Source organism: Priestia sp. 3CA3 (genome assembly GCF_056836725.1).
The window spans coordinates 346,030-403,700 of the sequence record NZ_JBXENJ010000006.1; the positions used below are offsets into that span (position 1 = coordinate 346,030).

Consider the following 57,671-nt stretch of genomic DNA (forward strand, 5'->3'; position numbering starts at 1 on the left):
AGGACATGCAGCTCCATTTCCTTCAATATGCAAGCGATGAATACCTGTTTCCGTCGGCTCAATTAACGTTAATTTTATTTCATTTGCCACAGGAAGGTTAAGAATACTCCGGTACCAGCGTAAATAATTCATCCAGTCTCCTCTTGGAATTTTGTCAAGAGCTTCCCAGCCCTCTGAGCCAAATTGTGCTTCCCACCACGCTTGAAACGTAAGCGAAGGCATACCTAAATCGATAGATGTTAAGTTTTTGGGCGTTCTCAGCGTAATCATTCGTGCATACGTTTCCCACGGACCTTCTAAACCCGAACGGTTTTCATCAATAACAAGAATATTTGACACGCGTTCTCGCAGCAAGCCAAAAGCCGTTCCTAAACCGCTTTGACCTCCTCCAATAATGATTACATCGTATACGTGTCCACTTTTAGGGATAATTGGCTGTACTTCTGTTGGTTTCCTGAAAGAAAGGTAAGAAAGATCGGTTTCTACTCTTTTATTTAAAGCTTCTAAGCTCATCGTTATCTCTCCTTTCAATAAAGTTTCTCCGTGATAAAAAAGTTTATTTTATACCTAACATAAAATGATAGGTTTTATAACATCATTTGATTTATATTTATATTATCACTTTTGGAATATGATTGTATCTCCATTCTCTCTAAAGTTTTTTTTGCAAATTGTATAAAATCACTAATATAATTTTTTATATCTTATGTATGAAAGCATATTTACATTGTTCAAAAGGAAAAAAACATTACAAAGCTTAGTGAAGAAAGCTTTTCTGACATAAAATTTAAGGAAAATATGTGCGAGTTTGTGACAGTTATTTGTTAATTACGCTCTACTACTTGACTATCGTATTCATCAAATCTATAGTCATAATTAGTAACTCAACAAAGGGAGTCAACGTATGAGAAATTTATTTAAAATAACAGCTATATTTACAACGATTGTTATGTTTATTTTAATGATTGCCGGCAGTCTGGTCACAACCACAGGATCTGGATTAGGTTGCGGAAACGAGTGGCCATTGTGTAACGGGCAGTTAATACCCGAATACGCAGTAGCAACAATGATTGAATATACGCATCGTTTGATTACCGCATTTGCAGGTCTTCTTGTTTTAGCATTTTCTATTTGGGCTTGGATTCGTTATCGCAGAAACCGTGAAGTGAAAATTTTAGCGATCATGAGTATTGCATTTATCGTTATCGAGTCGTTGCTCGGGGCTTCTGCCGTTATCTGGCCTCAGTCAGCTGAGGCGCTAGCCCTGCATTTCGGTCTTTCGCTTATTGCGTTTACCGGTGTATTTTTACTTTCAATATTTGTTATTCAAAAGGACCGTTCGGATCATTTTATTAAAGGGGCCGTTACAGGCAAATTTAGATGGCTCGCATGGTTTACGCTTATATTTACCTACTGCGATATTTATTTAGGTGCATATGTGCGTCACAAAGGTGCAAGCTTAGCGTGTACAAGCTTTCCGGCTTGTTATGGCAACACTCTTATTCCAAAGCTATCAGGAACAACAGGCATTCACTTTGCCCACCGATTTGCTGCTCTTGTGCTGTTTGTTCTTATCATTTGGATTATGGTATCTGCTATCAAACAGTATAAAGAAACTCGCCGTGATATTTACTACGCGTCCATCATTGCAGTTGCTTTAACCTTTGCTCAAATATTTAGCGGTATCTTTGTTGTCATGTCTCGTTTAAATGTCTTTGCTACACTGTCTCACTCGGCATTTATTACAGCGTTATTCGCTACGCTTAGCTACATTTGTGTACAAACTTTAAAAGGTGAAAGACGATAAAACAAAAAACACGTGCAGTTCATAACTGCACGTGTTTTTTGTTTTAAGCTAGTTCTATTCCGCCTGTAATTCCGTAAACTTGAGCTGTTACGTAGCTTGCATCCGTTGAAGCTAAAAATACGTATACATTTGCTAACTCTACCGGCTGACCAGCACGCTGCAAAGGTGTATCTTGTCCAAAGCCTGGAATAGCGTCGCTTGGCTGCCCTCCAGAAATTTGAAGCGGCGTCCAGATAGGTCCTGGAGCAACGGAGTTAACGCGAATACCTTTTGGAGCTAATTGCTTGGCTAGTCCGCGAGTGAATCCGTTAATGGCAAACTTTGTAGCTGCATAATCTAATAAATTAGGACTTGGGCTATAGCCTTGTACAGAACTTGTGGTAATAATAGAAGCACCTGCCGGTAAATAAGGCAGCGCTGCTTTTACGGTCCAATATAAAGAGAATACATTTACTTCAAAGGTTTTGCGCAGCTGATCCGTTTCTAAATCAGCAAGATCTTCTACTGCCTGCTGTTTACCTGCTACGAGCGCTAAAACGTCTAATCCATCTAATTCTTTATAAGCTTTTTCTACTAGCTCCTTGCAAAAAGATTCTTCGCCTACATCACCAGGTATGAGTACTGCTTTTCTGCCTTCTGCCTCAATAAGCTTTTTTACTTCTTCTGCATCAGTTTGCTCTTGTGGCAAGTAATTGAGCGCAACGTCCGCTCCTTCTCTTGCGTAAGCGATAGCTGCTGCTCGGCCAATACCTGAATCCCCACCTGTTACAAGAGCTTTTCTGCCTTTTAATTTACCTGCACCTATGTAACTGTTCTCCCCGCAGTCTGGGATGACGTTCATTTCTTTTTGTACACCAGGCGGTTCTTGATACTGCTTTGGATAGTCTTCATGGAAATATTGAGTTAATGGATTATTTAACTTTGACATATTCGTCACTCCTTTATAAATCAACCTTAACCAACTAAGGAAAAGTTTTCTATATGCTTGTTCTTCCCCTCTTCTTCTTTCATAAACATGTTTGATGTGCTCTACTATCCTCACCTTTCTTTCTGCCATTCCCCTTCAATCAACAGCTGGATACATGAAAACTACATTCACCATCACAATAAAAAAATCCGAACGAGTCACGTTCTCTCTTGAGAACCTTGACTCCTTGTTCGGATCTTCTTTTAACTAAAATACGTTTCCCCCCACTCTTTAAATAAATGAAATGGTGAGAGCTTTGTATTTTGCTGTGCACAACAAGCTTTATTTCTCGTCTGTACCTGTTACTCTGTTAGTTCTACTTGTAAAGGCTTTGATTCCTCTTCAGCTTCTTTAGGCGTGCGAACGATTAACACATCACATTTGGCATAGCGTAAAATATGCTGAGATACACTTCCGATTAAGATACGCTCTACCGCGTTTAACCCGGTTGCACCGCATACAATTAAATCAACGTGCTTATCGGGAGCAATTTTTTTAGATATTTTTGTTTTAGGAGAACCGTGTTCAATTAAGGTCTCGACTTTCGTTACTCCAGCCTTAATGGCTAGGTTACTATAGTTGGTTAAAAGTTCTTCAGCAAATTTCTCTGCATCTTGAAAGCGTGTATCCGTATAAAATGCATAAGGTGATGGACTTAACGCCTGTATATCGATAACGTGACAAATTATCAAATGAGCGTTATTTTTTTTCGCACTGTTAACTGCTTTTTTGAATGCCCACTCCGCTTCTACAGAACCGTCTACTGCTACGAGGATGTTACGATAAGCCATATTCATCATAATCTCTCCTTTAACATTCGTTTATAAAGAACTTTCTTTGCTACACTTTTATTGTACTTCTTGCGCAAGCGAAAGTATGTGATTTTTATCACAAGTTATAGAAATTAATAAAAAATGGAGCCGCGCACATCGTACACGGCTTCATTTTTATTGAACTTGAGAGTTAAAAGTCATTATCCAAACAGATCCTGCTACAATCGTAATAACAAAAACGATTCCAAGTATTAAAGCCATCACATTATAACGAGGCTTCTCTCCGTCTTTAATATGCATAAAGAAAAACAATTGAACGAAAAATTGAAGCACGGCCATTCCTAGAATGCTAGCTAGTAATATATTTTTAGCAAGTACGTGGTTTAATACCAGCAGCAGAGGAATAACGGTTAAAATAATTGAGAAAATAAATCCGGTTGTATAAGCTTTTAACGACCCGTGGTTCTCCATCTACATCACCCCCATTAAATACACAACCGTGTAAAGGAAGATCCAGACGGCATCAAGAAAATGCCAGTATAAGCTGATAATCGTCACTTTTCGTTTTGTTACAGAGGTAATTCCGTATCGTTTTAACTGGATTGTAATTGAAATCATCCAAATGATTCCAACCGAAACGTGCAGCCCGTGTGTACTAACTAGTGTATAGAAAGCCGTAAAAAATGCGCTTGTGGAAATGGTTGCTCCTTCGTGAACCATAGTTTGAAATTCATGAATTTCAAGGCCAACAAAGCATACACCTAAAAGCAGAGTTACGATCAGCCAGCCAATTAAAGACTTTATTTTTCCTTTGTGCATGCTTAACACGGCCAATCCGCTTGTAAAGCTGCTCGTTAATAAGATAAACGTTTCAGAAACAAATCCTGGGACTTCAAAAAATTCCTTTCCCGTAAGGCCTCCTGCAGTATGATTAACAAGAACAGCATACGTAGCAAATAATGCTCCAAATAAGATGCAGTCCGTTACGAGGAAAAGCCAAAAACCCATAACTTTGATTTCTTCATCATGTTCATGATGATGTTCTTCGTGGTGCGCTGTCGCATATGCCATGTTACCCGACCCTCCCTACTGAATTTTCTGTATGTCGAATTTCATCAACGGGAATATAATAATCCGAGTTGTATTGAAAAGAACGAGCTAGTAAACAAGCTCCGACTCCTGTCAAACCGAATATCGCCATCCATACCCAGTGGAACGTTAAGCCAAAACCAGCAATGAACCAAAAAACTGACATAATAAACGGGATACCTGAATTCTTTGGCATATGAATTGGAGAAAAAGCCGCTGCTTCCTTCGCTTTTTTCTTTTTTCTTTCTTCTTTTATCGTCCACCACGCATCTTGCCCGGTTACTGTTGGAATCACTGCAAAATTGTAGTGCGGCGGAGGTGAAGGAATGGACCATTCTAATGTGCGGCCATTCCAAGGATCTCCTGTTACATCTCGTTCTCCGTACTTAATGCCATGAAGAATCTGCCATGCTTGAAAGATAAACCCTATGCCCATAAAGAAGGCTCCCACTGTAGAGATAACGTTCAGCGGTCCCCATCCCATGTCAAAATCGTACGTATAAATACGGCGCGTCATTCCCATAAACCCTAGTGCATATTGAGGCATGAAGCATACATAAATACCAATATTCCACGTCCAAAATGCCCATTTGCCAAGACGGTCATTTAACTTAAAGCCAAACATTTTTGGCCACCAATAGTACAAACCTGCAAAAAAGCCGAATACAACGCCTCCGATTAACACTTGGTGAAAGTGTGCAACTAAAAAGTAGCTATTATGATACTGATAGTCTGCGGGAGCTGCTGAAAGCATAACACCCGTTGCTCCTCCCACAACAAAGCACGGGATAAAAGCAATTGTCCATAACATTGGCTGGGTCATTTGAATACGACCGCGGAACATTGTAAATAACCAGTTGAACACTTTAACACCCGTTGGAATTCCGATAGCCATCGTCGTAATAGCAAAAAACACATTTACATTAGCGCCTGCACCCATCGTAAAGAAATGATGCACCCATGTGAAATACGATAGAACGCTAATAATCATCATTGAAAAAACCATAGATTTATAGCCAAATATCTTCTTTTGAGAAAACGTTGCAACGATTTCAGAAAAAATGCCGAATGCCGGAAGCACAACGATATACACTTCAGGATGTCCCCACATCCAAATTAAGTTAATGTACATCATCGGATTTCCACCGCCGGTCATGGTAAACAAGTGTCCGTCAAAGAAGCGGTCGATAAACAATAAAGCAAGCGTTACGGTTAATACAGGAAACGCGAAAATGATAATAATACAGCTTGCTAGAACAGACCACGTGAATAGCGGCATATGCATAAGTTTCATGCCAGGCGCACGCATTTTTAAAATGGTCATAATAAAATTAATTCCAGAAGCCAAGCTGCCAATACCTGATATTTGAATGCCCCAAATATAAAAATCTTGACCTGGTCCAGGACTGAACTGCATGCCAGAAAGCGGCGGATAACTCAACCACCCTGCATCTGGCGATCCTCCGATTACAAACGACAAATTGAAAAGCATGGCGCCAAAGAAAAATAGCCAAAAGCTTACCGCGTTTAAAAAAGGATAGGCGACATCTCTTGCTCCAATTTGAAGAGGTACAACAATATTAAAGAAAGCAAACATAAGCGGCATTGCCATAAATAGAATCATAATGGTTCCGTGCGTAGTAAAAATTTCGTTGTAATGATTAGAATCTAGAAAATGCCACTGAGGAAATGCTAGCTGCATACGCATCAATAATGCATCTACTCCGCCTCGAAACAGCATTAACAATGAAGAAAGCATATACATGATTCCAATTTTTTTATGATCCACCGTTGTGAGCCACTCACGCCATAGCCACTTCCACTTTTTAAGATACGTAAGAACAAAAATAATACCGGCTAGTGTTAACAATACGGCGACATCGGCTCCGTAAATCATTGGCTCCCCTGTCACAAAAAAATGAGATGAAAAATCTTTTAATTTGTCTAACAACTTAGTTTCCTCCTTCCTGGTGCTCGTGCTGTGTATGTGCTTGTTCATCAGAAGCCACATTCATTGTCTTCATGTCTTCATTTTTCATATGGTGATGCTGACTATAATATTGACCACCGTTTTTAATGACAGTTTCTTGGAATAAACCTTTAGGAATGGTAGAATACGATTTCTCTAAAGAAAGACCTTGTTTTGCAAGACTGTTATAATCAGCTTTTGTTAAAGCTGGTGCTGTTTCTTTTACTTGCCTTACCCACTGATTAAATTCTTTTGTCGATGTAGATTTAACTTTAAAGTTCATATGAGCGAACCCTTCACCCGTAAAATTAGCACCTGAACCAAAATATTCTCCCTTGTGATTAGCTTGTAGCCAAAGCCCCATGGCCATTCCCGGCATTGTATATAATTGTCCTCCTAGCTGGGGTACCCAAAAGGAATTCATAGGTGCATCTGACGTTAGCACGAATTGAACGGGCACATTCTTTGGAATTTCGACATAGTTGACTGTCGCAATATCTTGATCCGGATATTGGAATAACCATTTCCAATCAAGAGACGTTACTTCAATCGTTAGCGGCTTTACATCTTTTTTCGGCGGATCTACTAATTCATAAGTCGTCTTGGCCGTAGCGAAACCTAAAATGCCAATAATAATAATGGGGATGCCCCACCAAATAAATTCAAGACGCTTGCTATCGTCCCAATCTGGTCGATACGGAGCCTTGTTTCCAGGCTTATCACGGTAGCGTAAAACGATATACACAAGCAGACCTAAAACAGGAATAACGACAATTGCGCATAAAATTATGGAAAAAATAATTAACTGGTATTCTTTTTGAGCTACCGCCCCCTGTGGATTTAAAATCAAATAACGACTATCACAGCCTGCTAAAAAAATTGTGATGAATACGGAGAGAATGATTAACTTGACAATATGCATTGATTTTTGCTTTCTCACCTCAGCTCAGGCTCCCTTCCTTTAAATCTCTGTACATAATAATGGTATATAAACGTTCATATTAGAGATGCATCTCAACAGATCAAAAGGCTAAAAACCTCCTAACATATTGAAGTTTGTCATGACATATTGCTTACTCCTAAAAAATTATCATGTTGTATGTTTAAAAGGTGTGATATTTCTCACACTTGAAGCAATTTTTATTTAGTTTAAATGGCTTTACCATAATTTCGTCACATATTTGGTTAAATGTGGTGTGAAATATCTTTCTCCTAGCGCGTAGATTCTGATAAAAGTAAAAAAGCTCTTCCAGTTCTTATTAACTGGAAGAGCTTTTTGGGAGTAATGAAGTATGGAGCTTTATTTCTTACTAGTTTGTTTGCTTTACTTGCTGAAACATCCAATCAATCATTTTTTGTTAAGAGAGTCACGACTTCCTTATATTCCTCTAGCTCTTTGGTCTGTGCGAGAGTATTGATTTTCTCTAGCGATAAAAGAGAGCTCTGAATGATAAACGTGCGAGGCTCATTATCATTTTGCAGTAATTCACGTTAACGAACTATCAGCTATTGCCTTCTCTTCCTTAATACATCTTCTATAAAATAATGATAGAAATAATTAATAAGAGCAGTGGCAATCGAGATCACAAAAAGTTGAAAACGCGTCATGTTGACCATTTTGTATACCTTTAATTTTTCTGCCAAACTGGTCAAGGGATAAGCAAATAGATAGTCAAATAGGATGTTAATTAACAAATATTTTTTGAAATTCCCATAGGTCAGCTTGAATACCCAAAAATTAGCTATAAAAAACGGTCCAAATATAAAAGAAACGTCGCTTGAAAGTTTAGGGAAAAGAGGTTTCCTCACTTTCCACCATGTAAAGCTTTTAGATAACTCACTGATAAAAGCAATAACTAATGAACTAAATGTCAAAACAGGTAGGTATCTTTTAAAGACAAATTTATCAACTTTTATTATAGACAGCCAAGGCAATAAAAGTACTGCCAAAAGCGTTAACTTTCCTTTCATTATGTACCCAACTCCTGCCGTTACGAAAATGTAAGCTAAACCATATTCTCTTTAGTTTGTGTAATAGGCTCTTTTTTATGTGTTTATTACACTGCGTTCGTTCTTTTATTCGTCTTTTATTACAAGATTTTTTGCTTTCAGGAAATTATTGATTCTCATATTCTGCATGTGCATGGAGAATATACGGAGGTGAATGTTTAATTAAAAGGAGGAATTAAAAATGACTACAGTACGTGAAGTTATGACTAAAGATGTGAAAGCTTGTGCACCGCACGACCCAGTAACAGCTGCAGCAAAATTAATGCGTGATATTAATTGTGGCTCTGTGCCAGTGTGTCAAGAAAATCGAGTAATGGGAATGATCACAGACCGTGATATCGTGTTAAACTGCGTGGCGGATGGAAAAGATTGCAACACTGTGCATTGCCATGATTGTATGACTAAAGATGTGATTACTTGTTCTCCAGATACGGATATTCATGAATGTGCACGTATGATGGCCGATCATCAAATTCGCCGCATTATTGTAGTGGAGAATAATAATATGGTTGGAATCTGTGCAATCGGCGACCTTGCGACAGTGAACGTATATGTTGATGAAGCTGGTGCAGCATTAAGCGAAATTTCTAATCAAGTTCATTAAAACTTTTTAGCATATAAATCCTTAATGTTTGTACAAAATAACCCTGTCTGCAAGGAGGTGCTAATATGCCAAATTTAAACGATAACAAATTTAAAAAGATTCAGTCTGAGAGTCAAAAGCAAGGAAAGTCTCAAGAAGAATATGCGGCTGAGCTTGACGCTAATCGTGCAAAAAGCCAAAAGAAAAAATAAGAATAAAAAAGGATTACAATCGGCAGAGGCTCGTTTGCAATCCTTTTTTTAGTGAAATCCTAATCTGTTTCTTTCTTTCTTTTCTCTTCTTCCTCTTCCACTAATGTGCGGCGCAAAATTTTTCCTACCGTGGACTTAGGCAGCTTATTTCTAAACTCAATCAAGCGAGGGACCTTGTACTTAGCTAACCTTAAATTGCACCATTCTTCTAATTCCTGTTCTGTAGCAGATGCATCAGTTTTTAAAACAATCGCAGCTTTAACGGTTTCCCCTCGATAAAAATCTGGTACTCCAAACACACATACTTCTTTTACAGCTGGATGCTGATAAATAATATCTTCTATCTCCACTGGATAAACGTTATATCCACTAGCAATAATCATATCTTTTTTTCTTCCTACAATATAGAAATAACCGTCTTCATCCATAGTAGCAATATCTCCTGTATATAGCCAGTCATGTCGTATTACCGCTTCTGTTTCATTCTCTTTCCTCCAGTAACCTTTCATTACTTGGGGGCCTTTAATAATTAACTCTCCCGCTTCACCAGGCATCAATTCTGTAATGCCTTTTTCAATATCTACAATTTTAGCATCTGTATTTGGGTAGGGAAGACCAATACTTCCTTGTTTTCTTTTTCCTACAACTGGATTTCTATGAGTGGTCGGTGACGTTTCCGTCATACCATACCCTTCGAAAATGGGTAGATTAAACTTTTGGTCAAATCTTTGAAGGATCTCTATAGGGAGAGACGCTGAACCACTACTGCAATATTTAAAGCATGATAAATCCTCAGCTGTTAAATCTGGATGGTTAAGTAGCGCTACATACATAGTTGGTACACCTGGAAAAATGGTTGGTCGGTGCTTTCGAATTAAATTTATGACTTCATTTATCTCAAACCTTTCTACAGCAATGTACGTTGAAGCAGAAAAGATAGAACAATTCATACGAGCCATGCCATATACATGAAATAACGGCGCTAAACCTAGCATTCGTTCAGGTGATTCTTGATGTGGAAGAACGTTTAATGTACAGGAAAGATCTTGATAGACATTGGAGAACAAGTTAGAATGAGTCAGCATGACTCCTTTAGACTTACCTGTTGTTCCTCCTGTATATTGCAAAACCGCTAAGTCTTCCTTGGGTTCAATTTTAAGCTTTGGAAGTTCTTTCTCTCCTTTTTTAATCAAAAAATAAAGGTTATCTTCTTCATTTTGCTTGTTGTTAGTTGAAATAAAATTGAGTGGAGTCTTCAAGTTTATTTGATCTATTTTTGTCCTTTGGTCTTCACGACTAATAAACCATACGGCTTCAGAATCCTGTAAAATATAATCTAGTTCAGCCGTTTGATACATGGGGTTTACCTGTACAATAATTCCTCCTAAGCGTTGAACTGCATAGTAGGAGATAATATATTCCGTACAATTTGGTAACATTACAGCGACTCGATCTCCTTTACAAAATCCTTTTTGATGTAAAGCTGATGCAAGACGCTCACAGGCTGTCTTTAATTCAACATAAGTTAGCTCCTTTTCTCTTTCTATCACCGCTACTCGTAACGGGTAACGATGAGCTGAATGCTCCAACAAGTCATATAGCGTTAATGAAGGAATTTCAATTTCCTGAGGCAGAGATTCAGGGTACTTCCTATTCCCAATCCAGTTCACTATTCTCACCCCTTAACTATTTTAATTCATTAACTTTGCTCCACCTGTTTCCCATTCTTTCCACAGTGGCTTTTGCCTCATTTACTACTCCTAAAATGATTTCTTGTACCGTTTTTATCTCTTGAATTCTGGCCACAGATTGACCGCATGAAAAGATTCCTGCATCGATATCTCCTTCGTTATATACCCGCACAGCCTTTTTCCCTGAAATTAGTGGCAACAGTTCTTCTAGTGAAGCCCCTCTACTTTCAGCATCCATCACTTGTAAAGCCATCGCATTTCGAGCGACTCTTGAAGTTGAACCAATTGTTTTTTGAATTAATGCCGTATCTCCTTCTGAAGCTTGTACCATCCACTTTTTCACGTTGTCGTGGACTAGTGCCTCTTGAGAAGCTAGGAATCGTGTGCCCATAACAATACCTTCTGCTCCGAGAGCTAGCATGGCAGCCAATCCCCGTCCATCCGCAATTCCACCACCGGCAAGAACGGGGATAGTTAGTGCATCAACTGTTTGAGGGACTAAAACTATATTTCCCACATCTTCCATTCCAGGGTGACCTCCCGCTTCAAATCCCACTACAGTTACAGCGTCACATCCTACTCGTTCAGCCGTTTTTGCATATTTCACTCCGGCAACTTTATGAATAACGACTACGTTATTGTCTTTTAATACTTTCATATATGGCTCAGGGCTTCTGCCAGAGGTCTCTACAATACGTATACCTTCTTCTAGTAATACATCTATATAGGCTTCGTTTGGCATCCGCTTCACACTTGGAAATAAGTTAATATTAATGCCAATTGGCTTATCCGTTAATTCTCTTACTTTTCGGATTTCGTGCCGCAGCTCTTTTGCTGTTTCAAAAGTGGCCGATGTAATAATACCGAGCCCGCCAGCTTCTGAAACAGCAGCAGCTAAAGGAGCTCGTCCAATTCTAAATAAACCTCCGCAAATAACCGGATATTGAATATTTAGCAACTCTGTAATACGGGTTTTCATCTTTTACCCTCCTTTTTATAGCCATTTATATTAGGTATATTCAACGTCTTTATGAGAAAATAATTAGTTGATTAAAATGGCGTCGCCTCATAAGACTATGCCATCCTTAGTCGCGAAGGTTTGTCTTGTGCAATAATCGATTGTTTTAGGTTATGAATATTTTATATTTGAATTTTCAGATAAATCATCGTGATCTAAAGCTTTCTTTTTTGCTCCAGATGGTTTGACAAAAAACGCAAATAGTATCCCAAAAACCAAAACGAGAATTGCCATTGAGATAATTGATAAGTTGTAACCTGCAATTTTGTTTGCTCCAGCTAGCCCAACGATATAACCAGTTAAAATGGGAGCGATAATTCCTGCGATATTACCTGAAGAAGTTAAAATACTTGTCATTAATGCACCGCGTTCAGGCCACTCATTAATCATAATAGTTGGTCCAATTGGCAAAATAGCGTAGGTTAAACCTTTGGCTAGACACATAGCGATAACCACCCATAGCGGATTTTGAAAGACTGTAATAGACGCTAATAGTAAAGCTCCTGCTATCATAGCTCCCGCTACTACAAATATCCTTGATATCTGCCAGCTTTCGTTTTTCTTAAACAAATAATCAGACAGCATCGAAACTCCTGTATAAATGAGCACAGAAACAATTCCAATAATCGCGACGCTATACCCCATTTCGCCAGGAGACATTTTTATTGCTTCTACTAGATAAATAGGTAACCAAACTGAAAACCAAACAACTAAAATATATGTTGAAAAATAGGCTAGCGTTGTAAATAAAGCTGAAGGAGACCCAAGGAGTTTTAAAAAATCTTTTACATTTATTTTTTCTAGCTGTGCTTTCTTTTTCTTTTGCACTTTTTGATACCTTTTCACTGGACTCTCTTTGGTAAAGAATTGAAACAAGAAAAACCACACAATACTCGCTAGTCCAAGACAAGCAAAAGCAGCCTTCCATCCTAATAGAGTAATTAGAGAAACAAGAAGCGGTGCGGCAATCATAGCTCCTACAGTTCCGCCAGCAACTACGATAGAATTAGCAAATCCTCTTTGCTTTGGTGGAAACCATTTATCTGCATGGTTATAGGCAACTGGACTAAATGGGCCTTCAAATGCCCCTAATAAAATTCGGTAAATAACTAGTAGTGGTAAAGCAGCAATAGCTAAGACACCAAATTGTAAAAAAGCCCATGTTAACATTAAAAAGCCAAGGACTTTTTTAGCTCCAATCCGATCGGCCCATGCTGCTCCGAAAATACCTGTTATGGGGTAAAGCCAGTAATAACTACTCCCTACAAGCCCCCACTCGGCATAAGATAAGTTCATTTCTTTCATGATAGGAACAGCTGCAAGCCCTATAATTGATTTATCTGCAAAGTTAATAACTGCGCCGAAAAATAGCATTAGAAGAACAAACCATCGCATATGAATCCCTCTTTTCTTCATTTTTATTTTTGAACTTTCAGCTAAAACGTTTATCAAATGGTTCAGTGGTACATTTTTTTCTTTTTTTGAAAAAGGATTTGCAGTATTCCTTCAGCTTGCCATAAATGCAAGTTTTATGCCATTCCAAAAGCCTTAATCTCCCCACTCTTATAAGAGAAATATTTATAAAAAATTCAGTAATGCATTAAGTATGTGACCCGTTCCTTTATCTATTGAAACAAGCCGGTGATTCAAAGAAAAATCATAATTCATATTTAAATCAAACGTTCTTTTATAAATCTTATAAAAAAACGATTGGTATTAACAACTCACCAATCATTTGCTCTTACACTACTATTATTAAAATTTTGGCCCTCCGGCTACGTATAAGATTTGACCGTTGACAAAGGAGGATTCTTTTAATGAAAAAAAGAGTGCCGTATTTGCAATATCTTCGGGTTTTCCAGTACGTTGCATGGGAATTTCCTTTTTCTTTTCTTCGATTAACTCTTCAAATTTAAGGCCTAGTCGTTCTGCGGTAGCTTTAGTCATATCAGTTTCAATGAATCCAGGGGCAATTGCATTGACAGTAATACCAAATTTGCCAAGCTCTATTGCCAAAGTTTTAGTAAACCCCTGTATGCCAGCTTTGGCAGTTGCATAATTAGCTTGTCCCTTGTTTCCTAACGCAGACACTGAAGAAATATTTATAATCCTCCCAAATTGCTGCTGGACCATATATTTTTGAGCAGTTTGGCTACAAAAATAGGTTCCTTTTAAATGAACATTCATAATAAGATCCCAATCATCTTCAGTCATTTTATGAAAAGAATTATCTCTCGTTAATCCTGCATTATTAACAAGGATGTCAATGCTCCCTAATGTACGGACTATTTCTTCCATACTGCTCTCTACTTGCTCTCGTTTCGTTACATCACAGACCAAACCTGTTACGTCCAGTCCTTCCATTTGAAATTCCTCTATCGTTTGATAGAGTTCCTGTTCATTAAGATCTACAATACAAACTTTTGCTCCTTCACGAGAAAACGTCTTGGCGATTGCCTTGCCAATTCCTTTACTTCCCCCAGTGATATACGCTACGTTCTCTTTTAATTGACACACTGTTATTCTCCTCTTTTCATTTATCTCGAATCAGCTTGAAAGTACCAATCCCTTTTGCAAGAATATTTCCTTGACCATCCTTAATTTCTCCTTCAGTAAAAGCAAGTTTATATCCTTCCTGCAGCACTTTAGCTTCCGCAAAGATTTCTCCTTGAGATATGCTCGAAAGGTAATGAACAGTTAAATTTGTTGTCACTACCTTTGCTTTTGTTACAGATCGAGTAACCATGCCAAGGATATAATCGAGCATTGTCGCATGAACACCGCCATGAAGGGTTCCATTTATATTAAGTAAATGTTCTTTAATATCTAACTTTATATTCACATTTCCTTCTTCAAATCTAACAATCTCAAACCCTATATGCATAAAGAACGGGTTCTCTTCAAATTTTTCGCGGATATCCTCTACTGTAATTGGCAACTCACGCTTCCTCCTTTCTTATTTTCCTTGATACTCAGGTTTCCGTTTTTCTAGAAACGCTGTTGTTCCTTCTCTTTTATCTTCTGATGAAAAGAGAATAGCTTGAGCAAGCTTTTCAATCATTAACCCCGTTTTCATGTCCACGTCGGACCCTAAATTTACAGCAATCTTAGCTAACTTCACAGCTAACGGGCCTTTTGACAGAATTTGATTGGCGACTTCTTCTACTTTTGCTTCAAGTTCTTCCGGCTTAGCAACTTCTGATACAAGGCCGATTCGAAGGGCCTCATCGGCATCAACCATTTTCCCCATTAAAATTAGCTCCAGTGCTTTTCCTTTCCCTACAATTCTGACTAGGCGCTGGGTTCCTCCAGCACTTGGAATAATTGATAAATTTAGTTCTGGTAAACCAAGCTTGGCACTTGTAGAAGCGACTCGTATATCACAGGACATGGCTAATTCACAGCCTCCTCCCAAAGCATAACCATTAATCATAGCAATAGTTGGCTTCTCAAAACCTTCTATAAGATTGTACACATGCTGCATACCGCTTTGGCTTAACGCATCAAGCACTGTTTTTTCACGCAGCTGACCAATATCAGCTCCCGCTGCAAACGATTTATCTCCTTGCCCCGTAAAAACTAAACAAGCTACCGTTTCATCTTTCTTTATTTCTTCTAAGGCTTCTGTTATTTCTTCTAACGTTTCTTTTGTCAATGCATTTCTCTGCTCAGGACGATTAATTACGATATAAGCAAGCTGTCCTTTTTTCAGCACGTCTATATTTGCAAATGTAATCATATTTACGATACCTCCACTATTGATGATTTTATCGTTCAAGTATTAAAGCAATGCCTTGCCCTCCACCGATGCAGGCTGCTACGAGTGCGCGTTTTGCATCCCGTCTTTTCATTTCATACACCAGTTTTGTAATTAACATAGCCCCAGTTGCTGCAATAGGGTGACCATGAGCAATTGCTCCTCCATTTACATTTACTTTTTTCATATTCATAGATAGCTCTCTATTACAAGCAAGTACCTGAGCAGCAAACGCCTCATTAAATTCAATTAAATCGAAATCTTCAAGAGACAAGCCTGCTTTTTGAAGCACTTTTTGAACAGCTGGCACTGGCCCAATCCCCATCATATTTGGATCTACTCCTGCAACGGCCCACTCTTTTACTTTCGCTAATACTTCTATGCCCTCTTCGTTTGCACGATTTTCGGACATAAGTACAACTGCTGACGCTCCATCATTAACACCAGAGGAGTTTCCTGCCGTTACACTTCCTTCTTTTTTAAAGGCGGGAGAAAGTTTTGATAAATCTTCTATGGTCGTACTCGGACGAACGTGTTCGTCATGATTAAATAAATAAGATTCTCCTTTTCTATTCGTAATATTAATAGGTACAATTTGTTCTTTAAAGTATCCGCTGTTTATCGCGTTGGTCATTTTTTGCTGACTTTCTAAAGCAAATAAATCTTGTTCTTCTCTCGTTACTTCGTACTTTTCAGCCAAGTTTTCCGCAGTAATCCCCATAGAAGGATCTCCAATATGATTCGGAGAAAGTTTTCGCTTTATAAATTGAGGTGGCATTCGATCGTAAGGTCTGCTTTGTGGTGCAAGTAAGTATGGTGAACGTGACATACTTTCTGTTCCACCCGCAAGAAAGATCTCTCCATTTCCTGCTCGAATTTGATCAGCGGCAAGACCTATACTGTTAATTCCTGAACCGCATTGACGATCAATGGTCATACCAGGAATTGCTAGAGGCAAATCGGCTTCGAGTAACGTTAACCTTGCCATATTTCCTCCTCCAGCCAGACAATTTCCAAAGATGACATCATCAATATCTGTTGATTGAATACAAGCACGTTCGATTGCTTCTTTCATGACAGCAGCGCCGTAAACGGTGGGATCTATATTAGCAAGAGTTCCTCCTTGTTTTGCAATGGCGGTTCGAACCGCTGATACGATAACAGGCTGTTTCATAAAATCCTCTCCTTATTAACATTTAAAGAATGGTTTCAATCATGATTGCCATACCTTGTCCTCCACCTACACAAAGAGTAGCAATTCCATATCTCTCCTGTCTCCGGATCATCTCATGAAGTAAAGTGGTTACTATACGAGCGCCTGTTGCTCCAACAGGATGACCAAGAGCAATTGCCCCTCCGTTGACGTTCACTTTATTTACGTCTAAATTAAGCTCTCGAATAACAGCTAAAGCTTGAGAAGCAAATGCTTCATTCAGCTCAAAAAGCCCAATGTCTTCTACTTTTTTTCCAGTCCTTTGTAATAATTTTTTTACAGCTGGAACAGGACCAATTCCCATAACTTCTGGAGAAACTCCAGCTGCCGCCCAATCGACAATTCTTACTAGAGGTTTAAGCTCTAAGCGCTCAGCTTCTCTTCTTTTCATTAAAACTAATGAAGAAGCTCCGTCATTTCGTCCACAAGTATTACCAGCTGTAACAGTTCCATTTTCTTTAAAAGCAGGCTTTAAATTCGATAGCTGTTCAATTGTCGTTTGAGGGCGAGGGTGTTCGTCTCGATCAACTGTAACAGTGGCTTTTCTTTGTTGGATCTTAACTGGAATGATTTCATCTTTAAATGCCCCATTTTTTATAGCTTTGGCAGCTTTTTGTTGACTTTCTACTGCAAAACCATCCTGATCTTCTTTTGAAATATGGTACCTTTCAGCTACATTTTCCGCTGTAACTCCCATACCTAGATGCTGACCATATATCTCCTGAGGCTGCTGACCATTTTCTGTATTTGAATCTACTAAAGTAGATCTGTCTCCTCCAAAACGTGTATTTCTTAAATAAAGAGGTGCACGACTCATACTTTCTGTTCCGCCTGCCACCACAACTGTTGCTTGATTTGAGTGTAGCTGCTGAACAGCTGAGGCGATTGCCTGCATACCTGATGCACATAATCGATTGATGGTAAAAGCTGGTGCAGTATCGGGTATCCCTGCTCTTAGAGCCGCTACTCTGGCAACATTCGATGCTTCTGTTGATTGTCTTACTTCTCCGAAAATAACTTCACTCACTTGTTCCGCCGCGATATTAGCCCTTTTTACAGACTCTTCGATAACAAGACTTGCTAGATGACCGGAGCTGACTTCTTTCAAAGCACCTCCATAACGCCCAATAGGTGTTCTGGTAGCGCTTACAATAACGATTTCTTCTTGCATTTTTTCTCCTCCTTTACTAACCGTTAACTATATTCTTTTTTTAATTGTCCAGCTATAATATTTTTCTGAATCTCAGATGTTCCTTCATATATTCTGGTGATTCTAGCATCTCGGAAAAAGCGTTCAATTGGATAGTCAGCAATATAGCCAATGCCTCCATGAACTTGTACAGCTTTATCTGCAACGCGATTGTATGCTTCTGAACCAAATAGTTTTAGCATAGCCGCTTCTTTGATTACTTTCATTCCTTCATCAACCATCCATGCTACGCGGTATGTAAATGATCGTAACGACTCAACGTCTACAGCCATTTCAGCAAGCATATGTGATACGGCTTGATGTTCAATAATTGGAACATCAAATTGAATTCGTTCTTGTGCATACGCTGCACTTAGATCAAGCAGCTTCTGGCAGGAACCAAGATTGCGTGCTGCTAATCCAGCACGTCCATTTGCTAAAATTTTTAGAGCGTTAACGTATCCTTGACCTTCTGCTCCCAATACATTTTCAACGGGTACTTCACAATCTTCTAAAATAATTTCAGCTGAATGTGAGCCTCTAAGCCCCATCTTCCTCTCTACAGCTCCAACATGAAAACCGGGAAAATCTTTTTCTATAATAAAAGATGTAATGCCTTTTGCCCCTTTATCTGGATCTGTTATGGCCATTACTGTAAACACATCAGCTTCTGTAGCATTTGTAATGTAGTGCTTTGTCCCATTTAAAATATATTTGTCTCCTTTTTTCACAGCAGCTGTTTTTAAATTCGTAGCGTTTGAACCAGCACTAGGCTCTGTTAACGCAAACGCCCCAATTTTTTCACCTCGAGCCATAGCGGGCAAATATCTTTGTTTTTGTTCGTCGTTGCCCATTTCTACAATACCAACTGTACCAATTCCTGTATGTGCTCCAATTAACGTTGTATATCCATTGTGCGTAGCTCCGATCTCCTCGTATAGTGCACACTTTCCAACCATTCCAATTCCAAGCCCTTCGTACTGCTCTGGAATACTTAGTCCAAATAAGCCTAAATCTTTCGACATGTCGATAATTCGCTGCGGAATTTTATCCTCTTGTTCTATCTGCATCGCTACTGCTTCTACTTCTGTTTGTACAAAGTCCCGCACATTTTTTTTCAAAAACTGAATGTCTTCACTTAGACGAAAGTCCATTCTCAACCCTTCTTTCTATTTTCTAATTCGCTACTTTTCATGATCATATTCATAAAATCCTCTTCCAGTTTTCTTACCTAACCTTCCAGCTTTTACATACTTAGTAAGAATAGGACAAGGACGATATGTCTCACCTAGTGTTTTATAGAGATATTCCATATTACGCAGCCTCGTATCTAACCCGACTAAGTCTGCTAGCTCTAAAGGACCCATTGGATGATTTAAACCTAGCTTCATAGCTTTATCAATATCATTAATACTTCCAACACCTTCCATTACCATTTTCATTGCTTCATTTCCTATTAAACAATTCATTCTACTGACTGCGAAGCCTGGGAACTCGTTAATCCTGACACATTCTTTTTTAATTTTCTCTCCAAATTGAAAGCTTTTAGCTACCGTGTCCTCCGATGTTTCTAATCCGCAGATAACTTCAATTAATTTCATTTTGGGAACGGGGTTAAAAAAGTGAAGAGCAATACATTGAGATGGTCTGCTTGTTTGTGCTCCAATTTCTGTTGGACTCATTGTAGAAGTATTTGTCGCCAGAATAGCATGCTTAGGAGCAAATTTATCAAGTTGTTTAAAGATCTTAATCTTTAATTCCATAATTTCAAGAACAGCTTCAATTACTAAATCTGCTTGCTCAGTTGCTTCTTCGAGACTTGTAGTATATAAAATATTTTCAGAATAAGCGTTTGCCTGTTCAACAGTTAGGAGCTCTTTTTCTGAAGCTTTTTGAAATTGTCCAGCTATATATTCTTTACAGGTCTTTAGCATATGAGGATCAATATCATGTACAGCAATTGAAAGTCCGGCTGCCGCACACGTGTAAGCAATCCCTCGTCCCATCGTTCCAGCGCCAATGACACTTACGTGTTGAACCATTGATATCCTCCTTTCTTTGTCTTAAGACAGTTCTTTTTCGTGAGCTTTCTTATGCTTGAACCTTTGCTTGATTGTAAGTGTAAAATCCTTTTCCCGTTTTCCGGCCCAGTTCTCCTTTATGCACTTTGTCTTGCACAATTTGTGCGGGCTTATCAGCTTCATTACCACTTTCTTGATATCGCTGCATCCGAACAAAATAATTTACATCAATTCCTGTTAAATCCATAAGTGAGAAAGGACCAATAGGGTGATTTAGAGCTTTTGTACAAACCAGATCAATTTCTTCGTGATCAGCATATCCATTTTCTAGTAAGTAAACAGCTTCATCCATTAACTTGCCTAAGATACGATTGGCAATAAAACCTGAAATTTCTTTTTTCAAAAGAACCGGTGTTTTTCCAATATTTCTTACAAATTCTACTGCCAATTGAGCTGTTTCTTTTGACGTATGAGGTCCACGCACTACCTCTACAAGTTCCATCACCAGTGCTGGATTAAAAAAGTGAACGTTACACACTTTTTCTGGCCTGCTTGTTACATCAGCAATTTTTGAACTAACAATAGTTGAACTATTTGTTGCTAAGATTGCGTGCTCCGGGACTATTTTATCTAACTTTGCAAAGAGCTCACGCTTAGCATCTAACCGTTCTACGATAGCTTCAATAACCAAGTTTGTGTGATTCAGCTCCTCCAATGATGAAGAAAATATCAATCTGCCGAATGCATTATTTACTTCTTCTTCTGTTAATCTACCTTTGCTTATTTTTCTATTCATATGGCCACGCAAAGACTCTTTTGCCTTTGTAAGACTTTCTTCACTAACGTCGTGCAAAATAACAGAGTATCCACCTAAGGCACATACCATAGCAATCTGTGATCCCATTGCGCCAGATCCAACGACCCCTATTTGTTTAATATCTTTAATTTGCATTTTTATGTTCCTCCTTCTCTTGTTCCTCTTGCACCAATAGTCTTTTTAATAACTTGCCAACCGCATTTCGAGGAAGAGACTCCCTTATTTCAAACTCCTTTGGAACTTTATAACGAGTTAGTTTCATATAACAATGTCCTTTTAATTCTTCTAAATCTACTTGACACTCATCCTTTGGAACAATATATGCCTTTATAACCTCTCCGTTCGATTGATCAGGAATACCAACTACAGCTGCTTCTTTTACAGCCGGATGTTCGTACAAAATACTCTCTACTTCCTGAGGGTAAATATTAAATCCCCCTACAATAACCATTTCTTTTTTTCTTCCAACTATGTAAAAGTAACCTTCTTCATCCATAGTGGCTAAATCTCCCGTTAAAAGCCATCCATCCTGCAAAGAGCGAAGCGTTTCCTTTTCATTATTCCAATAACCTTTCATGACTTGGGGTCCTTTTATGAGTAATTCTCCAACACATCTAGGCGGTAATTCTTGCGCATTATCGTCAATAATCATACAATCTGTTCCAGGCATTGGAATTCCAATACTTCCAATCTTTCTTACGCCATTGGTAGGATTTCGATGCGTAGATGGAGATGCTTCAGAAAGTCCGAAACCTTCTCCAATTATCGCTCCTGTTAAATACTCAAAACGTTTAATAATTTCAATTGGAAGAGGTGCTGATCCACAGGAACACAGTTTTAAGCACTCCAGTCCGTAACTTTCTACTTCGGGATGATTCACAAAAGCATTATACATTTTAGGAACACCTGGGAAAAAAGTTGGACGATATGTTTTTATACACTCCAAAACGTTATCTACTTCAAATTTTTTAAATAGTAGCAGCGTTCCTCCAATATATATCCCTAAATTCATCGCACTTGTCATGGCATATACATGATATAGAGGAGTTGCAGTTAAAATAACTTCTTGTCCTAAGAGCATTTTTTCTCCGTACATACAATAACTTTGGACTACGTTTGCAACCAAATTGTAGTGTGTTAGCATCGCTCCTTTCATTTGTCCTGTTGTTCCTCCTGTGTACTGAATAACAGCTACATCTTGATGTACAGACACAGCAGCAGGTTTATCTAAGGGATGACTAGAGCGTTTTAAATCTTCTAGGCTATGGAACAAATGACCCTGAGTCTTCTTCTGGTCTTGGGATACAAAAATATGCTTGAATTTATAGCTTTCGTATACTTCGCAAACTGCGTTTAATGCACCTGAATCTGTCACAAGATAAGACATTTTGGAATCGCTTACAATTTGGAAGAGTTCTCTTGGCGTATACATTGGATTTACCTGTACAACAATAAGCCCAAGCGCTTGGGCGGCATAATAAGAAATAATGTAATCCGGATGATTGGACAGCATTAAGCCTATTCGCTGCCCTTTGTAAGCGCCCATATCTCTCCAAGAAGCGGCTAAACAATCTACTTGGTGCTTTAATTCACTATACGTAATTCTCTTATGTTCAAAAATAATTGCCGTTTGCTTCCCGTATTGGTTGGCTGTTTTCTCTAAAATAGCGTACAACGAAATTTCTGGAACTCTTAGTTCTTTTTCCTTTACATAAAATGTAGACCAGGGCCGCGTTATTAGATTGCGCAAAAAGCTTTCACCTTCCTCTATGTTTCAGCTTAATACATGTAGATGTATTCTTTTTTAACACTCTTGTAAAACATTTCTAGCAATAATTAAACGTTGAACTTCATTTGTCCCTTCATAAATTTTTGTAATGCGGGCATCTCTATAAAAGCGCTCGACCGGATAGTCTGACACATATCCCATTCCACCATGAATTTGAACAGCTTTATCTGCTACTCTATTAAACACATCAGATGCAAATAATTTCGCCATTGAAGCTTCCTTAACCACTTTTTTTCCTTCATCAATTTTTTGTGCTGCCATCATAGTCAATGTTCTTGCTGCTTCTGTTTCTGTTGCCATATCGGCTAGCATCCATTGAATTGCTTGATTATCAGCAATAGGCTTACCAAACTGAATACGTTCTTTTGCGTAACTCGCCGATAATTCAATTAATTTATCACATGATCCAACTGCTCTAGCTGCTAAGCCTACACGCCCTTCTCCTAATATTTTAAGAGCAGACATATATCCCATTCCTACTTCGCCAATTACATTTTCCTCTGGAATAATACATTCTTCAAAAATAATTTGAGATGTGTAAGAGCCTCTTAGACCCATCTTTTTATCTTTCTTGCCAATAATTAACCCAGGAAAATCTTTTTCTACTAAAAAAGCTGTAATTCCACCTTTTGCTCCTTTTTCTCTATCGGTTAATGCAAATACTGTAAACACATCGGCAATTGGACCATTTGTAATAAAATGTTTTGTGCCATTCATGACCCAATAGTTACCTTTTTTCTCCGCTCTTGTTGCTAAATTAGTTGCATCAGATCCAGCACCGGGTTCTGATAAGGCAAAAGCTCCAATTTTATTTCCAGCTGCCATGTCAGGTAAATACTTATTTTTTAAATACTCTGATGCCAATTTTACAAGACCCGTGCTTCCAATCCCTGTATGAGCACTGATTAATGAAACAAACCCGTTATGTGTTCTTCCTAATTGTTCTAATACAGTGGCTTTTTCTACTGTGTTTAATCCAATTCCACCATATTGTTCTGGTATACTAATCCCAAACAGCCCTAAATCTTTAGCTTTCTCTACTAAGTGTTCCGGGATTGCGTCTTCTTCTTCAATTTGCTGTGCAAATGGTTCCACTTCTTTTTCCACAAAGTTTCGAATCATGCTTTTCATTTGCTGCATTTCTTCTGTTAATGCTACGGTCATTGATCATCTTCCTCTCTAAAAAAGCTTCACTTATATTATCTGCAAGAAGTATGCCAACTACAACAAGCTCTAGTTAATAAGACTTTTTAACAAATAAAAAAATAGGAACATTCAAATTTGAATCAGAACTACGTGTTGAGGAGGTAAATAGCTGTTTTTTCAATTCAACTATGTATCAATTGATTTATTTTTGAATCAGCTGATTTTTTGTATTAAAAAAGAATCCAAAGAACTAATAAGTATCTTTGAATTCTTCGAATTTAGCACATTTTGTCATTTATATGCTATTCTATTACCCCGAAATGAACACGCTTTCATTTTTGAGTGGATTATATACGCTACTGCCCTTATTACCTTTATTTTTTGTTTTTACTCTTTTATTTTTAAATGATATTTTTTAAGCTTCCTTACGATAGTAGGCTGACTAGTGTTTAATGCGTCGGCTATTTCATATGTTGTTTTACATGCTTGGACCGCAAGCGACAGAACTTTTTCCTCAGCTAGCTCTACTGCTTCTTTTAACGTCATTAATTCAGCAAACGCTAAGCTCGAATTTTCGGATTCTCTATATTCTAACGGAAGATCTTGTATTTTTATTTCTTGTTCTTGAGTAGTAAGCACGAGTCTTTCAATAAGGTTAGAGAGTTCCCTAACGTTTCCGGGCCAATTGTAGCGATAAAAAAAATCGTTTAGTTTGACATCAATTCTTTTATCTTTTTTATATCTGTGATTTATCTGAGTTAAAAATAACTGAATGAGAGGCAAGATGTCATCTCTTCTTTCTTTTAAAGAGGGAATAGATATAGGGATGACATTTAATCGATAATACAAATCTTCACGAAACTCACCGTTAAGCACCATTTCTTTTAAGTTTCTGTTCGTCGCCGCTATAATACGTACGTTCACTTTTTTCGTTTTAGTTGCCCCGACTCGGCGTATTTCTTTTTCTTGCAGTGTTCTTAAGAGCTTAACCTGCAATTCAAATGATAATTCTCCTACTTCATCGAGAAAAAGTATGCCGTTATCTGCCAGCTCAAACATCCCTGGTTTCCCTTTAGCATTCGCTCCTGTAAACGCTCCGCTTTCATACCCAAATAATTCTGATTCTAACAGGTTAGACGGAATAGCTCCGCAGTTAAGCTTAATAAAATTCCCTTGCTTCGCTCTCGTACTTTTGCTATAAATAAATTTAGCCAATACATCTTTTCCTACACCTGTCTCACCTAGAATCAATACTGTGGCATCTACATCTGCAATACGCTCAGCCATTTCATAAATGAGCTTCATTTGATGATTTGTAATAATAACATCTTCTTCTTTCTTTGTTGAACTCTTTAATTTTTCAATCTCTTGTTTATAACTATTATTTAGCTCATTTGCTTTTTTTAAAGCTGTTTGGAGCTCATTTAATTCAGACAGGTCTCTAATATTTGTGACTACTTTTTCTATTTCCCCCTCATCATTCATGACTGGATTACCAGTAATAAGAGTTTCTTTTCCTGAATAATTGTATTGAATGGTAGAAACAGAACGCTTTTGTTTCAACACTTTATGTGTAACCGAACTTTTTAAAATGCCTCTCTTCATAAGAGCATCTACGTTTTTACCTACATAATATTCTTTTGGAATACCTGTAATCCTTTCAATTGCAGAGTTTGTCTTTAAGGTAACTCCATTTTTATCAGTGATATAGATAACGTCGTACGAGCTCTCAATAATTGCTTCTAATTCACGGTTTAGTGTTTTTAACTTTTTCAGTTCTTGCGTGACTTGTTCTAATTTTGATAACTCGGTGCTCATGCAAATCCCACCCTTTTTATTAGCAACAAAGTTTCGACAAACTTATTAGTATTTCTCCTTATTTCTCCAAAAGTTTTCAAATTCCTGCAGTAAAGAGCTCCTCTTCTTCTACAAACTTGCCTAACACCTTTGGTTCGAAGTGAACTTATTATTTTTTTAAATACGCTTTCCTCATTATGTAATACAGTTTAGAGGTGTCTCTACTAAACATAAATAACGCAAAGCCCATTGTTAAAACCTGAGCTCTACGTTATTGAGACAAATACTATGAAGGAATAAAAATTTGTGGATTGATTTCAATTTCTGGTACTTTATTAGCAATGGCTTTTCCAATTGGAAGGCACGCTGTAGCTGCTGGAGATGGCGCATTGCATACATGAATACTGCGTTTACTTGAGACAATATAAAAATCATCCACTAACGTTCCATCGGACTTAAGTGCCTGCGCTCTTACACCTGAAGAAGCAGGCACAAGATCTTCTCCTTGAATAGACGGAATAAGATCTTGCAGACTTTTGACAAAAGCTTTTTTACTATAAGAGCGCCACATTTCCTTGGCGCCTTCTTGCCAATACTTAGAGGCAAGTTTCCAAAACCCTTTATATTTCATAACTTCGGAAAAGTCCTTCATATTAATATCCGTCTTTTTGTACCCTTCTCTTTTGAAGCTTAGCACAGCGTTCGGGCCAGCTTCTACTCCGCCTCCAATCATTCTTGTAAAATGGACACCTAGAAATGGGAAATCAGGATTAGGAACGGGATATATAAGATTTTTGACAAGATGGTGTTTTTCAGGTTTTAGTTCGTAATATTCTCCTCGGAACGGAATAATCTGCAAATCTATTTCGACCCCAGCTCTTTTTGTTACTCGATCACTATGCAGTCCTGTACAATTCACTACATAGTTTGCAGTAAATGTTTTATTTTCTGTTATAATCTCGACGTTATCATCATGCTCCAGAACTTTTTTGACTTCCGTTTCTAAATTCAGCTCTGCTCCGCGTGTTCTTAAATAATCTACCATCTTTTCACAAACCTGTTTATAATTAATAATCCCGGCTTGTGGTACTTTTATTGCTTTTATTCCTTTAACATACGGTTCTTCTTCCTGTAGTTGTTCTCTGCCTATAGTTGAAATGTCAAGTCCATTTGCTAAGCCGCGTTGAAACAAATTTTCTAGTAGTGGCAACTCCGATTGTTTAGTCGCCACAATTACTTTTCCACATTGATCATAACTCACTCCATGCTCTTGACAAAACTGAATGATTTGACGGCTACCTTCTCTTGCAAATTTCGCCTTTAGGCTCCCGGGTTTATAATAAATTCCTGAATGGATAACGCCGCTGTTATTTCCAGTTTGATGTTTAGCCCAACTACTTTCCTTTTCCAGCACTGCAAGGCGAGCGTGAGGGAAACGTTTACTTAGCGAGAAAGCCGTTGATAACCCCACGATGCCCCCTCCAATAATAACAATGTCTTTCATCCTTTCCCTCCTCATATACGAATCTATTTTAGACTTTTGCAAAGTAGCCTCTTTGTCTTAACAGCTCACGATGTAGATTTGAATTTTTTTCAAATGGTGCTCTTCCATGGAGCCAAAAACGATTGTTAATCATCACTACATCCCCTACTGGAAGGGGCAAGGCAATGGTAGCCGAGCTGTTTTCCATTGAATCAGAAAGATCTTTTAAATACGCTGCTTGTTCTAACGTAGCCGGATAAGCAAATTGGTCAATGAAACAAATACAAGGTTCCCCATTCTGTTCATAGAATGTTTGGTTATAAACATTTTGGCTGACATTTTTACTTGAAGGCGCTCTGTATTCTATACGGCAAGTGGCTAATGGGTGGTTTGCAAATTTCCCTAGGTCTTCCCAATCGTCTAAGTGAAGTAATCTTGATTCTCCACCCACTGCATTTTCTTCGGCAAATTTCATCATTAATAACCAGTCCGTTGGCTCATCGACAAATGTACCATCTGTATGCAATGTAAATAAACGATAAGCCTGCCTTAAATATGAATCACTGCTATCCGTATCTTTTACAGTAAATCTTGCGTAGTAGGTGTTAGACATGGCATCAAAATTAACTCCTCCTACTAAATGAGTAAGCGCTGTAGAAAATTTGACGTAATCTTGATCACTCGTAGTTTGATTCTGCATACCAATTGTAAAACCTCCTGATGTTCGATCATGTAAAATAGCGCGTATCTTCTCAACAAACGTTTTGCCCGCTACGTTTTGCAAGCGCTCAGCTAGTACTAATCTCATATAGGGTACATACTCTAACTGCTGTGTATTTACATCTTGATTCTCTTCTAAAAATGCACCTATTACTTCGTTATTCATTTCAATTGAATACAGGCGCTGGTGATGGCAGTGTTCTTTTACCTCAAATGTATCGTATTTTCCTATGAAAGACTTTGTTCCCTCTTGAGTCACATTCATGTTTTCTCCTCCTTTTTAATCAAAGCAATAAAAATAGCCAGTAATATCATCTCTGCGCATACATATGCATAGAGAAATAATATTACTGGCTACGGTCTACTGATGGCTTCTGGTATGAAGTCCGATAGACTTAACAGTTAATTTAAGATGCTAGTAGAATAATAAATTACTGACCACGAAAGGGTAACCTTTCTAGGAGTAATTTGATAGTTCTAGTTTACAAAGTTAATGCTTATTTGTCAATTTAATTTTTGAAAATTCTAATTTTTCATTTAAATTAATTTGATTGTACTGTTTGTAAGCATCTTTTACTGCAGCAACTAATGCAGATTGAGCCTTGCCATAATAATGTTCTTCAATTTCTTTTATAATAGCTTCTAGACCATCTAACAAACTGTGTCCTTTTAGTAATTGGTCCAAAAACTTTTGTGCATGCTCAGTGGCAAGCGTACAGGACGCATTTAAAATGACCCAATACTTTAAATCTGTTTCTAATGTAACTGTTAAAGTCTGATGGATATCACTGGCTGCCATCCCTTGCGGAAGCTTGGCGTGACCAGCTAGCATTACTGTTTTTTTCAAAATGAAACCTCCTTGTTATCCTGTTTAAGCCTGAAATATGTAAGCTGGAACAATTTAATTAATCTATATAAGGATTCTCCATTAGCTTGAAAAGCCCTTTGTCCCTAAGTCTTTTTATTTTTACCATTCGTTTATCGAAGATCTTGGGATCGGCTTTGGATATTCATCATTTTTATAACTTCTTAACGTCAATAAAAAAGTGCTCTTCTCAATGAGAGCACTTTTTTATTTAGATAGTGTTATTAGTAAATAAATATTTAGTAGATGCTTCATATTTCTCACCGGGCTTTAATACACAAGAAGGAAAATGCTTATGATGAATAGCGTCTGGTAAACCTTGTGTTTCCAAGCAAACACCGAGGTATTTCTCTGAGTGAATCCCTCTAATTTCAAATTCTTCGTCTAGATGATTTCCCGTATAGAGAACAACTGAAGGCTGATCCGTTTTGACTTCTATTTTGCGACCGCTTGCTGGATCAAATAATGACATCTGGTTTTCAGTTTCTGCTTCTAAAAGAAATGGATGATCGTATCCTTTACCAACTAATACATTTTGCGGATGTGTAGATTCCACTCCTTCCTTGAGGCTATGTCCTTCTCTAAAATCAAATGGGGTATCTGTGACACTTATCGTTTCTCCAGTAGGTAAAAGATCATCATTCAGCTCTAAGAATTCGTTACTTTTCAGCTTTAAAACATGATCTAAGACCGTTTCCTTTAGATTTCCGCTTAAATTGAAATACGTATGGTTTGTTAAATTGATAAGAGTGTCTTGATCTGTTGTTCCTTCGTAAGAGATATGAAACTCATTTTTATTAGTCAACGTATACGTAACTTTCACTTCAAGATTGCCAGGGTACCCTTCTTCTCCATCTTTACTTACATATGTAAATTCAACACCTACGTGATCACTTGCCTCGATTGTTTTTGCATGCCATATTTTGTGGCTAAACCCTTCTGAACCGCCATGCAAATGGTTATTTCCTTCATTTTTCTCTAGACGATAGGTTTCATCATTAAGCTGAAACTCCGCTCCCCCTATACGTCCTGCTACGCGTCCGACCACAGCTCCGAAATAAGGAGAATACTTTTGGTATTCTTCTATTGAATCAAATCCCAAGACAACACTTTCAATCTTCCCTTCAGAATCCGGCATTTCAATATTTGATATCACACATCCATAGTCAAGGCAGGTGATTTTAAGCCCTTCATCATTTAATAAGGTATAAGCATGTACAGCTTGATTGTTTAGTTCGCCAAATTTCTCAAAATTCACTTTCATTTTTAATCAGTCCAATCCTCTTTTTATTCGTAAATTGCTTAACGGACCCTACATGTTATACACATGGGATATGTTCTTATAGTTCCCTCTGCAATCCTTCCTGAATCTTCATTATTCTCATTTTATTGTAATCGTGTACATTTCGTAATTCAAGCTTGAATGATAAAGGCTGGCTACTGTTTGTCATTGCTATTTCTTTAGTATTCCTAAGTATTCTTCCCAAGGTCCTACATCTTCTCTGTATCGTTCTGCCATTACTCGAACAATTTGGGCAATATGCGTTAAATCGTGAGCAACCCAAGTCGAGAGCAACTCTCTGACTTTTACTTCCCCAAACTCCGGGTGTTCTCCTCTCACTTCAAGATGCTTTACAGGCTTAATTAACAGCTTTAGTTGTTGTAAATTCTGCATTCTTATCATGTTGAATTCAAGAAGCTTTTCTTCAATAGAACTAGTAGATTCCTTGTGTAAATGAGCATAGCGATCAAATGGAGGGAAAGCTCCTCCTTTTCCTTCTTGAAGGATGAATTTTAGCCTTGGTATCCAATTGTTTTTTTCTGCTTCTATTAAATGTTCTATTACTTCCGAGGTACTCCAAGTTCCTTCTCCTTCATTACATTGCAGCCACCCTGCAGATAGACCCGACAAAAGTTTTTCAAGCGTCTTAGGCGTACGCTCAAGTATTTCGGTCGCTTCTTTTAAATTAAAATTCATGCTCATTCCCCTTTCTCAACGTAATGATGCTGAGCTGTCAGTTATGTAAAAATTCTTGCGATTCTAGTCAATTTTACCACAATTGACTTTTATTAAAGGAAGGAGCTAATCTTCTACTTACTTTAATGCTTACTAAAACAAAAACAGAACACACGTTTGGTTTTTCTCTAGAAATATGATAAAATATATACAGGCTAGAACGCAGTGAGTATCAGTCTGAATGGGTACTGCTCATTCGTAAAATAGATTGCTAGCAACTTTTTCATCTTGAGCTTTTCGTTTGAATTGGAGTGAGACAACAGTGAGTAAAAATCAAAAGCGATGGAAAAAAGAAGAAGATAAATTTCTTATCCAACACTATGGCGTTATGACGCTTCAAAAGATGGGTGAGCATTTACATAGAAGCAAGGAATCGGTTAATAAACGGCTTACTCGATTAAATCTTCGAGCTTCAGATACAGCTTTACGTAAAAAGTGGACGCCGAAACAAGATGCTTTTTTACAGCAGAACATTGATATCATGAACAACCGTGAAATGGCAGACTCCTTAGACAGAAGTCCTTCTTCTATTGCTACGCGCATAAAAGTTTTGGGTTTAACTCGAAAAACTGCGATGCGAAGATGGACCGTACAAGAAGACGAATATTTGCTAAGGTATTACGGAATAAAACCCCTTTCGCGCATATCAGCGAAATTGCAGCGAAGTGTGCAGGCACTAGAATCGAGGTTAAGTCGTTTAGAGGTGTATGGAGCTAAATCGCACGTAGGGCATATCACAGCGTGTGAGCTAGCAGCCTGCCTCGAAGTAGATGTTCATACAATTTACAAGTGGATTCATAGAGAGAATCTACCGTATAAAATGATCATCGCCAAGACAAGAACATTCATGGGAATTGACATTCAATCTTTTTGGAAGTGGGCTGAACAAAATAAATCGTGCCTTAACTTTTTTAAAATACCTAAAAATACGCTTATTCCAGAACCAGCGTGGGTGGATGAACAAAGAAGGCTAGACTATGTAAAGCGCCCTAAATACGAGCATAAAAAGTGGACAGCAGAAGAAGATGCTAAATTGTGGCGTATGTTTTATCAGGAAAAGCGCAATCAGCGAGAAATTGGGCAGCTGCTCGGGCGTTCGAGAAATAGCGTGCAGCGACGCTTAGAGCGTTTACGCAAAAAGAAACTAGCTAGTTAAACGATAAAAAGCTTGGAATAAGCTATGCTTACCCCAAGCTTTTTTTATTGATATGACTTTTGGTTAAGCTTTAACTGCTTTTTCCCAATCTGCTGCAAATTTTTCCATTCCTTGGTCAGTTAACGGGTGTTTTGCTAATTGCTCAATAACAGCGTATGGAATTGTGGCAATATGAGCCCCTGCAAGTGCTACGCGCGTTACATGATCCGGGTGTCTTACAGATGCGGCGATAATTTGAGAGTCGATGTTTTGAACGCGGAATAACTCAGCAATTTTAGATACCAGCTGTACTCCGTCTTCTGAAATATCATCAAGACGTCCTAAAAATGGAGAAACATACGTCGCTCCAGCACGAGCTGCTAAAAGCGCTTGGTTTACTGTAAAGATTAGGGTTACATTTGTTTTTACGCCTTTTTTTGCAAGGTAGCGCGTCGCTTCCAAGCCAGCTAATGTCATAGGCAGCTTAATCGTAATGTTTTTATCTCCATCGTTAATTTTAATCAGTTCTTCAGCTTGAGCGATCATGTCTTCAGCAGAAAGTGCGTCAGGCGTTACCTCAGCGGAAACGGATTCAACCTCCGGTACCATTTGAAGAATTTCTTCGATGCGGTCTTCAAATCTTACGCCTTCTTTTGCTACTAAAGATGGATTGGTTGTTACACCTGCTAGAACACCAACTTTATATGCTTTCTTAATATCCTCAAGGTTTGCTGTATCAATAAAAAATTTCATCTCACTATTCCTCCTTATTGTTGTACATCAATCTGCATCTCAACTTGCGTGAACTATCGCCTAGCCAATTTGCTGCAGGGCATATAGATTTTCTATAGAAGCGTTTTCAATCTCTTTTGCAGTTAATACCTTTAGTTTTTCTAAAAATTGTATGGCGTCCACGCGGTCTTCAATGTCTTCTTCTGTACGAATATTCTCCGTTTTAATCTGATGGATACATTCGTTGATGACTTCTTTGTACGCATTTGTTTGGATAAACCATTCTGCTAACAGCGTTTTTGTTGCTTCTCTTTCTTCTTCACTTTTAACTGCAAACAAACTCTCTGTTTCCGTTTCACTCAGCATAAGGCTGCTAAAATCGTGATTCATACAAAGCCAAAAATAACCTTTTTGGCTATCGTAATACTTTCCTTCTCTTAAAAGAAAATACTTGATTCCAAATTTAATTTTGTGAGATTGGCTCTCTGAACTCGGCATATGAATTTCTTTTATTTCTACGCTTTCTGATACATCCAGATATGTTTCTAAACCGTACTTTGTATTCACTACTTTTGCATCCAATATGTCCATCCTCATTCTCCTTTTCTCAAATTCTATTTATTTTTATAAAAACAGAGGTCTGATTTTATGTAATAACGAATCCCATTTTTGTGGATGTTTTTCTTAACCAACCGACATGTTTTACTGTTTACGCTTTCATTATATATCAGATTATTCGAAAAATCATCAAAAACAATCAAATTCATTCAAAAAAAATCATAAAATCGTAAAAAGTAGTCATAAAAGGTCATCATCTATTAAAAATAGATGAATTTTTATGTTGATTGTGTGCTTCAATGTGTCTTAAGGCAACTATCTCTTCAAAAAAACCGACCTTTATTACATACCCTCTATGCAAAAATATAGCCACTCATTTCACCGTTTTTTCACTTTAACATGATATCCTGTAGTATACTTTTGTTTCACGTGCTAATTCCCATATTTTTTTACTTTTTAAGGTTATTCATTTTTATTAGTGGGAAAGTTACATAAATACAACACGTTATAGGGGGACTTTAACATGGATAAAAGAATTGAAACATTAAAAGAAAAACTGCCTGATAATCATAAGGAGGTTGCTGTTCTGACCTCTCATATTTTTGATGCGCTTGATAAATTAACAACTGAACATCGCAGATATGTTGATATTTCGGCAGCAGCCAAAATAAAGCCGAATCCGGATGAAGAGAAAGCTTTTTTTGATACCATCTATGAAGTAAAAACACTCATTATGTCAGAGCTCGAAAAAACCGTTGAAGATATCGAGCACAAAGGTGATAAAAACTGGCATAAGAACTATAAAGATGGAATCGAGTGATAGGTAAATAAGACGTTTAAAAGCCTGTGCTTTTTGGAGCACAGGCTTTTTTCCATGAGATTCTCTACATGTTACTGACTCGATTTGGATAGCTCTTGGAATTCAATCATTGAAGATTTAATACCGTTACTTTTTCACGAGTCATGGATTCAATGCTTTTACGAATGCCTTGAGCGCCCATACCGGATCCTTTTACGCCGATAAAAGGAAAATGATCAGGGCCGCGTTCTGTGCGGCCGTTGATTTGAACGGAACCGACTTCCATTTTATTTGCAATTGAGAAGGCTTTATTAATATCTTTTGTAAAAACGCTTGCTTGTAAGCCGAATTCTGATTCGTTTGCGATGTCAATGGCTTCTTGGTCAGAAGCGACGCGGATAATTGGTAACACAGGACCAAATGGTTCTTCCCATGCTACACGCATAGTATCATTCACGTTATCTAAAAGAGTAGGATAGATAAGGTTGCCTTCACGCTTGTTCCCAGTCACAACTTCTGCACCTTTTTCGAGCGCGTCTGCAATTAAAATTTGAATAAAGTCCGCTGCCTTACTATCAATTAATGGAACGATTGTACATCCATCTTCAGGAGAACCCACTGATAGTTTATGTACTTCTTCTTTTAGGATGTCGACCAGCTCGTTTGCCACTTTTTCATGTACAAGTACACGTTTAATAGCTGTACAGCGCTGACCCGAATAAGAAAATGCTCCGCTTATAATATGTTTTGCTGCCTCCTGCAAATCTGCATCTTCACATACAATACCCGGGTCTTTTCCTCCAAGTTCTAGTACAAGAGGAATCATGCCTGCTTTTTTAGCTAACTGATTACCCGTATTTGTTCCTCCGGTAAACGAAATCATGTTAATGCCTTTATGTTCAACCAAGTAATCACCAATTACAGATCCGCGGCCCGTTACGACGTTTACAAGTCCTTGTGGAATCCCTGCTTGATCAAGAGCTTCAATCATCTTAATACCGCTGATCGCTCCTTGCGTTGCGGGTTTGAAGATAACTGCATTTCCTGAAATAAGCGCAGGCGCAAGCTTAGCAGCAGACAAATTTACCGGATAGTTAAAAGGAGGAATCGCGAGTACCACGCCTAAAGGCACGCGTTCAACAATCGCAACCTTTGACTTAGAACCTCCAGGAAAGCTATCTCCTTTCATGCTTTCTCCGTTCACATGAAGAGCTTCTTCAACTGTATAGCGAATGAAATCTGCCGTGCGTACGACTTCATTCCTTGCATCTTTTAAGCTTTTTCCAACTTCTCTCATAATAATTTCGGCAATTTCACTCTGCATTTTTACCAGCTCATCTGCCCACTTATATAAATATTTGGCACGGTCTTGCAGAGAAGTTTCCGCCCACCCCTTCTGAGCTTTCTGTGCGGCATGTACCGCTTCATCGACTTCTTCTTTTGTGATAGCCTGCACTTTTCCAATCACATCATGACGGTATGGAGAAACAATATCGATCGTCTGCCCTGATTTGCTTTCTTTCCACTCACCGTTAAGATAAAAAGAATAAGTTGATACATTTAAAACCGTTGTTGTCATAAAAAGTCCCCCTTAATAAAAGTGAAATTTATTATCAAAATTTTCAGTCTTTTTTACGAATGAAAACTATGTGAATATTTGAGCAAAAAGAATTCTACTTGTATTCATTTCTATAACTTTTATATTCCGTGTAACTCCCTAATCTTATACTGCTTACTTGTTGCCTTTAAAGCAGCAGCTTTTTTCTTTTTAACTTAAAACAAACCCTCGTATAATTTAATGAATATTTCGTATTTTTAATATATATAAATTTCTTTCATTCGTACAATATAAATAAGTTATCTTAATGATTAATAATTTTAATGATTCATGCCCCGAATACGAAGAAATCTTTATGGTTTCCTACTTTTTTAAGCTCCCTTGATTGTATTTACTTTGGATGGATATTCAGGCGATGCATACACTCTTTTTATTCTATGTGTTGAGAAAATAAAATAAGGGTATAAAATAAATATAGGAAAATGAAGATGAAAGTAGAATATATATTCTAAAGGGAGGGATTTATTGTGATTGTTACTTTAGGTTTTGTGGCATCAATTATTGCGTTGTTTATGCTTTTTACTAACCGGACGTCCAATATCCCGGAAGAAATAATCCATGAAACAACACATGCCAATAAAGAAGAGCAGTATATGTATTATATATAAAGCGTCTTAACAGACGCTTTTTTGTTGCGCTTTTTACAAAGTCTATAGCGGTTAGAAACGGCCCTCACCTATCATTTATCTTTATTTGTCAGTGCCTGATAGCCATAAATAGTTAAACAGAAACCAATAAATGAAAAAAAGATATGTTTTGGTTTAAAGTTGACTAACTTAAATAAGTCCAATCTTATGTTAACATCCCTAAATGTAATCTGATTATGCCTATATCCAAAAAACAGAGTAAGCTCTGTTACTCCGTCAGTTATTTACAACCGGTGGAACAATCATAATTAAGACAGAGCGAAGCTTCCAGCAAAACGTTTAAGAGTCAATTCATTTTAAATGAAAATATCTGAATTTAAAATACGACAGACTTCGACACTATCTATTTGTTACTATATTTTTTAGGTTCTATTTTTAGATTTGAACCGTTTTTACATAAAAAATTCAATAATTTAAACCTTTAAAATGACGTGGCAAGTGGAGGAAACTTAATGTGTTTCAAATGTAGGCTACTGCTGATAAAGATAGAATTTATACGAAAAATGATGATGATGATTGCACTAGAAGAAGGGTTTACAAGTAGTAATACGATTAAAATCAGTCAGGATCTAGATGTATTGTTAAATCGGTTTGAAGCTACTTGTTAAGAAATGCTGGTTGATAACAGAAAAAGGATCTTTCGATAAGATCCTTTTTTACTGTTGATCGACAATTATTTGTTTCAAAAAAATGAAGGCTGATGTTATTTAGTAGTACATCTTGATCGCTCGTTCATATTTTATTTAATCATTCTGTGCTTCAAAAAAATCCCACATCATTTTTGAAGCATTAGGACCTTTTGAATCAGTATCTGATCCATTGTCATTTCCACCTGACCATGCATGCCCCATATCCTCTACCATAATTTTTTTCATCCAGATTTTATTTTCTGCATCTACGTAGTCATAAGTTATGTAACTATAATGATTTTCGTTTTCCCTTGAAGTGTAAGAAGCAGCATTTTCATGTAGGTCGATACCGAAATACTTATATGTATAAATCCACTGCTGAATTAATGTAGACGCATTAATTGGATTAACTGTTGTATCTGATTGGCCATGAAACGTAATGATGGGAACAGGCCGTGCGTAAGGTCCCATTTTCTTATAAGCTTCATCACCGTCAAATTCAGGATTTAGAGATCCATATAGCATAACTTCTCCGGCTGTTATGAGGTCTACAGCATACGCATTACTGCCTGCTGAATGAATGCCTACCGCTTTAAATATATCAGGATAAGCAATAGCCATCACATTCGCCATAAAGCCTCCAGCTGACATGCCAGCAAGGTATATACTAGTAGAATCAATCGCATATTTAGTGGTTATGTGATCAATCATATCTTTTATTATGTCTGGCTCTCCATTCCCGCGAAACTGGTTATACTCATAAAACCAATTCCAGCACCCGTTGGAATTAGCAAAGTAATTCATTTGGGGATAGAGAACAATAAAACCTTTTTCTTCCGCTAGCTTATTCATTTCCGTACCCGCAGCAAAATCATCTGCATCTTGTTGACATCCATGAAGCATAACGATTAATGGTACTTTACTTAACCCAGTATATGTACTTGGAACATATACCTTGTAGGTAAAGTAATCATCATAATTATACTCTTTCCAAATAGGGCGAAAGAACGCACTCTGTAATTCTATTAAAAAAGTTGAAGCGCTTAAAACTGGATTCATAAAAAAGGAACATAAAGTATTCACGGAGTTTACCCTCTCTCTATTTCTGATGTATATACTCTCTATTTCGTTATATCACAAAATAATCCTTTTATTATGTATCTTATCTTTCATATATGTCTTTCATTATTTTTCTCTTCACTCTTTAGTGGTACAAATTCATAGAGTAAGTTACGCTCTGCGTTGGGTAACAACTTTAGGTGATTTAGTATGTTTAATACAAGTATACGCGTGGAATATTAGACAAAGATAATGAACTTCATTTCGAATGCATCCCGCTGCTAATCAGTGAGATAAATTTGTGATAAAAGGAGACATACACATGAAATATACAGTCATCACCGGAGCAAGTTCAGGAATTGGATATGAAACGGCTCTAGCGTTTGCAGAGCGTGGCAAAAACCTTATCTTAGCTGCTCGCCGAGAAGATAAATTAGAGGAGTTAAAAACTGAAATTACAAGTAACCATCAGAACGTCGACGTTGTTATTAAATCAGTTGATTTATCAACTGCAGAAAACGCGCATGAGTTTTATAAGTCGTTGCAAGGTTATGAACTAGAAACGTTTATTAACAACGCAGGCTTTGGAGATTTTAGTTTGATTGCAGATCAAGATTTAAATAAAGTGGAGAAAATGCTTCATTTAAATATCGAGGCATTAACCATTCTTTCATCTTTATTTGTAAAAGATTATGAAAACGTTGAAGGCACACAGCTTATCAATATTTCTTCAAGAGCAGGCTATAACGTAGTAGCTACTTCCATTACGTATTCCGCCACAAAATTTTATGTAAGTGCATTTACAGAAGGCATAGCTCAGGAACTAAAAACAAAAGGAGCTAAAATGCAGGCAAAAGTATTAGCCCCTGCTGCTACGGAAACAGAGTTTGCTCAGCGCTCGTTTGGCACAGACAGCTTTGAGTATAAGGGGAAAGTTGCTAAGTATCACACGGCAAAAGAAATGGCTGAATTTCTGTTAGCCCTCTACGATAGCGATAAAACAGTGGGTCTTATCGAAGAAGGCACGCGTGAGTTTAGCTTAAAAGACCCTATCTTTCCTTATTCTGAACCAACTACAAAATAAATATCTTTTAAGTGTATAAAAAAGGACTGGCTTTTTATAGCCAGTCCTTTTTATGTTATCGAACGATTATTTGTTTAAGCAAAATTAAAAACTCACATTATTTGGCGGGATGTTGTCGTCTTTGTCATCTGTTTTCAACTCGGACTCTATGTATGAATCTTTAGAGGATTCTCCCATACGCCAATAAACAAGAAAGCTGATGGCAATACACCCTGCTACATAGAAGAAGAAAATTGATTCATGGCCAATACTTTTCAGCCATAGGGCGATAAATTCTGCTGTCCCTCCAAATATGGCAACTGTAAGTCCGTACGGTAATCCTACACCAAGAGCTCGAATTTCCGTTGGAAAAAGCTCAGCTTTTACAATAGCGTTAATAGATGTATAGCCTGTTACAATGATAAGTCCAACTGTCATTAATAGAAAGGCCATGACTGGGTTATGTGCTTGTTTCATAAAAAGAAACAGCGGTACAGTCAGCAATGTTCCCAAAATACCAAAGCTCATTAACAGAGGTCTGCGTCCAATTTTATCAGATAGCATCCCTGCTATTGGCTGAATGACAACAAATACAAGCAGCGCACAGAAGTTAATCCAGCTTACGACCCCTTTATCCAGCCCTACACTGTTTACCATGAATTTTTGTAGATACGTTGTATACGTATAAAATGCAACCGTTCCTCCTAATGTTAAACCAATAACGGTCAACACTGCTTTAGGGTGCTTCATAAGTGCTTTAATAGTCCCTGCATTTTCACGGCTTTCAGAGTCCATTTTAGAAAATTGCTCTGACTCATCCATCGTACGTCGCAGCCATAAAACGCTTAGCGCGCCGATGGCTCCAATAACAAAAGGAATACGCCAGCCCCATGAAATCATATCTGCTTCACTAAGAACGTTTTGCAGAATAATTTGAACACCTAATGCTACCAGCTGACCAGCAACAAGCGTTACATACTGAAAGCTTGAATAAAATCCTCTTCGCCCACTGCTTGCCATTTCAGAAAGATAAGTTGCAGACGTTCCGTATTCTCCCCCTAAGGAGATTCCTTGAAGCAAACGTGCGAGTACTAGAATAATAGGAGATAATAACCCTATTGTGCCATAGCTAGGGGTACAAGCGATAATCAAAGAACCGCTCGCCATGATGGTAATAGATAAGGTAAGCGCAGCACGGCGACCATATCGATCGGCATAGCGTCCCATTAGCAAACTACCGATTGGACGCATTAAGAAACCAACAGCGAAGATTGCGGCTGTGTTAAGCAGCTGACTTGTTGGATCGCCTTCTGGGAAAAATTGCGATGAAAAATAGACGGCAAAAGCAGAGTAAACGTACCAATCGTACCATTCAATTAAATTTCCAACAGATCCTTTAAAAATATTACTTGTAACACGCCTGTTGTTTGCAGCTTCACTAGTATGAGCCATAATTAATCCCTCTTTTCTTTAAGTAGTGTTTTCTTCTGTACAACTTTATAGATAAAGATTTAGTTTATTTTATAATGCCTTTTTCTTCATAATACTTTTTTGCACCGGGGTGCAGTGGTAAAGGAAGTTGTTCTACCGCTTTTGCTAACGTTATTTTTTCAGCAGAGCTATTTGTTTGCTCAAGCTCTTCTATGTTTTCAAACAAAGCTTTTGTCAGTTCATATACTTTTTTTTGCGGCATATCTTTATTAGTAATCAAAAGGTTTTTAACCATGACTGTTTTTGTTTCTGTGTTGACATCCTTATATGTATCAGCCGGAATCATCCCACTCCCTAGTGGCGGGTATGATTTTTTTAATTTTTCTGTCACTTCTTCAGGCACTGAAATCAGTTCCATTTCGTTCGTTGAGGCTAACTCTGTAATTCCTGAGTTAGGATATCCAGAAGAAAGAAAAGCTGCATCTGCGGTTCCATTTTTAATTCCTTCAATCCCTTCAGAAAAAGGTAGAAACCGTGCATGAAAATCCTGAGTGCTGATGTCCATGCTGTTTAGAATTCTCATAGCCAATACCTCTGTACCACTGCCAAGCGCTCCTACTACCACGTTTTTCCCTTTTAAATCTTGAAGCGTATGAATTCTAGCCGACTTCAGAGCTACAATTTGCATATAGTTTGGATATAAAGAAGCTACTGCTCTTACATTGGATAAATCTTTCTTATTAATTACGGCTTTTTCTTTTCCCCGAGAACTTGCCAGCATATCTGCCATCGAAAAGCCGAGCTCGGCTTTTTTTTGCGCAATTTTACTAATATTTTCTACAGAAGCGTCCGTTGTCTCTACGCTGGCTTGGATTCCTAGCTTTTCTCCATAAACTCTGGCTAGAGCATTGCCTAACTGAAAGTAAACACCTGTTGGTCCTCCTGTTACAATAGTAAGCGGTTTGTCGTCAAACCCTTCACTAGCCTTTGCGTTAGAGTCAGTGCTGTTTTCTTTTTCCTTATGAATAGTTAGTAAATCTCTATTTAAGACGGCTATGATAAATAGTAAACAGAAAACGAGCGCCACCCCTATATATCTTTTCATTTATTCACCTCTATTTTCTTTAATGTGGGCGCTTACAATAATATGTTGCAATTTTCGTGCCAACAAAAAACGCTTAAATGGCAGAGGAACTGACAAGAACCCGGCAAAAAATGCCGGGTAGAAACGGAAATATGTTCCTACTCGGCATTTTTTGCCTCCTTTTGTTGAATTGTGCGGTAAAGATGAAGTTTGTTACGGATACTTCGTTCACTGATACCGAGTGCCTGAGCTGTTTTTCTGCGGTTGCCTCCACACTCTTCAAGGACTGATTCGATAATTAGCTGTTCTGCTTCTTTCATCGTGTAGTTAATTGGAATATTAATTAATTTTGTTTCTTCGGTGAAATTCTCATTCTCATAGCGTGACAAAGAAGTCTCTTGTTCGTGTTGAACAGTTATAGGTAAATCTTTTTCCATAATCGTTCCATCTTTGGTCATAGCAACGGCATATTCAAGAATGTTTCCTAGCTGTCTTATATTTCCAGGGTAATCATACGTTAAAAGCTTTTTATATGCATCTGAAGACAGCACACAAAGCGGTTTCTCCATTTCTTCTGAGTATTTTTGCAAAAAGTATGGAATAAGCAGCGCTATATCTTCCTTCCGTTCCCGTAATGGCGGTAGTGTGATAGGGATGACATTCAAGCGGAAATATAAGTCTTCGCGAAAGCCATTTTCTTTTACCATACGATTTAATTCTTTATTAGTGGCACTCACAATCCGAACATCTACTTTTCTTGTTTCCGATGAGCCAAGAGGCGTTATTTCTTTTTCTTGTAAAAATCGAAGCATTTTTGCTTGCAACGACGGAGGCATCTCACCAATTTCATCTAAAAAAAGAGTTCCTCCATCAGCTGCGGCTACTTTCCCGTTTTGATTGCGAGTAGCTCCTGTAAAGGCGCCTTTTACAAAACCAAAAAGTTCACTTTCAAGTAAAGTCTCTGGAATAGCCGCACAGTTAACGGAAATAAACGGTCCGTTTGCTCGCTTTCCCTGCCGGTGAATCCCTCGCGCTACTAGCTCTTTTCCAGTACCGCTTTCACCGAATATAAGCACGTTCGAATCAATGTCTTTTACTCTATTAATAATCGAAAAAACTTGTTTCATAGCTGCACTTTCACCAATCATTTGATCGTAGCCTTTTATTTTCTCAATCGTTTCGCTTAATTCACGAACTTTATCATGAAGCTCCTGGTGTTCAAGCGTTTTTTCAATTAATATATGAAGCTCTTCAATATCAAGAGGTTTTGTAATGTAATGGTAAGCTCCTCTTTTAATAGCTTCTATAGACGATTCAATCGTCCCGTAAGCCGTCATCATAATAATGGATGTTTGAGGCTGAATGTCTTTAATTTTACTTAGCACTTCAAGCCCATTATATTCGCCGAGTCGCCAATCCAGCAAAACAACGTGGACAGGCTGACTGCGTAAAAATTGATAAGCTTCCGGTACTTCTGTAAGATTGGTCACTTCGTAGTTTGTTTCTAGAGCAAAACGAAGAGATGAACCAATAGCAGGTTCGTCATCGAGAATGAGAACAGTCGGTTTCATATGAATGGCCTCCTTTTTCTTTCGTAACAGGCAAGACAATCGTAAATGTTGTACCATTTCCTTTTTTTGTTTGCATCGTAATTTCTCCATTATTCTCTTCTATCCACTGATAGCATAGTGATAAACCAAGACCCACTCCCTGCTTTTTTGTTGTATAGAAAGGTTCCATAATATGTGGGACGTCTTTTTCATCTATGCCTTTTCCTGTATCACTAACATTAATAAAACCCAATCCATTTTCTGTTACAGCCCTGATAGAGAGCTCCTTACGAGGACTGCTTTCCATCGCGTCCAGCGCATTTAACATCAGGTTTAGCATAATTTGTTTAATTTGATCGGGATCACTGTAAAGACGCATACCCGGTTCAATATCAAGAGATAAGTGAACCGCTTTCTTTTTTAACGTAGGGCTAATAATAACCGCTACAGAGTTTATAAATGTTTCTACGTCAAAAGCTATTTTCTGAGGGTATTTAGGCCGGGCATAATCTACTAAACTTTCAACAATACGATTCATTCTTCTCAGTGCTTCTGGAACGTGCTTGGACAGTTCTTTTCGAAACTCTGGATTTTCATATTTATTTGGCAGCAAATCAATAAACGTTTTTACGGATGTAAGCGGATTACGAATTTCGTGTGCTACACCTGCGACCAGCTGACCTAACGCACGCATTTTCTCTTGAGTTGCTAACTTCTTCTCAAGCAGTCTTTCTTCAGAACGATCGGCTAGTGTCAGTAAATAACCGTTCATTTTAGTTGTATCTTCATAAAGCGGAATTACTCGATACAATACAAAATAGACTTCTCCATTTTGTTTGTGCTGAATTTCTTTTGTAAATGGCAATGCCATTTGCGATTGCTTTATCGTATTATACGTTTTAAAAATTTGCTGGATAAGCGGATGTTGATGAATATGACTAGATTGAAATGTTTTATCCTCTATGAGAAGAATTTCTTTTGCCCGCTGATTGATAGTTGTAAGGTTTAGCGATTGATCAAATGTGAGAATTCCGTAATACATATGGTTCATAACTTGTGTCTGAAATGCATGCGCCTGTAAAATTGCTTTTTGCTGAATCTGCAGCTTTTGATTCGCATCAGCAAGCGCCGATGTACGTTTTTTCACTTCTTTTTTTAATCGCTTGTTCCAAAGATATATGGTAAATAAACTACCTAGTGTTAAGACAACTATAATAAGAAGAAAAACAATCCAATTGCGCAATTCTTTTAGGCGTTCTTCTGAAGAAGAAACAAACCATTTTCTATATAGTTCTTGATATGTTCCATCCGCCTGCATACGTGAAATTGAACGGTTAATGATCGATAAAAATTTTGTGTTTTCAGGTCGAGTTGCAACCGCAAACTCTGAAGGTATTCCTACATTATCGAGTATAATGTACTGTCCTTTTTTCTTTGATTTCTCAAGATAAAATTCCGCGGTCCACTTGTTTGAAAAAAAAGCATCAGCCCGATTTAAAAACAGGAGATTGAGCGCATCCTCTGGATTTAAAGCCACTTGAAACTCTATGTTTCTTACATTCATCAGCAGTTCAAAGGAGATTTTATCTTCCCGCATGGCAACTGTTTTGCCTCGTAAATCGGTTAAAGATGTAACCGAGGATTTTAATGAGTTTGGAATGACTACGGCATCTGCCATCGTAAAATATGGATCGGAAAACTTAAACACTTGATTTTGATTAGCCGAATACTCCAAGCCCATAATGGCATCAATTTTACCTTCTTGCAGTGCTTTTGTTGCTTGATAAAGATCCATTGGAATATATGTAAATTTCACATTCTCTTCTTTCGCTATTTGATTGAGCATATCAATACTAAAACCAGTAAATACTCCTTCATCGTTCACGTAAGAAAAAGGCGCAAGATGTTTTTCTCCAGCAATGCGGTATGTATTTTTTTCGGCTGCGTAATTTGCTTTTTTATTGGGTACAGTTTCTGCTTTTACAGAAACCGGAAGATAAGCTAGAAATAAGATAATAGATAAAATAAAACAAAACGGGCGGAGTGTAACATACATAAGATATAGCTGTCTCCTTTTAAAAAACCTTTAGTTAAGTAGATGAAAAATGTCTTTTATTATTATGTATTTCTTAAGGTATTGGAATTTCAAGAACCAAAATAAAATGATATTGAAATATTCTGTCAATCTTTTTTATAAAGAAAAGCCTCTTTTTAGAGGCTTTTTGTTATCGCAAACAAAACATATTTGTTCGGTAATTAATATTCTTTTACTCTCGGCCTTTAGCTTCTTTGATGTTAAGTTGTATGTAATTTTAGCCCTATAAATATAAGGAGCTGCTAAATGTATTATATCATATTTTGAATGCCTTTTATTTGCTTTCGTTATTGGTCATCTTGCAGCTCTCTTTTTCTTGCAATCCAAAATTTATCTCATTTAACTTTAAATTCACACAAAAAGCGCTCCACTCCGGGATATTTTTCACCTAAACTTGTTATTTGGAAGCCAAACTTAGAATAAAAGTTTACTGCCTCTTTATCTGTCTCAGCAAAAATAGAATGTATATCATAGTTCTTACAAAGAAAGCGAATCATGCTGCTTCCTATTCCTTTCCCTCTCTCTTTTGGTAAAACAGCTATATGTTTTATAACAGCTTCCTTGGCGTTAAGAAATTTAACTCCTATACAGCTAACTGTGTCTCCATTTACTTCAATACTATATAATTTCCGACTTGGCAAACACGTGTATTTTTTATACTCTCCATCAACCTTCTCTTCTAAAGTTGCATAAGATAACAGCTTTTTTATTGTCGGGTTCACCATAGTTGAAGTGATTTCTTTCATCCTAGCACCTCTTTTCGCTATTATCTTATGAATAATTAGTTTGTTTTTTAGGACCTTGCGGGTTGCTCTTACATGTCGAAGAATAAACTATACAAAGTAATGAATGAGAAGAAATACCCCGAGAACTGGAGCGGCAGCTAACATAAGGTTTATAGAATTTGTTATTCTCCACTTCTTGTCTGCTTTTGATTCTGTGGAAAGGTTAGCTCTCATTCGATCACCGCTTACAGCTGCTCCAGATATGATAAGAGCTAGCCCCACTAATATAATGAAAGCGGTGAAAAGTACTGTTTCTGAATTTACGTTAGCTATTGTACATGCTACTAAAAGTATAAAAGATAAAATGAACCCACCAATAATTGATTTAATCATTTTTGTCCTCCTATCCTTTTTATAAAGTTTCCATATATTAACTATATAATATCATTTTTTCTGTCTTTTTACTTTTGTTTTTGTTATTCCAACAGTAATTGAACCAACTAAAAAAGCGAAACGCTTATGTCTAAGTGCGTTTCGCTCAAGGGAACTACATTTTAACTACCTTTTGTGATGTCTGCCGGACGTATACGAATTACTTTTGATAAGTCACTTAGTGGTAGCTGTATCTGATGACCTACACGCCCGCCTGAAAAGTAAATCGTTTCACAGTCTTCTGCCGTAGAGTCAATGAAGGTTGTGAACTGCTTTTTCATCCCGATAGGAGAACACCCTCCGTGAACATATCCTGTCAGAGGCAACAGCTCTTTTTGAGGAATCATTTCTAGGGATTTTTCACCAGCTGCTTTTGCCGCTTTCTTTAAATCAAGCTCCTTTTCAACCGGTACCATGAAGACATAATGTTCTTTTGATTTTCCAACGGTCACAAGTGTCTTGAAGACTTTAGCAAGATCCTCTCCGAGCGAAGTAGCTACCTGTACTCCACTCAGATTTTTAGTTTCATAAGAATAATAATTGTACTCAATTTTTTTCTGATCTAAAATTCGCATTACGTTCGTTTTGTCTGCTTTTTTACCCATAATTATCACCGATACCATCATAACACGTTTTGTTTTCATATCTCCATATATTAGGATAGGTAGGTTAGTAAGGGTTATTCATATCTTTTATATAAAAATGAATCTAATATGCTAAATAATGACTTTTCACTACCCTTGGAACCCGATGTTTCAAAGAAAAAAGCCACTAGATGTACTAGTGACTTTTTCATTTCTATTCATTCAATTATGCTGCTGCATCAATATGTTTGTTTTCTCTATCGCTACAGATTTTCACCTTAACTATATAGATGACATTTTACTTTATGCTTGCTATCAATCACTGTATCTTCAGGTGTTTCTTTCATGCAGCGGTCAAATGCGAACGGGCATCTTTTATGAAACGCACAGCCTGAAGGTGGATTAAGAGGAGAAGGAATTTCACCTTTAACCTCAATTTTTTCACGCTTTTCATGTTCGTGAATTGCCGGGACAGATGATAAAAGAAGTTTTGTGTAAGGATGACGAGGATTTGAAAAAATCTCATCTGTTGGCCCTTCTTCTACTAATCTTCCTAAATACATTACGCCAACGCGGTCTGCAATATGTCTTACAACGCTTAAATCGTGGGAGATAAAGAGATATGAAAGCTTCATTTCTCTTTGCAAACTGCGCAGCAAGTTTAAGATTTGTGCTTGAATAGATACGTCCAGTGCTGAAACCGGCTCATCACAAATGATAAGCTTCGGGTTTAAAATCAACGAACGCGCAATCCCTATGCGCTGACGCTGGCCGCCTGAAAATTCGTGCGGATAGCGGTTGTAATCTTCTTCGTTAAACCCAAGCTTTTTTAATAATTCAATGACAAGCTGCTTTCGTTCGCTTTTGGCGCCTACATTATGAATTGTTAATGTTTCTTGAATGGAAGCCCCAATTTTTTTCCTTGGGTTAAGGGAAGTATGCGGATCTTGGAAAATCATTTGCAAATCTTTACGAATCATCCGTAAGCGTGATGCTTTAGATTCGAAAATACTTTCTCCATTAAATTGTGCTTCCCCGCCCGTTGGTTCTACTAACTTTAAAAGCGTGCGCCCCGCTGTACTTTTCCCGCACCCAGATTCACCTACTAATCCGTACGTCTCGCCTTCATAAATATCAAAAGATAAATCTTGAACCGCTTTAATTTGGCCTTTTGCTTTTCCTAAAGCTGAACGAACCGGATAGTATTTTTGCAGGTTGCGAACTTCAAGCAAGGGCTTGGCGCTTTGCTGCTTTGCTTCACTAGACATACGCAACCTCTCCTTCTTGAATTTTTTCATAGTGCCAGCATCGAACCCGATGCGTCTCATCGGCATGCTCTAAAACAGGTACTTCTTTATGGCATTTTTCCGTTGCAAACGGGCATCTTGGTGCAAAACGACAGCCGTCTGGCACGTTTGAAAGCGGCGGAACCGTTCCGGGAATGGACGAAAGTTCTTGTGTTCTGTCGCCATCTAAGTGAGGAACCGACTTAATTAAGCCCATTGTATAAGGGTGAAGCGGCTTTGAAAACAGCGTTTTAACGTCCGTTTCTTCCATCACTTGTCCTAAATACATCACGGCTACTTTTGTACAAATATTAGCGACAACGCCTAAGTCATGGGTGATGAACAGCACGCCCATGTTGAGCTTGTCTTTTAAATCCATCATAAGGTCAAGGATTTGCGCTTGAATGGTTACGTCTAAAGCCGTTGTTGGCTCGTCGGCAATAAGAAGCTTCGGCTCACAGGCTAAAGCCATCGCAATCATAATGCGCTGCCTCATTCCTCCCGAGATTTCATGCGGATACTCTTTTGCTCGCTGTTCTGGAGACGGAATACCGGTTAATCTCAAAAGCTCTACGACTTTCTTTTGCGCTTCTTTTTTAGAGACTTTTTGATGCAGACGAATCACTTCAGCAATTTGTTTTCCAATTGGCATAACGGGATTTAATGACGACATGGGATCCTGGAAAATCATTGAGATTTCGTTTCCTCTTAGCTTTTGAATTTGCTTTGAAGACATGTCTAATAAGTTTTTTCCTTCAAACAAAATCTTACCATCGTAGCTTGTTAGGTCTTCATCTAATAACTGAAGAATAGATTCGGACGTTACGCTTTTTCCAGATCCGGATTCACCGACAATGCCCAATACTTCTCCTTTATTTAATTGAAGAGATACATTGTCAACAGCCGTTACTTCTCCGCTATACGTTGTAAAAGTTACTTGTAAGTCTTCTAATTTTAAAAGGGCGTTACTCAACGTTTTTTCCTCCTTTTCTTCAGCATTACGTTTTTCGGATTTAACCAATCGCGCAGACCGTCACCAAATAAATTAAGGCCAAGTACAATTAAAATGATAAATACACCCGGAAACACGGTCATCCACCACGCGTTGTAAATCGCAAGCTTTCCGTCATACAGCATATTTCCTAAGCTTGGTGTTGGCGCAGGAATTCCGGCTCCTAAAAAGCTTAGCGAAGCCTCTGTTAAAATCGTCACGGCAAACACGTATGTTACTTGAACGATTAAAGGCGATAAGACGTTTGGCGCCATATGAAAACAAATGATTCGAAGTGAGCTTGCTCCTTGAGCTTTTAGCGCTTCAATAAATGTTTTTTCTTTTACAACAAGCGCAGCTGAACGAACAATTCTCGCAATCGAAGGAATAAATACAAGGCTCAGTGCGATAATAACATTGCTTGTTTTAGGTCCTAAAGCAGACATGATGGCAATTGCTAGTAAAATAGACGGGAAAGCAAACAAGCCGTCACAAATTCTCATTAAAATATAATCAAGAATTTTATAATAAGAAGATAAAAGTCCAACGATTAAACCAAGTACAGTAGCAATAATCGTTACTGCGGCTCCAATCATTAACGATATTCTGACGCCGTACATTGTCCGACTAAATACATCTCGCCCAAAGTTATCCGTTCCAAACCAGTGCGTGCTTGACGGCGGTGCTAATCGATTTGCAGGGTCGATTTGTAAACTGCCAAAAGGAGAAATGAGCGGAGCAAAAACAGCAATCAAAATAGATAATAAAATAAGGATCGCTCCTCTTACTAGCAAACGATTTGAGAAGAAACGCGCTGCCGCTGGGTTTCTTTTTTTCTTTGCAGGTACTGAAATGGTCTCTGTATTTTGTTGTGCGTTCACATTCATCACCCTCCTTTAATCATGATAAGAATTGCGTACACGCGGATCGATCACGGCATACAGCAAATCAACAACTAAATTGATGACCACGTAAGCAACCGTAATTAAAAGTACAGCTCCTTGAATAAGCGCGTAATCTCGGCGTTCAATTGATGAAACAATCAGCTGACCTAATCCCGGGATGTTAAATAATGATTCTGTTACTGCCGCTCCGGTCACAAGTCCCGCAAATGATTCTCCGATAACTGTTAAAATCGGTAAAAAACTCACGCGCAGCGTATGCTTAAGCATAATTGTGCGTTCATTTAATCCTTTTGCTTTTGCCGTTTTAACAAAGTTTTCAGAAATGGTATCGAGTAAAGATGAACGCGTCATACGCGTAATTAATGCAGCTTGAATCGCTCCAAGCGTAATCGTTGGTAAAACTAAATACTTTAAGTATTCAAATAATCCGGCATTTAACGGAACGTATCCTGAAACAGGGAAAATTCGAAGCTGTACAGCAAAAAGCAAAATAAGGAATGAACCGAGAAGAAAGCTAGGAATAGAGATACCTAAAAGGCTGGCTCCCATAATGCTTTCATCACGAATCGTTCCTTTATGTTTAGCTGCATATATACCAAATAGTAAAGCAAACACCACGCCAAAAATTTGCGCAAGTATAGCTAGAGAAACCGTAGGACCTACGTTATCCCAAATTGCCCCGAGCACAGGTTTATTTAAAAAGTAGGAATAACCAAAATCTCCGTGAAAGATGTTAGATAGCCAGATAAAGTATTGATTGACAACAGGCTCATCCAATCCCATTTCTTTGCTTAGCGCTGCAATTTGCTCCGGACTTGCGCCTTGTCCTAAAATAATTGCTGCGGGACTCCCAGGCGTTAAGCGTGTAATTAAGAACACAACAATAGATACAATGAATAAAACAGGAATTAGTGCAAAAAGTCTCTTAAGTGTATAAGCTCCCATCGTAAACTCCTTTCTAAAACAGAGAGCATAAGCCCTCTGTTTACTAGAATAATAAGATATTATTTTGTTAAACTCATATTGTAGAAAATTGGACCTAAATTATACTCATAGCCTTTTGAATTGTTAGAAACGGCATTGATGTTCACTTTATGACCAATAAGTGTGAACGGAAGCTCGTCCCATACGTATTGCTGGATGGCATCAATGTCACCGCGAGCTTCTTTAACAGAAGGAGCAGCTTTAATTTTGTTTAAGTAGTCCATTGATTTTTCAACTGATGTACCTTTTGTCGTCCAGAATCCTTGGAAGATGGTAGAACGAGCATTCCAGTCAACAGGATAGATGTCCCATTGGTTTGTATCACTCATTTTATCGCTGAATGTCGCCCAGTCGTATACTTCTAATTTTACATTCATACCGATGTCTTTTAATTCTTGTTGAACCACAACAGCTGTATTGTATTGATCTTGGTAATCACGAGACGCCATTAAGCGAATTTCTTCTCCGTTATAACCAGATTTCTTCAAATATTCTTTTGCTTTTTTCTTATCATGCTGGTTATATTCTTCTTTTCCAGCTGTACTGTAGTAGTTTGGATACTCTTTGTTCACAATGGATGAAGAAAGCTTGTAATAATCTGAGCTTCCGTAAGAACTGTCTAAGATATCTTTTGAGTTAAGAGCTGCGTTAACTGCTTTTCGCGCATTGATGTCTTTAAAGACGCCTTTATCTGCGTTGTAGAAAAGTCCCATAAATCCGCCTGGTGATGTTTCTACTTTTGCATTTTGACTGCCTTCAACTTGTTTGGCATTATCGCTTGATACAGATAGCGCAACGTCAAATTGTCCGGTTGTAATACCAGAAATCCTAGTTGACTCATCGCTTACGAAACTAATCTTAATTTCATCGACGTGAGGAGTTTTCTTAACTTCGCGGCCTTTCGAAGAATAATCTTTAAATTTTTCTAATAAAAGATATTGATTTTTCTTCCACTCTTTTACTTTATATGGACCTGTTCCTATGTAGTCTTTGATCCCTTCATCAGATGCATTGTCAACCACTTCTTTTGGTAAAATAGCTGCTGCGGGGATTGGATCAGCTAATAAAGATAGCGTGTTAACATTTGGTGATGGTAAATGAAGCTCTACCGTATAATCACCGGTTTTTGTCATTTCAGCACCAGAGAAGTTTGTTTTCCCAAGGGATGATAGCTTAATCCAGCGGTTAATAGAAGCGACAACGTCATCTGCAGTCATTTCTTTACCGTTATGGAATTTAACCCCTTTTCTTAATTGGAACGTGTATGTTTTTTTATCATCGCTAATATCTACTTTAGACGCTAAGTCAGGCTTAGGATTTCCTTTGTCGTCTAAAATCATTAACCCTTCATAGATACTGCGCGTTGCATCTTTCACATCTGAGTCCCCAGTGATTTGAGCATCTAGCGTTGCTGGCTCACTTTGAGACGCGACGTTTAGCGTTCCGCCTTCTTTTCCTTCTTTTTCACTTGAAGTATTTTTACTTGCGTTACCACTGCACCCTGCTACCATGAGGACAATGGTTAAAAGAGAGATGAAAAGTAAATAAGTCCTTTTCACTAAAATCACTCCTATTTCCTTGTATAAAATTTTAATCCGACTATAATAAGAAGAATAGTAGGAATGTGAACAATTGTAGCACTACCTTCTACCTTTGGCAATTAGTATTTTTGACACACAGAGGCTATTATACCATTTTCTATTAAATAAATATGGTATATATGTATAATAGTTGAATAAAAGAACCGTTTATTTCTTATAAAGCAAGCGATTGAAAACACTTTATCAACGCAGTAAAAAAGAAAAAACATCTTAAGAAATGGTAATTTAACAAAAAAGGAGAAAACAACAGTGGGATTTTTAATTGGTATATCAGGAAGCATTATTGTGGATCAAGGAGGACGCTTTCCAGGCTATAAGCGAGCGTATGTGAATAACGACTATATCGAATCAACAGCGCTCAGCGGCGGAGTTCCTTTTATCTTGCCAGTACTAGAAGATGAAGAAATGATTAAAGCGCAGGCAGAAAATATAGACGGGTTGATTTTATCAGGTGGACAAGACGTCAATCCCCTTTTATACGGTGAAGAACCGACAACAAAAACAGGTTCACCTTTTTTAGCACGAGATCAGTCTGAACATCTATTGTTAAAGCATGTGATTGATCAAGGAAAGCCCGTATTAGCGATTTGCCGCGGTTTACAAATTTTAAACGTTGCTTACGGCGGCACGCTTTATCAAGACATGTCAGACATTAAAGAGTCATTTATCAAACATGATCAATACAACAATACAAGCGACCCTTCTCATTCCATCATGATTAAAGACGGAACACGCCTACATGACCTTTACGGTAATCAAGCTCTTATTAATTCATTTCACCATCAAGCGATTAAAGACATAGCGCCAGGCTTTGAAGTTTCCGCATGGGCAAAAGACGGAGTCATTGAAGCCATTGAAAAACAAGGAAATCAATTTGTAGTCGGCGTCCAGTGGCATCCAGAAATGATGGCAAAAGAACATATTTCAATGCTGAACTTGTTTAAACTGTTTATGGAGCATGTGCAGCAGACAGCTACGAAAAAAGTCAGCATTTGACGTTTCAATCTACTTTGTTACCAATATAAAAAAGGCAGGCCATTGTGGCCTGCCTTTTTGTATGAACTGAAGATGCGCAAAGAAATCTAGACAAATCTTCATCTATTAATTAGATAAAATAGTGCAAGTATTTTTGGCTTTTACAGTATTTCAATATACCCTTCTGTTCCATGTACGCGAATTCGCTGACCGTCTTTTATTAGCCGAGTAGCATTCTCTACTCCGACAACCGCTGGCAATCCGTATTCGCGGGCAATGACTGCGCCGTGAGTCATCAGTCCCCCAACTTCCGTAACAAGCCCCTTTATCCCTACGAATAACGGGGTCCAGCTAGGGTCAGTAAAGGAAGTGACTAATATATCTCCATCTGATAGATTAGCTTTTTCCATGTTTAAAATGACGCGCGCTCGCCCTTCTATCACTCCGGAAGAAACCGGTAAACCTACAATTGCTTGGGACGGAAGGTTTTCTCGTTTATACGCACCTGTAATAATTTCACCTTGAGACGTAATCACACGCGGAGGTGTTAGCTTTTCATATAATTTGTACTCTTCTTTTCGTTTACTGATGATTTGGTAATCCAGTTTATGTGTGCGCACAACTTCTTGAAGTTCTTCAAATGTCAAATAGTATATATCTTCTAGTTCATCAATAACGCGGGCTTTTACTAGCAGAGCGGCTTCTTTCAGCAGAGCCTGCTTATAAACAAAATAGCGATTAACCATCCCGTATTTGGGATATTCACGATAACCGATAAAATTTCGGAGGAGATCAATTCTTTCTTTTGTTTCTTTTGCTTTTTGTTCGCCATCGGGCAATTGCTTTAATCTACTTAATAGCTCTTTCTCTTTTTTTAAGGCTTCCTGCAAACCTTTTTCAAATTTTTGTTTGCTGGCGCTAGCCTCAAAGTTTTTAATATTACCAAGAATCACAGGGATAAGTGCAGCTGGCTTTTCGCTCCACCGAGTTTTCGTAATATCGATTTCCCCGGGACATCGCATTCCGTATTTGCTGAGATAATCATAGATAGCGTCTTTGGTTTCCTGTCCGCCTTCTAACTTAACCAGGTTTTCTAAAAAGTTATCATCTTTTACATGTTTTAAATAATGCATGACTTCTGGATAAGGGCGAATTACATCTGCGACATCCAATAGCGCCAGACCCATTTCTGAAGTAATATTGTTTGGTACGGATTGAGAAAGCGCGTCTGCTGCGTTTTTTTCACCTAACCATGTCTCCATTTTTTCATTAATCCATGATGAAGCATCCATAGCGGCCATAAACACAGCTGTACTTTGTGGATCAAATAAAATCTTCTTTAATATCCCGATATCTTCTGAAATAAAATCGACTAATTCCGGCCCTGACTTCGTTTGGATGGTTTGCTTCAGCTCTTCTATTGATGCTTGATTCTTCTTGATCAAGTCAGAAACGATCGTAAAGTCGTTTTCGATTTGTACCTTAGGCTTCGTAGGCGGCACGCTTTCATTGCTTTTACCGGAACTTTGATCATTAGATAAAAATTTTATGAAATCTCCTCGCTCTATTATGCTTGTAAGTGCGTCTTTCATGAGCGGATCATGCTGTCCCATGGCACCTAACATCATTTTTCTGCTGTCAGGTGAAGCCAGCATAGGGGTGACATCAACGAACAACCTTCCACCGGCTGTACGCATCGGTGCATTAGTCGTTAACAGAAAAAAAGACAATCCCAGTGGTTTCATGGCATCGGTCATCATTTGTTGGTGTCCAACAGATACATACACGTGATTTTCTTGATCATCTCCTTCAGGAATTGGATATAAAGTAGTGATTGGACGACTTTGGACAATGTAAAATGTATCATCAGCCAAGCACCACTCGATATCTTGAGGACAATCAAAATAAGCTTCAAGCTGTCTTCCAACGCGTTCTAATTGTAAAATTTGAGAGTCAGTGAGCGCTTGCGTTTTTTGTAGATCAGAAGGAACTTCCTTGGTTTCTGTTCCACCTTCTTTTAATCCGTAGATAGCTACCTTTTTAGCTGCTATTTTTTTATCGACGATTTCCCCTTCTTGTACTTTATAGCAATCGGCAGATACCAAACCAGACACCAGCGCTTCTCCAAGTCCAAAGCCTGCATCAATGGATAACAGATTTCGGTTAGAAGTAATTGGGTCAGCGGTAAATAAAATACCTGAAGCCTGCGGGAAAACCATTCGTTGAACAATAACCGATGCGTGCACTTGACTATGGTCAAATCCATTTTTTATCCGGTAGGTTACGGCGCGATGTGTAAACAGAGAAGCCCAGCATTTGCTAATGTGCTCAAGGATGGCTTCTTTGCCTCTGATATTTAAATAGGTGTCATGCTGACCAGCAAAAGAAGCATGTGGCAGATCTTCAGCTGTCGCACTTGAACGAACTGCATAAGCATGCTCTTCCCCAAACTGAGAGAGAGAATGAATAACTGCTTTTACAACGTCAGAAGGAATTTTTATTTCCATAATGGTTTGGCGAATTTTTTTGCTGATTTCACCAATTTGATCTCGATCATCAGCTTTTAGCATCGTCAGCTGGTTCAGTAACGCTTGAAATGTTTCATTTTGTTCAAGAGCTTTTTGATACCCGGCCGCTGTCACACAAAATCCTTCCGGTACTTGTATTCCTTGAATTTTTGATAACGCGCCTAAATTTAAAGCTTTTCCTCCAACAAGTGAAAGCTGTGTATCTTTTATTTCTTGAAAGCTAAGAACTAAAGAGTTCATTCAACATCTCTCCTAACCGGTAATGTTTTATTGATTTTACCAGCAGTAAATGAGAATAAACAGTCTATATCGGCATTTTTTTATGTGGTATAATTAAGGTAGGAAGAAAGTTAAAAATCTTTTTGTCAGCGATTACACATTTGAAAGTTGTATAACTAACTTATCTGGTTGATCCGTATCTTTTTTAAACAGGTACGTGCATGTTTGAAGTGTTTGTTGATTTTCCCCATTTAGCACTTTCTTTTTAGAAAATAAAATTTCAGCAACTTTCCTCATTTTAACCCTTCTTTTATTTGGTCACCTGAAGAGTCTAACTCATTAGATGACTAACTCTCTTTTTTGAACTATTCCGAAACTATAGTATTACGAATGTATCTCTTCGCTTGTTTTCTAGCAAGTGTATAAATGATGAACTGCAGCACAAGCGCGGCAAGGCTTATCAATACTACTTGTTCGACAGAATTAAAGGGCGCAAAATATTTCTCCCATTTAGAATCAGGCAGCCTTAATGCGGTATAAAAATATGAAGTACTAAAAGAAATGATATTTCCTAAAATAAGTGATAAATCCGCTCTAATCAGCCCACTTAGATAAGACAGTGCTAGTGTAACTATGGTCATGATGAGATAGTTTACCTTTGAATCATCCTCAAAATCCTTTCGCATAGATAAATAAACATATGGAATGCAGTAAATGGTAAAAATTATAAAAGGAAGTAGTCTTCTCATATAGTAATCTCTCCAATATTTAGGATTCGACATATTTCTCTATTATTATAAATTATTAGAGAGAATTTTTTCCAGTTTTCCGCACATAGAGAGTGTAGAAGTACCTATACATAAAATGATTGTTTTTAGAATTGTTCCTTAAGGCAAAGTAAAAAGCATATTATTTAAATAGGAGGTGTGTTTCAATCGAACACTTTCTGTTTACTGGTGACAATTACTTCTTTTTACTGGTCCAATAGGTTCAATTTCCGGAAAATCTTCAAATTCTCCTCCGTCTAAAAGTTCTTTTAATGTTTGCTACGTATACAGAACCTCCTCTAAAAGTAGTAGCGTATAATTGTCGATAGCTGCTATATATT

The 57,671-nt window shown here is 37.9% G+C and carries 53 protein-coding genes (1 of these 53 running past the window's edge); 9 read left to right on the top strand and 44 right to left on the bottom strand.

Annotation, left to right across the window (positions count from 1 at the left end; all coding sequences use genetic code 11):
• Nucleotides 1-513, bottom strand: the 5' end (the start) of a protein-coding gene (locus AC1VNJ_RS18165) for an NAD(P)-binding domain-containing protein (protein WP_049164117.1). Its footprint begins 924 nt before the window's first position; only the first 513 of its 1,437 coding nucleotides appear in the window; its start codon is at nucleotides 511-513; its stop codon lies off the left edge, out of view.
• Nucleotides 514-904: 391 nt separating this feature from the next.
• Here AC1VNJ_RS18165 and AC1VNJ_RS18170 point away from each other — a divergent pair, with 391 nt between their 5' ends.
• Complete coding sequence (locus tag AC1VNJ_RS18170) at nucleotides 905-1,807, top strand: COX15/CtaA family protein (RefSeq protein WP_049164113.1); 903 nt, start codon at nucleotides 905-907, stop codon at nucleotides 1,805-1,807.
• Between the two features lie 43 nt (nucleotides 1,808-1,850).
• Here the strand turns inward: AC1VNJ_RS18170 and AC1VNJ_RS18175 are convergent, their stop codons facing one another.
• The 7 genes from AC1VNJ_RS18175 to AC1VNJ_RS18205 all read right to left on the bottom strand — a co-directional run bounded on the left by AC1VNJ_RS18175 (nucleotide 1,851) and on the right by AC1VNJ_RS18205 (nucleotide 8,576).
• Nucleotides 1,851-2,735 carry an SDR family oxidoreductase gene (locus tag AC1VNJ_RS18175; RefSeq protein ID WP_048021377.1) on the bottom strand — a complete coding sequence of 295 codons (885 nt, stop codon included), beginning with the start codon at nucleotides 2,733-2,735 and terminating at the stop codon, nucleotides 1,851-1,853.
• A gap of 341 nt (nucleotides 2,736-3,076) precedes the next feature.
• Nucleotides 3,077-3,571, bottom strand: a complete 495-nt coding sequence (locus AC1VNJ_RS18180) for a universal stress protein (RefSeq protein WP_026106550.1) — start codon at nucleotides 3,569-3,571, stop codon at nucleotides 3,077-3,079.
• A 150-nt stretch (nucleotides 3,572-3,721) separates the two neighbouring features.
• Entirely contained in the window at nucleotides 3,722-4,018 is a 297-nt protein-coding gene (gene cyoD, locus AC1VNJ_RS18185; RefSeq protein ID WP_028413717.1) for a cytochrome o ubiquinol oxidase subunit IV, read from the bottom strand.
• The gene (cyoC, locus tag AC1VNJ_RS18190; RefSeq protein ID WP_108674616.1) at nucleotides 4,019-4,618 is read right to left on the bottom strand and encodes a cytochrome o ubiquinol oxidase subunit III; all 600 of its coding nucleotides are present in this window, start codon (nucleotides 4,616-4,618) and stop codon (nucleotides 4,019-4,021) included.
• A 1-nt stretch (nucleotide 4,619) separates the two neighbouring features.
• Complete coding sequence (locus AC1VNJ_RS18195) at nucleotides 4,620-6,587, bottom strand: cbb3-type cytochrome c oxidase subunit I (RefSeq protein WP_482641150.1); 1,968 nt, start codon at nucleotides 6,585-6,587, stop codon at nucleotides 4,620-4,622.
• Between the two features lies 1 nt (nucleotide 6,588).
• A complete protein-coding gene (locus AC1VNJ_RS18200; RefSeq protein WP_049166357.1) occupies nucleotides 6,589-7,527 on the bottom strand; it encodes a cytochrome c oxidase subunit II in 939 nt (312 codons plus the stop codon).
• A gap of 584 nt (nucleotides 7,528-8,111) precedes the next feature.
• The gene (locus tag AC1VNJ_RS18205) at nucleotides 8,112-8,576 is read right to left on the bottom strand and encodes a hypothetical protein (protein WP_028413721.1); all 465 of its coding nucleotides are present in this window, start codon (nucleotides 8,574-8,576) and stop codon (nucleotides 8,112-8,114) included.
• A gap of 220 nt (nucleotides 8,577-8,796) precedes the next feature.
• Here AC1VNJ_RS18205 and AC1VNJ_RS18210 point away from each other — a divergent pair, with 220 nt between their 5' ends.
• Together AC1VNJ_RS18210 and AC1VNJ_RS18215 are read left to right on the top strand one after the other, a co-directional pair.
• The gene (locus AC1VNJ_RS18210; protein WP_013056563.1) at nucleotides 8,797-9,219 is read left to right on the top strand and encodes a CBS domain-containing protein; all 423 of its coding nucleotides are present in this window, start codon (nucleotides 8,797-8,799) and stop codon (nucleotides 9,217-9,219) included.
• A gap of 65 nt (nucleotides 9,220-9,284) precedes the next feature.
• Entirely contained in the window at nucleotides 9,285-9,410 is a 126-nt protein-coding gene (locus AC1VNJ_RS18215; protein ID WP_013056562.1) for a hypothetical protein, read from the top strand.
• A gap of 59 nt (nucleotides 9,411-9,469) precedes the next feature.
• On the opposite strand, the gene AC1VNJ_RS18220 is transcribed toward AC1VNJ_RS18215, so the two are convergent.
• From AC1VNJ_RS18220 to AC1VNJ_RS18310, 19 genes are all read right to left on the bottom strand, one after another.
• Nucleotides 9,470-11,080 (bottom strand): long-chain-fatty-acid--CoA ligase, encoded by a 1,611-nt coding sequence (locus tag AC1VNJ_RS18220; RefSeq protein WP_255256876.1) that lies wholly within the window; start codon nucleotides 11,078-11,080, stop codon nucleotides 9,470-9,472.
• 16 nt (nucleotides 11,081-11,096) lie between these two features.
• The gene (locus tag AC1VNJ_RS18225) at nucleotides 11,097-12,080 is read right to left on the bottom strand and encodes an NAD(P)H-dependent flavin oxidoreductase (protein WP_034264623.1); all 984 of its coding nucleotides are present in this window, start codon (nucleotides 12,078-12,080) and stop codon (nucleotides 11,097-11,099) included.
• Nucleotides 12,081-12,230: 150 nt separating this feature from the next.
• Nucleotides 12,231-13,514: an MFS transporter gene (locus AC1VNJ_RS18230; protein WP_051137088.1), complete on the bottom strand. Its 1,284-nt coding sequence runs from the start codon at nucleotides 13,512-13,514 to the stop codon at nucleotides 12,231-12,233.
• 360 nt (nucleotides 13,515-13,874) lie between these two features.
• The gene (gene fabG / locus AC1VNJ_RS18235) at nucleotides 13,875-14,636 is read right to left on the bottom strand and encodes a 3-oxoacyl-ACP reductase FabG (RefSeq protein WP_482641151.1); all 762 of its coding nucleotides are present in this window, start codon (nucleotides 14,634-14,636) and stop codon (nucleotides 13,875-13,877) included.
• 16 nt (nucleotides 14,637-14,652) lie between these two features.
• Nucleotides 14,653-15,057, bottom strand: a complete 405-nt coding sequence (locus AC1VNJ_RS18240) for a PaaI family thioesterase (RefSeq protein ID WP_028413725.1) — start codon at nucleotides 15,055-15,057, stop codon at nucleotides 14,653-14,655.
• Nucleotides 15,058-15,075: 18 nt separating this feature from the next.
• On the bottom strand, nucleotides 15,076-15,858 hold the full coding sequence (locus tag AC1VNJ_RS18245) for an enoyl-CoA hydratase/isomerase family protein (RefSeq protein ID WP_051137089.1): 783 nt from the start codon (nucleotides 15,856-15,858) through the stop codon (nucleotides 15,076-15,078).
• A gap of 28 nt (nucleotides 15,859-15,886) precedes the next feature.
• The gene (locus AC1VNJ_RS18250) at nucleotides 15,887-17,050 is read right to left on the bottom strand and encodes a thiolase family protein (protein ID WP_482641152.1); all 1,164 of its coding nucleotides are present in this window, start codon (nucleotides 17,048-17,050) and stop codon (nucleotides 15,887-15,889) included.
• Between the two features lie 22 nt (nucleotides 17,051-17,072).
• Nucleotides 17,073-18,260, bottom strand: coding sequence for a thiolase family protein (locus AC1VNJ_RS18255; protein WP_482641153.1), 1,188 nt, complete (start codon nucleotides 18,258-18,260; stop codon nucleotides 17,073-17,075).
• A 23-nt stretch (nucleotides 18,261-18,283) separates the two neighbouring features.
• The gene (locus tag AC1VNJ_RS18260; protein WP_482641154.1) at nucleotides 18,284-19,432 is read right to left on the bottom strand and encodes an acyl-CoA dehydrogenase family protein; all 1,149 of its coding nucleotides are present in this window, start codon (nucleotides 19,430-19,432) and stop codon (nucleotides 18,284-18,286) included.
• A 30-nt stretch (nucleotides 19,433-19,462) separates the two neighbouring features.
• On the bottom strand, nucleotides 19,463-20,320 hold the full coding sequence (locus AC1VNJ_RS18265) for a 3-hydroxyacyl-CoA dehydrogenase family protein (protein ID WP_028413730.1): 858 nt from the start codon (nucleotides 20,318-20,320) through the stop codon (nucleotides 19,463-19,465).
• Nucleotides 20,321-20,369: 49 nt separating this feature from the next.
• Entirely contained in the window at nucleotides 20,370-21,251 is an 882-nt protein-coding gene (locus AC1VNJ_RS18270; protein ID WP_034264632.1) for a 3-hydroxyacyl-CoA dehydrogenase family protein, read from the bottom strand.
• On the bottom strand, nucleotides 21,241-22,866 hold the full coding sequence (locus AC1VNJ_RS18275) for a long-chain-fatty-acid--CoA ligase (RefSeq protein WP_034264635.1): 1,626 nt from the start codon (nucleotides 22,864-22,866) through the stop codon (nucleotides 21,241-21,243). The genes AC1VNJ_RS18270 and AC1VNJ_RS18275 overlap by 11 nt, the downstream gene beginning before the upstream one ends.
• Before the next feature lie 54 nt (nucleotides 22,867-22,920).
• Nucleotides 22,921-24,069: an acyl-CoA dehydrogenase family protein gene (locus AC1VNJ_RS18280; RefSeq protein WP_028413733.1), complete on the bottom strand. Its 1,149-nt coding sequence runs from the start codon at nucleotides 24,067-24,069 to the stop codon at nucleotides 22,921-22,923.
• Between the two features lie 369 nt (nucleotides 24,070-24,438).
• The gene (locus AC1VNJ_RS18285; protein WP_051137090.1) at nucleotides 24,439-25,869 is read right to left on the bottom strand and encodes a sigma-54 interaction domain-containing protein; all 1,431 of its coding nucleotides are present in this window, start codon (nucleotides 25,867-25,869) and stop codon (nucleotides 24,439-24,441) included.
• A 265-nt stretch (nucleotides 25,870-26,134) separates the two neighbouring features.
• Complete coding sequence (lhgO, locus tag AC1VNJ_RS18290) at nucleotides 26,135-27,352, bottom strand: L-2-hydroxyglutarate oxidase (RefSeq protein WP_034264638.1); 1,218 nt, start codon at nucleotides 27,350-27,352, stop codon at nucleotides 26,135-26,137.
• Between the two features lie 28 nt (nucleotides 27,353-27,380).
• Nucleotides 27,381-28,316 (bottom strand): glutarate dioxygenase GlaH, encoded by a 936-nt coding sequence (glaH, locus tag AC1VNJ_RS18295; RefSeq protein ID WP_028413735.1) that lies wholly within the window; start codon nucleotides 28,314-28,316, stop codon nucleotides 27,381-27,383.
• A gap of 225 nt (nucleotides 28,317-28,541) precedes the next feature.
• A complete protein-coding gene (locus AC1VNJ_RS18300) occupies nucleotides 28,542-28,883 on the bottom strand; it encodes a DUF3870 domain-containing protein (RefSeq protein ID WP_098112817.1) in 342 nt (113 codons plus the stop codon).
• 244 nt (nucleotides 28,884-29,127) lie between these two features.
• Nucleotides 29,128-30,180 (bottom strand): aldose epimerase family protein, encoded by a 1,053-nt coding sequence (locus AC1VNJ_RS18305; RefSeq protein ID WP_482641155.1) that lies wholly within the window; start codon nucleotides 30,178-30,180, stop codon nucleotides 29,128-29,130.
• 189 nt (nucleotides 30,181-30,369) lie between these two features.
• Nucleotides 30,370-30,894, bottom strand: coding sequence for a DinB family protein (locus tag AC1VNJ_RS18310; RefSeq protein WP_482641156.1), 525 nt, complete (start codon nucleotides 30,892-30,894; stop codon nucleotides 30,370-30,372).
• Nucleotides 30,895-31,195: 301 nt separating this feature from the next.
• On the opposite strand from AC1VNJ_RS18310, the gene AC1VNJ_RS18315 reads away from it, so the two are divergent.
• Nucleotides 31,196-32,089, top strand: coding sequence for a sigma-70 RNA polymerase sigma factor region 4 domain-containing protein (locus AC1VNJ_RS18315; RefSeq protein WP_430051565.1), 894 nt, complete (start codon nucleotides 31,196-31,198; stop codon nucleotides 32,087-32,089).
• 63 nt (nucleotides 32,090-32,152) lie between these two features.
• On the opposite strand, the gene fsa is transcribed toward AC1VNJ_RS18315, so the two are convergent.
• Entirely contained in the window at nucleotides 32,153-32,821 is a 669-nt protein-coding gene (gene fsa / locus AC1VNJ_RS18320; RefSeq protein WP_013082751.1) for a fructose-6-phosphate aldolase, read from the bottom strand.
• Nucleotides 32,822-32,881: 60 nt separating this feature from the next.
• Entirely contained in the window at nucleotides 32,882-33,391 is a 510-nt protein-coding gene (locus tag AC1VNJ_RS18325; RefSeq protein WP_034264650.1) for a hypothetical protein, read from the bottom strand.
• Between the two features lie 490 nt (nucleotides 33,392-33,881).
• On the opposite strand from AC1VNJ_RS18325, the gene AC1VNJ_RS18330 reads away from it, so the two are divergent.
• Complete coding sequence (locus tag AC1VNJ_RS18330) at nucleotides 33,882-34,178, top strand: hypothetical protein (protein ID WP_028413740.1); 297 nt, start codon at nucleotides 33,882-33,884, stop codon at nucleotides 34,176-34,178.
• A gap of 106 nt (nucleotides 34,179-34,284) precedes the next feature.
• Here AC1VNJ_RS18330 and AC1VNJ_RS18335 read toward each other — a convergent pair whose 3' ends face one another.
• On the bottom strand, nucleotides 34,285-35,736 hold the full coding sequence (locus tag AC1VNJ_RS18335) for an NADP-dependent glyceraldehyde-3-phosphate dehydrogenase (protein WP_482641157.1): 1,452 nt from the start codon (nucleotides 35,734-35,736) through the stop codon (nucleotides 34,285-34,287).
• A gap of 506 nt (nucleotides 35,737-36,242) precedes the next feature.
• Here AC1VNJ_RS18335 and AC1VNJ_RS18340 point away from each other — a divergent pair.
• Nucleotides 36,243-36,383 (top strand): hypothetical protein, encoded by a 141-nt coding sequence (locus AC1VNJ_RS18340; RefSeq protein WP_014460568.1) that lies wholly within the window; start codon nucleotides 36,243-36,245, stop codon nucleotides 36,381-36,383.
• Nucleotides 36,384-36,874: 491 nt separating this feature from the next.
• Complete coding sequence (locus tag AC1VNJ_RS18345; RefSeq protein ID WP_016763750.1) at nucleotides 36,875-37,030, top strand: aspartyl-phosphate phosphatase Spo0E family protein; 156 nt, start codon at nucleotides 36,875-36,877, stop codon at nucleotides 37,028-37,030.
• A 135-nt stretch (nucleotides 37,031-37,165) separates the two neighbouring features.
• Here AC1VNJ_RS18345 and AC1VNJ_RS18350 read toward each other — a convergent pair whose 3' ends face one another.
• Nucleotides 37,166-38,134 (bottom strand): extracellular catalytic domain type 1 short-chain-length polyhydroxyalkanoate depolymerase, encoded by a 969-nt coding sequence (locus AC1VNJ_RS18350; RefSeq protein ID WP_328174196.1) that lies wholly within the window; start codon nucleotides 38,132-38,134, stop codon nucleotides 37,166-37,168.
• Nucleotides 38,135-38,432: 298 nt separating this feature from the next.
• Here AC1VNJ_RS18350 and AC1VNJ_RS18355 point away from each other — a divergent pair, with 298 nt between their 5' ends.
• Entirely contained in the window at nucleotides 38,433-39,194 is a 762-nt protein-coding gene (locus tag AC1VNJ_RS18355; RefSeq protein WP_482641158.1) for an SDR family NAD(P)-dependent oxidoreductase, read from the top strand.
• 84 nt (nucleotides 39,195-39,278) lie between these two features.
• Here AC1VNJ_RS18355 and AC1VNJ_RS18360 read toward each other — a convergent pair whose 3' ends face one another.
• The 12 genes from AC1VNJ_RS18360 to AC1VNJ_RS18415 form a co-directional block, all read right to left on the bottom strand.
• A complete protein-coding gene (locus AC1VNJ_RS18360; RefSeq protein WP_049164058.1) occupies nucleotides 39,279-40,625 on the bottom strand; it encodes an MFS transporter in 1,347 nt (448 codons plus the stop codon).
• Between the two features lie 64 nt (nucleotides 40,626-40,689).
• Complete coding sequence (locus AC1VNJ_RS18365; RefSeq protein ID WP_328174194.1) at nucleotides 40,690-41,709, bottom strand: TAXI family TRAP transporter solute-binding subunit; 1,020 nt, start codon at nucleotides 41,707-41,709, stop codon at nucleotides 40,690-40,692.
• Between the two features lie 137 nt (nucleotides 41,710-41,846).
• On the bottom strand, nucleotides 41,847-43,259 hold the full coding sequence (locus AC1VNJ_RS18370) for a sigma-54-dependent transcriptional regulator (protein ID WP_028413745.1): 1,413 nt from the start codon (nucleotides 43,257-43,259) through the stop codon (nucleotides 41,847-41,849).
• Entirely contained in the window at nucleotides 43,231-45,294 is a 2,064-nt protein-coding gene (locus AC1VNJ_RS18375; RefSeq protein ID WP_328174193.1) for a transporter substrate-binding domain-containing protein, read from the bottom strand. The genes AC1VNJ_RS18370 and AC1VNJ_RS18375 overlap by 29 nt, the downstream gene beginning before the upstream one ends.
• Before the next feature lie 374 nt (nucleotides 45,295-45,668).
• On the bottom strand, nucleotides 45,669-46,079 hold the full coding sequence (locus AC1VNJ_RS18380) for a GNAT family N-acetyltransferase (protein WP_034264713.1): 411 nt from the start codon (nucleotides 46,077-46,079) through the stop codon (nucleotides 45,669-45,671).
• Nucleotides 46,080-46,166: 87 nt separating this feature from the next.
• Nucleotides 46,167-46,451 carry a DUF5316 family protein gene (locus tag AC1VNJ_RS18385; protein WP_028413748.1) on the bottom strand — a complete coding sequence of 95 codons (285 nt, stop codon included), beginning with the start codon at nucleotides 46,449-46,451 and terminating at the stop codon, nucleotides 46,167-46,169.
• Nucleotides 46,452-46,612: 161 nt separating this feature from the next.
• Nucleotides 46,613-47,095, bottom strand: coding sequence for a Cys-tRNA(Pro) deacylase (gene ybaK, locus AC1VNJ_RS18390; RefSeq protein WP_482641167.1), 483 nt, complete (start codon nucleotides 47,093-47,095; stop codon nucleotides 46,613-46,615).
• A 257-nt stretch (nucleotides 47,096-47,352) separates the two neighbouring features.
• Entirely contained in the window at nucleotides 47,353-48,342 is a 990-nt protein-coding gene (locus AC1VNJ_RS18395) for an ABC transporter ATP-binding protein (RefSeq protein ID WP_098999832.1), read from the bottom strand.
• Nucleotides 48,335-49,333 carry an ABC transporter ATP-binding protein gene (locus AC1VNJ_RS18400; RefSeq protein WP_014460576.1) on the bottom strand — a complete coding sequence of 333 codons (999 nt, stop codon included), beginning with the start codon at nucleotides 49,331-49,333 and terminating at the stop codon, nucleotides 48,335-48,337. The genes AC1VNJ_RS18395 and AC1VNJ_RS18400 overlap by 8 nt, the downstream gene beginning before the upstream one ends.
• Nucleotides 49,330-50,238, bottom strand: coding sequence for an ABC transporter permease (locus tag AC1VNJ_RS18405; protein WP_182028626.1), 909 nt, complete (start codon nucleotides 50,236-50,238; stop codon nucleotides 49,330-49,332). Before AC1VNJ_RS18405 ends, AC1VNJ_RS18400 begins: the two co-directional genes overlap by 4 nt.
• 9 nt (nucleotides 50,239-50,247) lie before the next feature.
• Nucleotides 50,248-51,201 (bottom strand): ABC transporter permease, encoded by a 954-nt coding sequence (locus AC1VNJ_RS18410; protein WP_028413754.1) that lies wholly within the window; start codon nucleotides 51,199-51,201, stop codon nucleotides 50,248-50,250.
• Nucleotides 51,202-51,260: 59 nt separating this feature from the next.
• Nucleotides 51,261-52,799, bottom strand: coding sequence for an ABC transporter substrate-binding protein (locus tag AC1VNJ_RS18415; protein WP_033578690.1), 1,539 nt, complete (start codon nucleotides 52,797-52,799; stop codon nucleotides 51,261-51,263).
• A 291-nt stretch (nucleotides 52,800-53,090) separates the two neighbouring features.
• Between AC1VNJ_RS18415 and AC1VNJ_RS18420 the strand changes: the two genes are divergently transcribed.
• Nucleotides 53,091-53,837: a gamma-glutamyl-gamma-aminobutyrate hydrolase family protein gene (locus AC1VNJ_RS18420; protein WP_482641159.1), complete on the top strand. Its 747-nt coding sequence runs from the start codon at nucleotides 53,091-53,093 to the stop codon at nucleotides 53,835-53,837.
• A gap of 140 nt (nucleotides 53,838-53,977) precedes the next feature.
• Here the strand turns inward: AC1VNJ_RS18420 and ppsA are convergent, their stop codons facing one another.
• Nucleotides 53,978-56,584, bottom strand: a complete 2,607-nt coding sequence (gene ppsA, locus AC1VNJ_RS18425) for a phosphoenolpyruvate synthase (RefSeq protein WP_482641160.1) — start codon at nucleotides 56,582-56,584, stop codon at nucleotides 53,978-53,980.
• Between the last annotated feature and the right edge of the window lie 1,087 nt (nucleotides 56,585-57,671).

Bases quoted from the DNA above. Each gene is read 5' to 3' on its own strand.
- AC1VNJ_RS18280 (WP_028413733.1), bottom strand. From the start codon at position 24,069: ATGACCGTAGCATTAACAGAAGAAATGCAGCAAATGAAAAGCATGATT.
- AC1VNJ_RS18230 (WP_051137088.1), bottom strand. From the start codon at position 13,514: ATGCGATGGTTTGTTCTTCTAATGCTATTTTTCGGCGCAGTTATTAAC.
- AC1VNJ_RS18325 (WP_034264650.1), bottom strand. From the start codon at position 33,391: ATGGACATATTGGATGCAAAAGTAGTGAATACAAAGTACGGTTTAGAA.
- AC1VNJ_RS18260 (WP_482641154.1), bottom strand. From the start codon at position 19,432: ATGGACTTTCGTCTAAGTGAAGACATTCAGTTTTTGAAAAAAAATGTG.
- fsa (WP_013082751.1), bottom strand. From the start codon at position 32,821: ATGAAATTTTTTATTGATACAGCAAACCTTGAGGATATTAAGAAAGCA.
- AC1VNJ_RS18225 (WP_034264623.1), bottom strand. From the start codon at position 12,080: ATGAAAACCCGTATTACAGAGTTGCTAAATATTCAATATCCGGTTATT.
- AC1VNJ_RS18380 (WP_034264713.1), bottom strand. From the start codon at position 46,079: ATGAAAGAAATCACTTCAACTATGGTGAACCCGACAATAAAAAAGCTG.
- AC1VNJ_RS18375 (WP_328174193.1), bottom strand. From the start codon at position 45,294: ATGTATGTTACACTCCGCCCGTTTTGTTTTATTTTATCTATTATCTTA.
- ppsA (WP_482641160.1), bottom strand. From the start codon at position 56,584: ATGAACTCTTTAGTTCTTAGCTTTCAAGAAATAAAAGATACACAGCTT.
- AC1VNJ_RS18250 (WP_482641152.1), bottom strand. From the start codon at position 17,050: ATGAAACAGCCTGTTATCGTATCAGCGGTTCGAACCGCCATTGCAAAA.
- AC1VNJ_RS18205 (WP_028413721.1), bottom strand. From the start codon at position 8,576: ATGAAAGGAAAGTTAACGCTTTTGGCAGTACTTTTATTGCCTTGGCTG.
- AC1VNJ_RS18370 (WP_028413745.1), bottom strand. From the start codon at position 43,259: ATGAAACCGACTGTTCTCATTCTCGATGACGAACCTGCTATTGGTTCA.
- AC1VNJ_RS18410 (WP_028413754.1), bottom strand. From the start codon at position 51,201: ATGGGAGCTTATACACTTAAGAGACTTTTTGCACTAATTCCTGTTTTA.
- AC1VNJ_RS18345 (WP_016763750.1), top strand. From the start codon at position 36,875: ATGTGTTTCAAATGTAGGCTACTGCTGATAAAGATAGAATTTATACGA.
- AC1VNJ_RS18360 (WP_049164058.1), bottom strand. From the start codon at position 40,625: ATGGCTCATACTAGTGAAGCTGCAAACAACAGGCGTGTTACAAGTAAT.
- AC1VNJ_RS18385 (WP_028413748.1), bottom strand. From the start codon at position 46,451: ATGATTAAATCAATTATTGGTGGGTTCATTTTATCTTTTATACTTTTA.
- glaH (WP_028413735.1), bottom strand. From the start codon at position 28,316: ATGAATGTGACTCAAGAGGGAACAAAGTCTTTCATAGGAAAATACGAT.
- AC1VNJ_RS18330 (WP_028413740.1), top strand. From the start codon at position 33,882: ATGGATAAAAGAATTGAAACATTAAAAGAAAAACTGCCTGATAATCAT.
- cyoD (WP_028413717.1), bottom strand. From the start codon at position 4,018: ATGGAGAACCACGGGTCGTTAAAAGCTTATACAACCGGATTTATTTTC.
- AC1VNJ_RS18245 (WP_051137089.1), bottom strand. From the start codon at position 15,858: ATGATTACATTTGCAAATATAGACGTGCTGAAAAAAGGACAGCTTGCT.
- AC1VNJ_RS18215 (WP_013056562.1), top strand. From the start codon at position 9,285: ATGCCAAATTTAAACGATAACAAATTTAAAAAGATTCAGTCTGAGAGT.
- AC1VNJ_RS18210 (WP_013056563.1), top strand. From the start codon at position 8,797: ATGACTACAGTACGTGAAGTTATGACTAAAGATGTGAAAGCTTGTGCA.
- AC1VNJ_RS18395 (WP_098999832.1), bottom strand. From the start codon at position 48,342: ATGTCTAGTGAAGCAAAGCAGCAAAGCGCCAAGCCCTTGCTTGAAGTT.
- AC1VNJ_RS18310 (WP_482641156.1), bottom strand. From the start codon at position 30,894: ATGAATTTTAATTTAAAAGAAGCGACCGAAATACTTGAGCGTACGCCT.
- AC1VNJ_RS18180 (WP_026106550.1), bottom strand. From the start codon at position 3,571: ATGAATATGGCTTATCGTAACATCCTCGTAGCAGTAGACGGTTCTGTA.
- AC1VNJ_RS18405 (WP_182028626.1), bottom strand. From the start codon at position 50,238: ATGAATGTGAACGCACAACAAAATACAGAGACCATTTCAGTACCTGCA.
- AC1VNJ_RS18355 (WP_482641158.1), top strand. From the start codon at position 38,433: ATGAAATATACAGTCATCACCGGAGCAAGTTCAGGAATTGGATATGAA.
- ybaK (WP_482641167.1), bottom strand. From the start codon at position 47,095: ATGGGTAAAAAAGCAGACAAAACGAACGTAATGCGAATTTTAGATCAG.
- AC1VNJ_RS18175 (WP_048021377.1), bottom strand. From the start codon at position 2,735: ATGTCAAAGTTAAATAATCCATTAACTCAATATTTCCATGAAGACTAT.
- cyoC (WP_108674616.1), bottom strand. From the start codon at position 4,618: ATGGCATATGCGACAGCGCACCACGAAGAACATCATCATGAACATGAT.
- AC1VNJ_RS18300 (WP_098112817.1), bottom strand. From the start codon at position 28,883: ATGCTAGCTGGTCACGCCAAGCTTCCGCAAGGGATGGCAGCCAGTGAT.
- AC1VNJ_RS18265 (WP_028413730.1), bottom strand. From the start codon at position 20,320: ATGGTTCAACACGTAAGTGTCATTGGCGCTGGAACGATGGGACGAGGG.
- AC1VNJ_RS18305 (WP_482641155.1), bottom strand. From the start codon at position 30,180: ATGAAAGTGAATTTTGAGAAATTTGGCGAACTAAACAATCAAGCTGTA.
- AC1VNJ_RS18270 (WP_034264632.1), bottom strand. From the start codon at position 21,251: ATGCAAATTAAAGATATTAAACAAATAGGGGTCGTTGGATCTGGCGCA.
- AC1VNJ_RS18200 (WP_049166357.1), bottom strand. From the start codon at position 7,527: ATGCATATTGTCAAGTTAATCATTCTCTCCGTATTCATCACAATTTTT.
- AC1VNJ_RS18255 (WP_482641153.1), bottom strand. From the start codon at position 18,260: ATGCAAGAAGAAATCGTTATTGTAAGCGCTACCAGAACACCTATTGGG.
- AC1VNJ_RS18285 (WP_051137090.1), bottom strand. From the start codon at position 25,869: ATGAGCACCGAGTTATCAAAATTAGAACAAGTCACGCAAGAACTGAAA.
- AC1VNJ_RS18335 (WP_482641157.1), bottom strand. From the start codon at position 35,736: ATGACAACAACGGTTTTAAATGTATCAACTTATTCTTTTTATCTTAAC.
- lhgO (WP_034264638.1), bottom strand. From the start codon at position 27,352: ATGAAAGACATTGTTATTATTGGAGGGGGCATCGTGGGGTTATCAACG.
- AC1VNJ_RS18365 (WP_328174194.1), bottom strand. From the start codon at position 41,709: ATGAAAAGATATATAGGGGTGGCGCTCGTTTTCTGTTTACTATTTATC.
- AC1VNJ_RS18170 (WP_049164113.1), top strand. From the start codon at position 905: ATGAGAAATTTATTTAAAATAACAGCTATATTTACAACGATTGTTATG.